Source organism: Stenomitos frigidus ULC18, from assembly GCF_003003795.1.
In the GTDB taxonomy this organism is placed as follows: Bacteria; Cyanobacteriota; Cyanobacteriia; order Leptolyngbyales; family Leptolyngbyaceae; genus Stenomitos; species Stenomitos frigidus_A.
This window is the reverse complement of the sequence record NZ_PVWK01000105.1, coordinates 1-47,226: the sequence shown is the minus strand read 5'-3', so window position 1 is coordinate 47,226 and position 47,226 is coordinate 1. Positions and strand designations below refer to the sequence as shown.

Sequence of the window (47,226 nt, the reverse complement as noted above, 5' to 3'; positions counted from 1 at the left end):
GAAACGATTGCGTCGTTGACCGCCTACAATTTCATTCTCGAAGCCCTATTTGGCGCAGCTTCATATTAAAACGGTATAAGTAGGACTGAAGCCGTTGCCCCCAAACCCACAATGCTGGGGGCTTAACCGAGAGGTATTGACGTTCTATCCCTCTCAAACAGCTTCTTAAAGCCAATTGCCAACGAGAATTAAAGCGGCCCAATAGCCGGGGTGGTGCCGTTCGCCTGCGTGTTTCTGGAGCCAGATTTTTTGTGTCGCTTGCAGAGCCTTCGCGCGACTCATACCCTGTTTAAGCCCTTCATAGAAGTGGGTGATCAGTTGCGCTGTTGCCTGATCGTCTACTTGCCAGAGAGACGCGACTGTACTGCGTGCCCCTGCTTGCAGGGAGATACCCGCAATACCGAGAGCATCGCGATCGCTCCCTACCGCCGTCTCGCACGCCGTCAACGTCAGCAACTCCAAGGGTTGATCGTGTCGCTTTGAGCGAATCATCTCGTAAAGCGCGTTCATCGTCAGCTTTTCATTGAACGTTTGCGCTGCAAGCGTCGCCTTTTGAGCCGCCGCGTCTCCCTTCGCCGCTCCCCCGACTCCCCCTGCTCCCTCCACTACTCCTACAGTCCTCACTCCTCCCCCCTCACTCCTCTCTTCTCTCCCCTCTCCCCTCACTCCTCCCCCCTCACTCCTCTCTTCTCTCCTCTTTCCTGTCACCAAAAACGTATCGCGTGCATCAATCCCAAACCGACCGTGAGTGGCTAGATGCACGATCGGATACGTGTTGTCTGTCAGCTCTTGCTGCAAGCGATCGAGGGTGAAGGCGTCATCAAGCAACCCTGTGCTGCCAGGAAGGACCTTTTTGATGCTGTCGATTTCGGCCTTGACGTAGCTGAGTGGAGCAAAGAACGTTGGTCCCTCAACGGCGGAAGGTTGGGTCAAGCCAAACCCTAAGACGCGAAGAGACGTACGATCGAGATGCGTAGGGTCGATCAAAGTCAGGCTAAGGGTGCTGGCGATCGCATACCGTTCTACGAGAAACTGCTTGCCATCGTAAAGCGCTGCCATAGGAATACTGCGTAAAATGCCATCCTGAATGAACACAAGCGTTTCGATCTGGGCTGTCTCCAGGGCTGGGGTGAAGGGGCGAATAAACCAGTCATAAACCTGCTGCGATGGCTCCTCATAAGTGTTTGCCAGGTCAGAGCGCTTTTCTAAGCGGCGACGCAGATCATTGACGACGGCTCTTACGGTTTGGGTGTTGGCAGGCAACCACTCCACCTGAGAGCGAAACCGCTGGTTGGGCGTAGGAAGGGTGAGAATCACAGCCACGCGATCACCGAGCATCATTGAGCTGAGAACGGCAGTTTTCTGGTCAATCACCGTCACAGGCTTGGTGATCGCGCTGAGCGTACAATCTTCACCAAGATAGTTTTGCAGCTCTGCTAGACGCAAATTGTCGATCGTCTCCAGCGCCGACTCGATCGTTTTTACAGACTCCAGTTGAGGCGTCTTTTCGCTCTTGTCTTTGTCTAGCCGCTGTGCCTGCTTCTGACTGTTGGTCGCTTGTTCCAGATAGAGCGCCGTCAGCTCTCGGTAGACGGGTTCGACCGTATCGCGGAAGTCAAACTGAAAATCTCGACTGGTGATCGCCAAATCGCCTCGAATTGTTTGCAGCGTTTTCACAGCAAGGTTATAGGCGGCGATCGCGGCTGTCGGTTTTCCCTGAGACCGCAAAATTCGACCCGCCTGCCACTCCCATAGATAACGACTATCGAGGTTTGCCGCCACCAATTGTGCCTGCTGCGTCAAGGTTAGCGCCACGTCATAGACTTGACGGCATTCGTACACATGCCCTAAACGCCCCAAGGCAAAGGCTTCTGACTGAGAGTCACGAATTTGTTGCGCGATCGCGATCGCCTGTTGTAACCAGGTAACGGTCTGCGGTGGCACAGCCGACCGGAAGCAGTGTGTCGCTGGGTCGATCGTGGCTTGCTCCGTCACTAACTGGTTTAACGTTGCCAGTCGGATCGCCGCATAGGCCTTCTCACGCGATGCAGGCACTCGCTCCAGCAGCGTTTGAGCCTGCTGCAGTGCCATCACAGGAGTCAGAGTAGGAAGGTCTGAAGCACTCGCCACCCCATCTCTCTGCCCTCTGCTCTCTGCCTCCTCTGCCTCCCTCGCCCCCTGGCGGTTGACGGCTGACGGCTGACGTTTGTCTTCTCTCTGCTCTCCGTGACGACGCTGCAATGGCACCACTAGATTGAGCAGCGATCGCAGTGCATTCAGATCATCGTTTTGAGCACGGGCAACCTTCAAGCTAGCTCCGAAAGAGGCGATCGCCTTGCTATCGTAGTCACGGGTTGTTTGAGCCCATACTTGTGCTTCTGGCTCTTCTGCCGACTGCCGACGGCGGACATCTCGTTCTGCAAGACTGGTATAGACATTGCCCAAGCCATTGAGCGCGGCCAGCAGTTGCGGTTGGCTATGCGTTTGCTTTGCCAGTGCCAGCGTTGTCTCCAGATGCTGAATCGCACGTTCATAGTCACCGCGCAGACGGTACACGTTGCCCAGGCTCCCTAACGCCGCTATTTCGCCTGACTGATCGGCTTGGTGGCGGGCGATCGCAAGAGCGCTGTCGGTCACACATGGGCGACCAATGTCACCACACAGTAAGGCGATCGCTTTACGCTGCTGCCCCAGACTGCTATAAGCTTGGGCCTGTTCTGTAAGCATTCTGCCCACCTGCAGTGTGTTGCCCGTCTGCCGATAGTCAGCGATGAGTTGCTCTAGATGCGCGATCGCCTGATCAACCTCACCTACTTGCTGCTCGGCTCGCACAAGATACTTCAAAAGCCTCGCTCTCAGCTCTGAAGGATGGTTGGCAAGGCTCAAGGCTGTTTTCCATTGGGCGATCGCGCCCTGCACATGACCACTCTGATACTGTTCCCAGCCCTGCTGCGTCAATTGAGTGGCATCAGCCGCTTGAGCTTTCTGAGCGGTAAATAAATTGCCATTCAAGGAAAGCTGCCCGAACCAAAGGCACAGCATCAGACTGCCAACAAACAGAGCGAGATAAAGTGACTTCAGGCGATGGTGCATGGGTAGCAAACGTTCAGCAAACCACTGTTGACTAGACTATGGCTTTTAGACTAGCAGTCATTAGAGACATGTTAAGTGAGTTTGTTAGCGCGATCGACTGTTTGACTGTAGCGCTACGTCATCACAAGCCACTGTATGACTCATCACCTGGCTGCAACTAGCTTGCAATCGGATTACCAGTCAGCGGATTGATGGCAGCGCACTTTTTTCGTACAAAAAACATGCTTTCTTTCATGAAGCTATCGGTTTTTGGTAAAAAACTTCACCAAAATAACGAAGGGGAAGCCCTTTGTAGAGGCACTGCTGTCACAGAGGTTCAACCTCATTTCGCGGCCCATCACTAATCCCTTATGCTGACGTCCGCACCAGAACCATTTCATACTCGGAGGCAACCTTGGTAGTTCCTGAACGATCGCGATGGTCGCTTTCATCGTGCCAGCTTGTCAGCACACTCATCTTGCTTGGTATCCTTGGCACGAGCAATCGCGCGTTGGCACAAGTGACGGCCGATACCACCCTTCCAATGGGGGAGCGATCGCAGGTTTCTGCAGGCCCGCTGTTTCAAATCAACGGAGGAGCGGTTCGCGATCGCAATCTCTTTCACAGCTTTGAACAGTTCTCGCTGGCACAGGGGGAAACGGCCTTTTTCAACAACACTGCCAATATTACTAATATCATCAGCCGCGTAACCGGTGGGCTACCGTCCAGCATTAATGGTGTGCTGCAAGCGAACGGCAGTGCCAACCTCTTTTTAATCAATCCCAACGGTGTGCTGTTTGGTCCCAATGCCTCGCTCAATCTGGGAGGTACCTTTTTGGCCACAACTGCCAGTGCCATCCAATTCGGCAACCAGGGTCTCTACAGTGCCACCGATCCTACCGTCCCTCCTTTATTAACAGTCAACCCGTCTGCCTTACTCTTCAATCAGCTTGTCAATCAACCGATCGCCACTCAAGCAAGACTACAGGTGACTACTGGTAAAAGTTTGGCGCTGGTCGGTGGCAGTGTTTTGCTCAATCGAGGCGCGTTGCTGTCACAAGGTGGACGCGTGGAGCTAGGAGGGTTGGCGGGTAAGGGCATCGTTGAGTTGGATGGCAGTGGCAGCAATCTGCATTTGACCTTTGGGGCAACTGATCGATCGCTGGCAGACGTCACGCTCATCAACCAGTCAGAGGTAAACGTTCGCACAGGTGGCAGTATTGGCATCAATGCTCAGAACTTCAGAATGGCTGACAGAAGCATTCTGCGGGGTGGTATTGCTTTAGGTGAAGGGGCTTCAGGCAGCAAAGCTGGAGATATTGACCTTTACGCTTCTGGTGCCGTTTCCCTCACGGAAGGTAGCTTTATCGCTAATTCAACCCTCGGCCTGGGTGATGGTGGCAATGTGGATATCACTGCTGGCTCAGTTCTGCTCAAAGATGGCTCGCAAGTTGGCGCTAACACGCGCGGTGTGGGAAATAGCGGGACTGTAACGATTCGATCGTCAGGCAGTGTCACGCTGGATGGCGAAACACGCCGTGGCGTGTCTGGTGGCCTCTACAGTGAGGTCGAAGCGGGTGCGACTGGTAACAGCAGTGGCATCAAAATCATAGCAGACTCAGTTTCTGTGACAAATGGAGCAGTCCTCTCCGCCAGAACACTGGAAAACGGTAACGCTGGCAATATTGAAATCAACGCTCACGGTGCTGTCCGTTTTGAGGGGGTTGGTCCGGTTGATCAGTTTGCGAGTGGTGCCTATGCCGGGGTGGGGGCGCAGCCATTTGGTAAGAGCAATGGTAAACCAGGCTTTGGCAACAGTGGCGATCTGATGATTACCGCTGGTTCGCTGACGATCGCGAATAGCGCCCTACTGGATGCCAGCGCTAGCCCTCTCAGTCGAGGCAATGCGGGCAAGATTCAGCTTCGCATTGCTGGCGCTGTTAATTTAGAGGGTTCTTCCAATCGACTGGTTGATCCCGGCGGCATTTATAGCTATATCGGCAGCGATGGGGACAAACTAGCTGTCGGCAATAGTGGGGGGATCACACTAGTGGCTCAATCGCTGTCGCTCAAGAATGGTGCTGCTTTGGTTGCTAGCACGTTTGGACAAGGGAATGCAGGTGATATTAGCCTTGATGTCACTGGCGCAGTGACTCTAGATGGGCAGGGTTCCCTCTCTTCTACAGGCATTTTCAGCAGTGTTACAAGGCCAGCAAAGGGCGACAGCGGGCAGATCATGCTTTCGGTTGGCTCTCTCTCGGTGACGAATGGTGCGGCGATTGCGTCTAGTGTTTTGGGTCGGGGAAGAGCAGCGAATATTGCGATTACGGCAATGGGTGATGTCACGTTTGATGGCATTTCACCGTTTGCTAGCCTTGCCTCTTTCCCTTTTCCCAGTGGCATTTTCAGCCGTGTTGGACCAAACGCACTGGGTACCAGTGATATCAACGTGACCGCTCGATCGCTAACCTTGACCAATGGGGCACAATTTCAGGCGAATACTCTAGGAGCGACCACAGCGGGCAGTCTTCAGATTAATACCACCAACGATATTCGCATCGTGGGTAACAATGCTACTACTGGATCCAGCGGCTTGTTTAGCACCACGATCGCTCGTGGCAGCGGTGGTGATATTAACGTGAATGGACGATCACTGTTTCTGCAGGACGGTGCTGTTATTTCTTCTCAAAGCCGAGGGGTCGGCAGTGCTGGAAGTATTGACATCCGCCTGCGCAACCGCCTGCAAGCTAACGACAGCAAAATTTTGACTAACTCGACTCAATCGGCAGGTGGCAATATCACGATCGCAGCCCGGGCCATTGCTTTGCGTGGCGATAGCGATATTACCACCAGCGTGTTGAGTGGTACAGGTGGAGGTGGCAATATTACGCTCGGTGCACGAGCGATCGTTGCACTCGATGATAGCGACATCTTGGCGTTTTCGCGCGATGGCAGCGGTGGCAACATTACCTTGAATACCCCGGCTTTCTTTGGCTTTCGTTATCGCTCCAGTGCTGTCGGTGTAAACGTCGCCACGCTGGATGGCAATGGTCAGGTTGATGTGAATGCCAGCGGCAAGCTTCGGTCTGGAACCATCATTCTGCCAAACGTGACGCTGCAATCGAATCTGGTGCCTTTGCCGATTGAGGTTATTGATACTAGCAAGCTGATTGCCCGTAGCTGTATCGCTCGCAATCCTCGCCAAGGCAGCTTTCTTGTTATAGGAGCCGGTGGCCTGCCGAACCAACCAGATGATTTGGCAACAGCCCCCTTTCCGACCTACGTAATAACACCTGATGAGACGGTAAAACGTGAACCAGTAGAGCTGAGTACAGATCTGGCAACAGCCCCCTTTCCGACCTACGTAATAACACCTGACGAGACGGTGAAACATGAATCAGTAGAGCTCAATCTGGGCACCCAGAAACGTGATCTGGTAGAGAACGGTTCAAAGGATGTGCTGGTGCCCTCAGAAGCAGGCCTAGTAGAAATTGACGGCATTTACCAACTGGCTAACGGAGCCGTTGTCTTGGGTCGATCGTGCCACCCTTTCTAAGTAGCTGTAAAGCAGTTATATCAGTTCACATAGCGCTTAGCCGTCAATAGGTAGCGATCAGTGGATGGGAGCAGGGAACCACTGATCGCTAACGCCAAAGTAAGGTTATCTTTTAATCAATACTTAAACACCCTCTGTAATAGTACCGACTGTGCTTTCCAAATTTGGAAAGTGCCTTGCACCACAACGGAAAGTTTTTGGGTGAGCGATCGTCTTAGACTACTTTTACGCCTAAGGATTGAGATCACTCTTTGTTAAGCCTTTATGAAACAGTTCAGTCACGTTCAAGCCTCTTGGCGTTTTCCCGTTGGGAACTTGTTTCAAAGCTATGTTTCAGGCTGGTCTAGTGGAACCCCTGGTGGTTTTTACGACAGCGCTCTTTTAGCGTCTACGCTGCACTTCTTACACGCACAATTGCTGATTCGTGCATTAAAAATTTACGAAGCGGTTTGAAAATCCGACTGTTTTTGGACGCACTGGATCGCTGTTCTTTTCCCCTTCATGACTGCGATCCTCCCCTTTAACAGTCATCCGAATTCGCCCCAGACCCATCCCTGGGGCTTTCTTATCTTTAGCCACACCTGTTTGCTCGTTAGCCACGCCTTTTTGAATACCCCTTCAGTCACACTCAAGCTTCTTCCCAAGCGCTGTCAAAATAACCTCGAAGAAAGTCGCTCCAGCCTCGCGCTGGAGTTTTATTTAGACATTCTTTACTTGAACCAACAATGATTGCTTCAACCAGAGTAGTGTTGGTAATGGAGGCCAATGGCAAGCGCGTTCGGTTAACCGTGCGCTCCAAGCCATCCGTCCACCAACCGATCCTTTATTCTGGAAGTAGGGAGATAGAGTGAGCTGCAGGTCAATAGAGTCTTAATGACGTTTGTTGTCAGTTAGCGATCACGTTTACACATGCTGCTCCCCATCGTATTTAGAGGTCTGTTATGCAGTCTGGTTGGCGGGTCGGTTCCCTGTTTGGTATTCCGTTTTTCATCGATCCATCCTGGGTTGGCGTGCTGTTTTTGATTGCGATTCCGACTGGTCTACGCTGGCAAGAAGGTTTCCCGCAGTGGGGTGTTGCCCTTGCCTATGGGATGGGTGTGGTAATGGCGCTGTTGCTGTTTAGCTCAGTTGTACTGCATGAACTCGGTCATAGCCTGGTAGCGAAGGCGCAGGGCATCAAAGTGAATTCCATTACACTGTTTCTCTTTGGCGGTATTGCTGCGATCGAGCAAGAATCAAAAACACCGGGTAAGGCGTTCCAGGTAGCGATCGCGGGGCCTGCTGTAAGTCTCAGCCTGGCTGCTCTCTTGGGCGGGATCACTTACGCCATTCCTGATCCAGCGAATGTCGTGAAGGTGCTTGCAACCGACCTGGCATGGACTAACTTCATTTTGGCGCTGTTTAACTTGATTCCAGGCCTGCCATTAGATGGTGGACAAGTGTTGAAGGCTGCCGTTTGGAAGGTTACAGGTAGCCGTTTCAAGGGCATCCACTGGGCGGCGCGAACAGGGAAAATTTTAGGCTGGCTCGCGATTTTGTGGGGCACCTTCAGCCTGGTGAGGGGTGACTATAGCGGTCTGTGGATTGCCTTTCTGGGCTGGTTTGGCGTCCGGAATGCTACTAGCTACGATCGCATGACCGATTTGCAGGAAGCCTTATTGCAGATTACGGCTGCTGACGCTATGACGCGTGACTTTCGCGTGGTCGATGCGGATATGTCGTTGCGCCAATTCGCTGATACCTACCTGCTGGATACCGCTCGTCCGACGGTTTATTTCGCCGCTTCCAACGGGCGCTACCGGGGTCTGGTCACCGTCACAGATCTGCATACCGTTGAGCGCAGTGAATGGGAAACGCAGACGCTGTATCGCTTGATTAAACCCTTGACAGAGATTCCTATAGTCGAAGAAACCGCCTCCCTGGTGCAGGTCATCCAGGCGATGGAGTCACAACAGCTCAAGCGCGTTACTGTCCTCTCTCCGGCTGGCGCGGTTGCTGGCATCATCGATCGTGGCGATGTGGTGCGAGCGCTCACTCAAAAAATGAAGCTCCCGGTCTCAGAAGCGCTCATTAAGCAGATTAAAGAAGAGGGGATCTATCCACCTGGCTTTCAGTTGGGCGCGATCGCTCAGGCAGCGGCTGAAGCGTTACCAGCCAACAAATAGGCAAGGGGAAGACAGGAGGAAGGAGTTTTGAGTTGATTGGCTATCGGCTATTAGCCCTACTCCTACTCCCCTTTTCTATTTCCCTTCCCTTCCTCCCAAGCATGGGTCAAAACAGCTTCCCACTCCTCGTCTGATAGGGGCTGCACGTGTAAATCAGCGGCAAAACATTCGCCAGCGGCAGCAATGAGTGCCTGCATGACCGTTTCGACGAGTGCCTCTGGCGTTAGTGCCAGAGGCAATGAGGGACGTTGGGGTAAAACACCAAAGACCTGTTGAAACAAGGCTGAATCAGCAAACAACGGCATTGAGCCATGCTGCAATGCTCCTGAGCCTTGACGAAGTTGGGCGCTGCCAATGAGCTTGGAACCATCGGCTAAAACCAAGTCAGCGCCGGTTGCCGTGCCAAAACAGTTGGGGTTTCGAAGGTAGCCTCTCTCTACTTGACCGTACTGCAGTTCGACGCCAAGCGATCGCCAGCCCCGAACCAAAAATTCGCAAAGCGTTTTGTACGCCTGCAAGCGATTGGTTGGTAAACCTGAAGTTACGACAGAGTAGGTCAAATCACCTTGATGCAAGACGGCTCGTCCCCCAGTGGGTCTTCGTACCAAAGCCAATGGTGCGCCTTGCCATGTTACTTGCTGCCAATGCTTTGCCCAGTGATGCTGGTGATAGCCCAAAGAGATGGCGGCAGGCTTCCAGGTGTAAAAGCGCAGTGTTGCTGGCTGCTTGCCCTGAAGATGCTGCGTTAATAACCAGGAATCTAACGCCATTTGAACGTGACCTGGTGCATCCAGAAGCGGGATTAAACGCCAGGTTTGCATAAGGATAACGGGAGTTTGAGGAGTACAAGGCAAACGGCTAGAAGCGTTCAGTCGTAGAGGATCAGTAGAGGAGCAAACCAAAGCTCCAATCACTTTCCCTTTTACCAGGAACTTCTACAGATGCCCCTCTAAGATTGATCTTCTCAGGGCTGCTGCAGAAACCGGGCTTTTTACCAGCCTTTGCCGTCTAAGCTTCCAGGTTGCTGGATCACAGCCGGAGACTCTCAAACTATGGCTAAGTTTTAGCTTCAGCCGTTACGTCTTACTTAGCTCGCGCCAAACTCAGCCTGAAGCGGTTCGTCTTGATCGTCAGCGATCGTGGCCACCAGTGTGATGGCACGCGAAATTTCACCCGGAGAGAGATCGGCGATCGATCGAGTTGAAAGCACCACAACCTCATCCTGCAAGATGGCAAAGCGGGCTTCTAATGTGCCTGACCAATTGAGCTCAAGCAATTTACGGGTGAGTTTTGCTTCATCCTTTGCAGGCAGCTTTAAGACGGCTGACCAGGCGCTGATCGTGTCGTCGTTCGACAAACCCGTCAGTTGGACAAACACCTCCACCGTGCCGTACTTAAATTTCCAAATGTAGCCTCCGTCAGTGTCACTCACCATCGCCGTGTTGGCACTGTCCAAGCTGTCGATGACAGTTTCAATCACGTCTACGATGGTTGCTGCAGTTGTATTGTCAGCCTGCTGGTCAGCTGCTTCACTATCCGACAGTCCTTGGTCTGAAGGCGTGGAAGCTAAAGGGAGAGTAGTCATAGAAGTTCCATACAATCGCGTGAGTGAGCGCTAGACAAGCAGAGGAACAACGATTAGTCTTATTTGCCGTTGCCACTTTGCTCCAGACAACACAACAAATTTGATCAACGTGTTATCTAGAGTCTACGTTAGCCTCGATTCATTGTGCCGCTAGATAGCATTCTAATCTTTTTATTTTTGTATCCCCTGAAGGTCTTTGCGACCGTCTGTTCATGATTCACCTACGATTGCAAACTCAGCCGCAAAATCCCGTCGTTTGGTATAGCGATAGGGACCCATAACGGCTCCCCAGGTCGCTTTTTGAGTTTCAATATCAATGCCCTTATCGTGGCTTTCAAACCGGTCCGGATATGCCGCAAACCCAAGCTGCACCTGAGCTTTTCTACCCTGGTAGGAGAAAAAGCACTGGGAACCCGGCATAGGGCTTGCCACAATACTGTGCGGCTCTAAATGATGAGTCACTTGAAGGCGACAGCCGGGTAAAGACTCAAGATGATCCAGCGTCAGCGCTTGCAAAAACTCTGGCTTCAGCCCAGCACCTTGGGCCGCAGTTGGGTCTTTAAGGCCGTAATACTGTACCTGGACTGGAGCTGCGACATCATTTCTTTGCATCAAACGGATGATCCGCTGACGGTAAGGCTGATCAAGATTGATGACACTTGCCTGTTCCGCGAAAAGGGTCAAGCTGTCTTCGCTAAACAGTGGTACGGGTCGCTGCCAGAAGCGCAAGTGTACGTACCAGACAGGATCAGCGATCGCTTGTTCGCGGTTGTCAAATTCGCCTGCCATATAGCGAGCCAGCGTGACAAGGGTTGGATCAAGGGGCATGGGGTATTCAGCAAGTTTAGTTCAAGGCTTCCAAGTCTTTGTCTTACTTGTGGCGAATGCGATCGTAGATCTCCAAGTAGTCCTTACCGGGATAATTCCAGGAATAATCGTAATGCATGCCCTGTTGCTGGCATTGGCGAAACTCGCCAGGTTGGTCGTACCACAAGTCGAGTGCCCGATCCATCGCTGATTCGAGTGCGGCGTAATCGGTTTCGTAGAACACGTAGCCATTACGCGCTTCAGGCAGATGGTTCTCGTCATAATCGCGATCGAAGACCGTATTCACCAGCCCACCGACACCTCGCACGATTGGCACTGCGCCGTACCGAAAACCAATCATCTGGGTCAACCCGCAAGGCTCGTAATTGCTGGGCACCACAATCAAATCGGCTCCCGCGTAGATCAGGTGGGAGAGTTCTTCATTGAAGCCCAGCTCCAGATGGACATCGGGGTTATCGTTCAAAAATTGCTTTTCGTGCCAGAAGTGATCGTTGATCCCGGCTTCGGTTGCAGAACCGAGTAAGACGAATTGGGCACTTCGTTGTAGCGTGTGATAAATCGCATGGTGAACCAGATGAACTCCTTTTTGTTCGTCCAGGCGACCGATAAAACAAACCAGGGGTCGGTCAACCTCACGCAGTAGCAAACGCTCTCGCAACGCCTGCTTGTTTTTTGCTTTGCCTGTCAAATCATCTTTTGTATAGCTGTGAGGAATATAGCGATCGCTCTCTGGGTTCCACACCTCGTAGTCGATACCGTTGAGGATGCCAGAGAACTTGTCTTGATACAGGTGCAGCGTGTGTCCAAAACCGTACCCAATCTCCGTACAGCGGGCTTCCCAGGCGTGGTGCGGTGATACAGTGGTCACATAGTTTGAGTAAACGATCCCGCCTTTCATGAAATTGAGCGCGAAGGGGTTGAAGTTGTCGCCCAGGCGATCGTAGTGGAAATAATACTCTTCGCGATTGAGTCCGGTTGCCCACAGTACGTCACTGCCACCGAGACCCTGATGCTTAAAGTTGTGGATGGTGTAACAAACGCGCTGGTTTTCCATCCCTTGATATTTGTAAATTTCAAAGAGCATAACTGGCACTAAACCAGTCTGCCAATCGTGACAGTGGATGACATCCGGGCGCTTGTTGCTTTGCAGCAGAAACTCTAACGCGGCTTTGCTGAAAAACGCAAAGCGAATATTGTCATCCACACAACCGTAGTAACGACCTTGATTAAAGAACTTATCCTGTGAGTGGGGCTGAATGAAAAAACATAGCCGCCCGTAAACCCAACCGCAATAGACCGAACAGCGAATCACACCGCCATACCAGGGTACCGACAGGTTTTCATACGCAACGTGCAAACCCCAGATATGGTCGTAGCGCATACAGTCATACATCGGCAGAATCAGCTCGACAGTGTGACCACGCATTTCTAACTCTCGGCTCAGCCCATAAACAACATCTCCTAGCCCCCCAGCTTTAATGACTGGCGCACACTCAGAGGCTATCTGTACGATATACATGCTGCTTCCTCGCCGAAGGGATAAAGGGGATAACTATAGTCTTATGTTCACAGAAGTATAGAAGTTCTGGCAAACGCGTAACCTAACCTATGGGTATAAACGGTAGCTCAAAACCGCGCAAGCGTTAGTAAAATAATTCGAAACGGTCTGCTGGCAGCGACAAACCATCCGATCGTAGACATTACATGAAAAAGGGACGCTACGTGTAACGTCCCTTCAATCTGGGAGATCACGTCAAGGCAGTACTACTTGCCTTTGACCGTTTCCACAAAACGAGTGAGCAGCCAAAGAAATACACAAAGCAGTGCTAGGTAACCGATCGGTCCAACTTGCTCCCAAACTTTGATCCAGGCAGGATCAAAAGGATTCCACTGCAGTGTGGGACTGGAAGGAATTTCTACGGTGAGCGCCGTCATGATAGGAGAGTGTGTCAATGATGTGGCTTTTGTATGCATAGTAAGAACCGTTGAAGCCCTGATGGTTGGTTGAACGGAGGAACCTTTAGCCGAAGGGGCTCAACAGGATCACACGTACTTCTAGGCTGCGGCTGTCTGATAGTGGCTCTCTTGCGCGATCGCGTGCAGCAGCCTCCACAGGTAGATCGACCACGATCGCCTGGAATGGTTCCTCGCCAACATTCGTTTCTGTGAGAATTAGCGCGACTGGCGAAGTGCCTTCTGAGATAAAATCAGCCTTTGCAGACGTGCAAAACAGGCCACCTTTGCATGAAACGGACAACGGATAGCGCTTAGAGATCTTCTGGACGACGCACGAGCGTAGAGCCTGTATGCCCTGTTGTCAGCCACAGAATCGCTCTGCCTCCATCACGGACTGCTTTAGCCATTGGTTCAGTAGCCTGTTCCGACGGCATGGAAACGGGTTTTAGATCAATACCGCGACTGCCAAAAACAAGTTCACCAATCACACGAGCGCGACGCATGTGATAGTCGGAGGTAATCAGATAAACGCTGCTGATGCCTTTCGAGCGAAAAGTATCGACCAGAGTGGTGAAATTGCTGACGGTATCCACCGCATGACGATCGATATGAAGGCGTGTTGGGTTAATCCCGGCGTCAGCAAACACACTTTCTGTATACTCGCGCGGACTACCGCCAGAAACCCAAATCGGGATTCCCGGATGCAGACGTGCAAACTCAGCAGCAAAACTTTCTCGTTTGGGGGCACCGCCTAGTACCAAGATTGCCTGCGGTTCAACAAAATAGCTTTTGAGTTCGCGATAACCCAACCATAGCGACGGCACAAGAACCATCAGCCAAAGCAACGATCGCGCTCTTAAACGTCGAGGTTTAGTCACCTGGGTGCGCGTGTGATTGAAGTAGAGCAGTCCCCTTAGTCCCATAATGTATGCGTCAAACGTTGCTTGGGTCAAACTATCACGTTTCTGATAGAGCCCTGTCAAAAATAACGCTATTTTTTAGAATGAGGATAGGCTTCTGCACCAGCCGCTCATTCTTCTTAGACTCTATTGGGGCGGAGATTGTTGTTGGGTCACTCCACGCTGCTGTGATTGAGCGATCGTCGCTTGAATGCGAGGGATCTCCAGAAATTTTTTGGTGTCGGCTAACAACCGATTACCCCAAAGATTCTCCTTCAGGAACTTCAAATCGCTGTAGCGACTGTCAATCTGAATGGCGGCTTCGCCCAGCGTCAGTCCCTGTTCGCGATCGCCCTTAGCGTAAAGTGCGACTGCCATTGCTAGCTGTGGTTCTGCTGCCTTAGCATCGATCGCCACTGCGGCTCGCCAACGCCGAATGGCTTCATCAACATCACCACTTTCGTACTTAATCAGCCCAATATTGTTGATTGCAGGCCAAAACGCTTTATCTTGAGCCACCGCTTTTTCGTACTGAGCCAGCGCCTCTGGGAACTGTCGCAGCATGAAATAAGCATTCCCTAAATCAAACAGCGCGCCAGGAACGTTGGGCTTGATTTTTAACCCTGACTTAAGGTAGTCGATCGCAGTTGTGTAGCTGTTCTTCTGAAAATAGGCTGAACCGAGCGCAAAGAGCACGGCTGGATTTTTTTGATCCAGAGTCTGTGCCTTTTTCAGTGCCGTAATGCCGTTGTCCAGATCATTCGTTTGTAAATACAAGCCACCCAACAGTGACCAGATCTCTGGACTCTTTGGTGCTAACTGCGTTGCCAAACGTGCTCTTGGCAACGCCAACTCATACTGTTGAAACTGTGCCAACTGCGCTGCTTCTTGAGCCAAACTCAAACCCTGTCGCTCTAACTTTGTTTGATCCAATTGGACAGTATGGGGCACTAGTAGCTGCGCCGAAGCGGGTTGGGCAGCACCCCACAAACCAAGAAGAAAGAGGAACGAAACGAAAGAATTGCGATTGGGCACGGGGCAGCCTTTGAGACGTTGTAAGGGATTGACAGATGGCTTGGTTCATCTGCTGTCTATGGTGGCACAAAACTGCAAAAATGCCCGGAAAAAGTCTTCTAGCCTTGTATCTCAAGCATAGCGAGCAGGAATGCTGCTGCTCCGAGATCTTGCTGAACAATAATAGTATGAGTCACGTTGGACAGACGGTTATGGAGCTTCTCGTCTGATGATTTTCTAACTCTTAAGAAAGGATTGCCTGATGAGCCAGTTCAGCCCAAACTCCGTTTTTGCCTTGTCAGCGACTGTACTATTTTCGCTTGCCTGCGGGGCAAGTGTTACTGCAACTCAGCCTACTACACTCACTCACACTTTAGAGGTTGGTGCGATCGCGTCGACAGTAGACTCAAACACTGATCCACTGATCCGAACAACGGTCTCTACGGCTTTGATCGCGCAAGCGACTGGAAACCTACTCTCTTCAGAGCAAAAGGCTCGACTCACTCGACTACCAATTCCAATTGTCGCGCCCACTAATCTTCCTGCCGGGTTCCGTTTAGTGCAGGCTGGGGGTGAAGCAGGCCAGTATGTGAATGGGGATGATGACTCTGGTTATGCGATCGATTATCAAGGCGAGAACAACACCTGCCTCAGCATCCGATCCTCTCAAGACGGCCCACGTGGTTTGGAAAAGGTCAGGCAAGTGCAGACGCGCTTTGGTCTCATAACGGTCTATGCGGAAAAGCTAGATGGTCGCAAGAGCCTTGTGAGCTTTCTGGGCATTAAAGGCAACCCCGTGCTGATTTCAGGCAGTACGCTGCCAGATAGCACAGCGGTTGGTGGATGGAAGCGGTGTCGTGCGGTTAGTGTGGAAACCTATACGCAAGTACTGAAGTCGCTGACAGTAGTGAGGTAAGTGAGGTAAGTGAGGTAAGTGAGGTAAGTGAGGTAAGTGAGGTAAGTGAGGTAAGGACATCACAGGTCACGCCCCACTGTAGACGTATTAAGAAATTCCGATCAAACCCACATTGGCGACCAGAGCCCTTATTCTAGATAGCTTAAAGTTCTATCGCTCCGAGTTATGGATCGTTTTACCGTTGCTGTTATTGCTCAAACGCCGAACCCACAGCAGGCCATCTATGCGGCCATGCACCAAGACTATGCCGAAGCCTTTGTTTGGGACGATCGTGCTGAATGGCCCGACGAGACCAAATGTGGCGAAATTATTGTCAAAAATCTACTGTCTGGCAATCGAGGGCACTACGGGCCGTTAGAACATCCCCAAATTATTCTCAACTGCGGTTGGTTTCCCCATAGCACCATGCAACAGATTCGAACCCATCGCGTTGGGGTCAGTTTTGATGTGCAGTCATTTCGCTACACAGGGCAGCGGATTCTGGATGTTGTAGCGGGTAAACAGGAGGCAGAAGCCGTTTTTTACCTACGCCCGTTAGGATCCTATACCGATCGCCAGGGCAAACGCTACGACTACACAGTAGAGCAACGTCAGCAAGATTTAGACTGGTGCCTGTCAGCCTGCCAGCGTTACGCCGAACGTATCCAGCAAGGCTTTTCAGAAGAACATGCTAGAGGGTTAATTCCCTTTGACGTGCGGCAGCATTGGGTGATGTCTGCGAATGTGCGATCGCTCATGCACTTACTCGATTTGCGCTGGAAGCTGGATGCTCAGCTAGAAGCACAAAAGCTATGCGAATTCATCTGGCCTCACTTTCAAGCCTGGGTGCCGGCGATCGCCGATTGGTACGAAGCCAACCGCCTCAAAAAAGCACGTTTGTCTCCCTAAAGCGTCCGCAAGCACATTTTTTGTGTTCCCACGTTCTTGAATAGTGCAGAAAACAGTAGTGCGGTCAAAATACGTCGAAAGAAATCATGTCGAACGGCTTATTTACCACTGGCGATCAAGCAGCCAAATTCGGAAGTAATCCTAAAGATATCGGTTGCTTTAAGGAAGCGATCGAAGATTGAAGTCGTTACCTTTGAGTCGAAATTTTGCTTCATGTAAATGTTAAAGCTGCTTAAGAAAGGGCAGTCATAATGTGGCTGGCAACGCTGGAAAAAGGCTGTGAGAGATTTGTTCCGCGCCTTGAAACACTTTACCGAGAGTTATCTTTTCGCAGCGTTAACTCTAAGAAGTGTTGCAAAATCTTTCTTGAGAGTACGGTAAAAGCGAAGAAAATCGGAAGCATTAAAGTAAGCCTCATAGCGCTAAAAGGGATTGGCAAAAAGACTTCAGCCCTTTCGTGTCTAAAGCCACCTGTTTTATAGACGGTATAGTAACGTTCAGTCCTAAGTTCTTTTCTGGACACTGGCGAATAGCCTGCCGTTTTTCACTATGCAATCACCATCGAGCGATATACTTCTATTGGCGAAACAGCCTTGTGAGATCCACGTGCTGGCATCGTTGCTGCGCTATTCCAATTACTCCATCGCCAGCGCCACCTCAGAAGAGCAAGCGCTTGCGCAAATGTCCCATCAGGTGCCTTTTCTCATCATTTTGGCGGGTGATCATCAAAATTGGTCTCAAGCCCTTCTCCAGGAACTGCGAACCTTTGCAAACAGGCATCGTACAACCTTTGTGGCATTAACTGATTTTCATGCCCCTCGTTGGATGCACCAGGAAGAGAACCCTGGCTTTGATGGCTTTCTGGTTTCTCCGTTAAGCAGCGAAGTGTTGTCCTCACTTGTACAGTCGGCACAAACACGGCAAGCGTTTTGCCTCGCCGTTTAGCACAAGCTGTTCACATAAACTATGTTGTCTTTTGCGCCTGCCTATCCGCTGCTTCATCGGGCACTCAAACCGCTCTTTCCAAGTTGCTTGTGGTCTGGCAATGATGCCGATCGGACGATCGCGCTGACTTTTGACGATGGGCCTCACCCTCGCTACACGCCTCAACTCCTAGAGCAGCTAGAGCGCTACAGCGTCACTGCTAGTTTTTTCTGGTTGGGAGCCTGTGTCCACCGATCGCCCGCAATCGCCCGTGCTGTCCATACACAAGGACATTGGCTTGGGCTACATGGCTATGACCACCAATCGTTTCCCTTACTCTCAGAGTCTGCACTCAGGCAAACGTTGATCGATACTCAGGTTGAAATTACCCGTGCCTGCCAGCTACCGCCAACCGCCGTGCGCGATGTCCGTCCGCCTAATGGATTGTTTACACCACACACCCTGGCTTTACTCCAACAGTGGGAGTATCGCCCTGTCATGTGGAGCGTCGTTCCTGAAGATTGGGTGAGGCCAGGCGCGACTACGGTAGTTCAACGGATCTTGCAGCAGGTTAAAAATGGCTCCATTATCGTGCTCCATGATGGCTATCATGGCGGAGCCGATGTTGCCGAGACCGCCGCGCAATTGATTCCCCTGCTGTTAGCCCAAAACTATCGCTTTGTTTCGATCAACCAACTCTGGCAAGGTCGTTCCTGACACTTTAAGCAATCGCAAAACTAATCAAACCGACCTCTACTCCTTGACCTGCAACACAGTCTCTACAGTTGACCGTCTTGGCGGTGAGGGTGGTTTCGATCGGTATGAGCACAGTTTTTTGTCTCAGTGTAAGGTTCTAAGGCTCTTCTACCCATACTGAAAGCATTGCCGTGAGCAGACACAGCGTGAATTAGCTTATTTTGCTTGAAAAGAGTAATTGAAACGTACCATCCATCTCATACAGTCGTTCTTCCTGGCAGGTCATATTCGTGTTGCCTTTAGTGATCAATGAAGAACAGATCTTCGCATTCAATTTCTGGTTAAACGGTAGCATTCGCTGTGGGATGCATCACGAAAGCGAGTTTTATTGTCGTTTAGCCTCCTTTGACATTCAAAAACGTCCTCAGGTCTATCAACTTGGCTGCAAGCTGGCTCAACAGCAGACGGCAATCGTTTTAAGTAGCACTGCTGATACCTGCAGTCTTTGGGGTAGCCTGCGCGATCCCTCTATTAAGCGCATCCTCCTTGCTGGTGACACGTCTAACCTTTTGATTGCAATGCTCCTTCAAATGCAGGAGCGCTCAGACAACCAGCAGCCTTGTGAATAATGGCGTTGCTTCACTTGCCATCAAACAGGGTCAAACCATTTACAAAGCGTTACCTTTTGGAGCAGACATAACGCTGCTGGCAATAGAAGCTTGAGCGATCGGTGTCAAAATGCTTGATAAGGCTGACTACCGTGAAGCTTAACCAGCCAACTTTCTAGATGATCGCATCCCAGGCTAAAGCCAGTTTTAAGAATTCGTTAGAATGGCTGAAATCTTTCAGTAAATTGTTAGGATTACGCTCAGTGGTTCTTCAGTATCTTGTAAGAGCCTGTGATCATTCAAGATTGCTCTGCTAACTTAGAATATCTGAGTTAACGTAGCTATCAGAGGTTCATCTCCATTTGGAGCCAAAAGCAAGCGGCTGTTTCAGAGGTAACACCTTTGAGGTCAACGCCACCGCTTTTTTGTTAAAACCTTGATTTAGTAATCTGTAGCTCCTAGTGCCAACCAACTATCGTTCACGCATTGTGCCCATTCATTACTCAGCTGTCTAGCAAGCAAAGAATCAGACTGTTACTGGCCAAAGCCCTTTTGCCAATTGAAGTCTTGATTTGTAATGAAACTCTGATGTTTCACCCAGTAAGCTGTTAGGCCTAGTAGACGTTATTGCTGTCGCGATGCTATTTGCTCATGCGGTGTCGCTAAAGCAAAGTAAAGATGTACACCTTTTTGTCAGAAAAGCTACAATCGGAAGCATCTCTCAAACGTTCTACTTACTGTATTCTGGAACTTGGTGCCTCTGCCTGAGGAAGGCGCTTTGGTAGGGAGGTTCGTTTTTTAATTAGCCCATGAGAACGCCTAGCTGCATAATCAGTTTGGTTATTTCAGCCTTTGAGTTCTACATGTGGATTTCTCTGTTGAGTGATTTTTTTTCTAGTTAAGGAGCATGAGGAACGCGGCATGACCCAGGCCAACGACGTACTCGAAATCGAACTTTTAAGCGATGCCTCCGGCGAATTGCCTGAGAGTGAATTAGGGTTCTTCATCGAAGATGAGGATCGAGATGACCCTGCTGATGCGGCTACAGAAGAAGAAGACAGTAAGCCTGGTAAGGCTCGGTCGACTCGTCGCCGCACACAGGTCAAGAAGAAGCATTACACCGAAGATTCCATTCGCTTGTATTTGCAGGAAATTGGTCGCATCCGGCTATTGCGGGCAGATGAAGAAATTGAGCTTGCCCGCAAAATTGCTGACTTGCTTGAGCTTGAGCGCATTCGAGAAGATTTGCTGCTCCAGTTAGACCGTGATCCTCAAGATAAGGAATGGGCTAATGCGGTGAACATGCCGCTTTCAGCCTTCCGTCATCGTTTGCACTTGGGTCGTCGTGCCAAAGACAAAATGGTTCAATCGAACTTGAGGCTGGTGGTTTCGATCGCGAAAAAGTACATGAACCGGGGCTTGTCATTCCAGGATTTGATCCAGGAAGGAAGCTTGGGTCTGATTCGTGCGGCAGAGAAATTTGACCACGAGAAGGGCTATAAGTTCTCTACCTACGCCACCTGGTGGATTCGTCAGGCCATTACACGGGCGATTGCAGACCAATCCCGTACAATTCGCTTGCCTGTCCACCTCTACGAAACCATCTCTCGCATCAAGAAAACCACCAAGCTCTTGTCGCAAGAAATGGGTCGTAAGCCGACCGAGGAAGAAATCGCGACACGGATGGAAATGACCATCGAGAAACTGCGGTTTATTGCTAAGTCTGCTCAATTGCCGATTTCCCTAGAGACCCCGATCGGTAAAGAAGAAGATTCTCGCTTGGGTGACTTTATCGAGTCGGACGGCGAAACGCCCGAAGATCAAGTCTCCAAAAATCTGCTTCGAGAAGATCTAGAGAGTGTTTTAGACACGCTTAGCCCTCGTGAACGTGATGTTCTAAGACTACGCTACGGCTTGGACGATGGTCGCATGAAAACGTTGGAAGAAATCGGTCAGATTTTCAACGTCACACGCGAACGCATTCGTCAAATCGAAGCGAAGGCACTGCGTAAGCTCCGTCACCCAAACCGTAACAGCGTCCTTAAAGAATACATTCGCTAAGCGATCGCGCTTTTCAGGATCATATTCCGGGAATTTGTTCGCTGCTCGTAGGATCATTTCTGTAAAGACCCTACGAGCAGCGAACAGCTAGTTTGGAAGCATCCTTCTTATCGTTAATCGATACAGTTTAGACCCAACAGATTCGTCTGTTGGGTCTAAACTGTTTAATCGCTGTCAACACGTTTTGATTCAAGACCGCTTGAATCGGGATTAGCGACCCAAGGCTTTACAGCTAGAAAATAAAAAAGAGCCTGGATCACTTCGATCCAGGCTCTCTACTATGCAGAAAAGGGTTCTAGTTGACTAAGCCACGGAAGATAGAATCGACCGTAGAGAACTCTTTAAGCAGGAAGAACGCAACGAAGGCGCCGCCTGTAGCGCCGACAAAGAAGCCGCCTGTCAATTGACTCCAACCATCAGCTGTTTGGAGAGAATCGGTGGACGTACTCTCGCCCTCAAACGTTACGAGGCCATAAACAGAGAGTGCAGCCGTCGCAATCAAGATCAGTGCGATACCTGAAATCAATCCACCCAATGCAGCAGTGTCGGAGTCGCGCAGTGGACCAAGTTTGACCCAGGGACCGATGAGGAAGTAACCGTGAGCAAGGCCAATTTCGAGACCGCGCACGATGGGAGCAAGCCCTTTGCGATAAGCAGGCAGATTACCGATAAAGGCTTTGGTAAAGGCAGAATCGCTAATCGGCGTAGACAGATTACCTGTAAAGGGATCGCCTTTCCAGGGTTGAATAAGCTCTGCATTTCTAGGGTCAGACATAACTGAATGCGTCCTATCGATTTAAAGGTTTCTGAGAATAGGATAATTCTACGTCCAGGTTGGGATGGTTCGTTAGAGAAGCTATCTGAACCGTTAGAAAAGTTAATAAGAAAAGTTGTCATGTCAACGGCTAAAGGCTGCTTTTGCCGTCATACCGCTCCGTTTCCTTTTTCTCGGATGGAGGCAATTTGCTGGTGCAAGGTACTGGCTAACGTTGGCAGATCAGCTTGACTGAGCGACTGCTGCTCACCTGTAGCCAGCCACTTCACCTGAACGGTCTGATTCGCAGCTTCAGCATCGCCCAGAATGAAGCAGGCAATAGCACCACTGCGATCGGCACGCTTAAATTGTTTGCCAAATGCACTGCCGCTGAGGTCTAGCTCCGCTTTGAAGCCAGTTTTTCGGAGGGTTTGCGCCAGTTTTAACGCCTGTAGCTCAGCGTCTTCACCTTTGGAAACGATGTAGAAATCGGTTGTGGTGGCTTGAGTCGGTTTGAGCTGCTGTAAAAGCCCGATGAGGCGTTCCAGCCCGATCGCCCAGCCGATCGCAAGGGTTTCTGGTCCGCCCAATTCAGTCACAAGGCCGTCATAGCGTCCACCACCGCCCACAGTGCCAAACTGGGCTGATTGAAACTCAAACGCAGTGTGGCTGTAGTAATCCAACCCTCTGACAAGCTTTGGATTCAGTGCGTAGACAATCCCTAAATCGGTTAAAAGCTGCTGCACGTTGGCAAACCGCTCTTGAGAGGCCGCGCTCAGACTTTGCCCCAGGCGGGGTGCTTCTTGCAAGATCGTTTGTGTTTTGGCGTCTTTGCTGTCGAGAATGCGTAAAGGATTACGCCTCAGACGATCTTGAGAATCGGGATCGAGGTCTGCTTTGTAAGGAGTAAGGTAATCGACTAGAAGGCTGCGGTACTGCGATCGATCCTCCCGCGTGCCCAGAGAATTTAGTTCTAGCTGCAAATCTGTCAGCCCGACGGCTTGCAGAAAATCAACGGCGATCGCAATCACCTCGGCATCAGCGCGAATATTACCACTCCCGAGCAACTCTACACCCAACTGATGAAACTGTCGCTGCCGACCTGTCCCAGGGCGCTCATAGCGGAACATTGGCCCCATATACCAGAGCCGTTGCACTCCTCCTTGCGCGTGCAGCCCATGCTCAATGAAAGCGCGTACAACACCAGCGGTGCCTTCAGGACGGAGGGTGAGCGATCGCTCACCCTTGTCCTGAAAGGTATACATCTCTTTACCCACCACATCGGTAGCTTCACCAATGCCCCGCTCAAACAGATCGGTCTGCTCAAAAATAGGGGTGCGAATTTCCTCAAAGGCTGCTCGAGACAAAATTGACCGAGCGGTTGCTTCAACCTGCTGCCAGTAAGCAATTTCACTCGGCAGGATGTCCCGCGTTCCGCGTTGCGCTTGAATTAAACCCATGTGTTATCTGAATTGACTGCTTCCCAGGCACCGTAGCGATCGCTATAGTAAGCCAAAATGCGTTGCACCTGCTCAGAGCAGGCGGCGTTTGCATCCGGTGTGCTTTTGATCCACAAGCTGTCAATCTGACTGAGACGATGGTCAAACTGCTCAGACTGTTGAGGGATCAGCTCTACTGCAACTCCATCAACCTGACCAAGATGAGCCGCGATCTCACGATAAACCGCTAATGGTAAACCGGGACAGCGAATGCGATCGTCCAATTTGTAAGCTCCAAGTGCTAAATGACAAACATCACTCCATAAAAGCATGGCATAACCCAAGGCTTCATCCAGGCAGGTCAGCTGAGTGGTTCAAGTTCAGGTGCCTTCCTCGGTAGCCTGCCTTAGGGGGTTTCTAAGCAAGCATTTACCGTTGAGTAGGGGCAGGTTTGACCAAAGCCTTGTCATCCAGCCGCGAAGCTTATGGTCAAACTTGCCCCTACGTTTTTTTGCTAGAAATCTCGTTAGGACGCTGCCTCATTGCCCAGTTTAGGCAGGCTCACATTTGGCAAGGCACAGCAATTGACCTCATCCAGGCACACCTTGCCCCACTGCAGTGCCCATCGCACCAAGGCCACCCGATTATCGGTCTCAGTTTTCGTCAAAATATTGCTGACGTGGTTATCGACCGTACGCTTACTAATTTCCAGCTTTTCGGCAATTTCCTGATTGGTCAAGCCAGACGCTACCAGTTCGATGACCTGAAGTTCTCGGTCTGAAAGAGGACCCTGCACTTGAGATTCACCAGCAGCCATAGATTCCTCGTCTGTGTATATCTACTTATCAACCCTCATTCTAGGGTAAGTTAGCAAAAATACTCATGACGATTACTGCGCATGCAGGACAACCGTTCCTTACTTGTAGGCGATCGCGGCGCTACAGGGCCCGGCCAGATGCAACACCTCGTAGCGTCTAAAGCCTGCTTCCTGGCACCAACTCCAAAAATCAGCACCCGTGAAATCAAACGCGTCGCCAAACTCAATGAGCATGTTGAGTGACATGAGTAACCCAAAGGCATTTTTGCGGCGATCGTCGTCAATCAGGTTTTCGATCGCCACAAGAGCACCATTTTCGGGCAGCGCTTCATACGCCTGAAGGATCAGGTGTTTCTTTTTCTCGAGATTCCAGTCATGGAGAATCATCCCCATCGTGATCACATCGGCTTTGGGTAGAGAATCAGCAAAAAAGTCTCCAGAGACGACCTGAATGCGATCGGATAAACCCTCTTTCTCGATCGCTTTTTTAGCGATCGGGGCTACTGGTGGCAGATCAAACGTGAGGCAATGCATGTACGGGTGTTGTTTCGCTACCAGTTGAGAGAGTAAGCCTGACGCACCACCCACATCACACAGGGTTTCGTAGGGAGCAAAATCAAATTTGGCGGCAAAGGCTTGAAAGTTGCCACGCGAGATCCCGGTCATCGCGCCAATAAACTGTTCTAGCCGAGCGCTATCGGCATAGAGCGCCTCAAACATTGACGTTTTGCTATGCTTCACTTCATTCTGGGGTTCCCCTGTCTTGAGCGCAGGTCCCAGGTCGCTCCAGAATTTGAAGAGGCGATCGTTTGTCATTTCGAGGATGCCGCCAATGTAGCCCGGTTGCTGCTCATCCAAAAAGGTGGTGGTGGCGATCGTGTTGCGATACTGTCCGTTCGCGCCAGTCCCTTCTCTGTCTAAGAACTTAAGAGCAACCAGGGCATCCAAAAAATCATAGATGCCGCGTGGATGGAGACCGATCGCCGCTCCTAATGCCTCACCTGTCATGGCGCGATCGCTCAGTGTCGTAAAAACTTTTAGCTCAACGGCTGTCAGCAATACTTTAGAACTCCAAAAGCCAAAGCCAACGTCGAGAATGCGTGAGGGATCAGGGGCACGCTTACCCAATGAGTCAGCGCTTGAGGCAACATCTAGCATTGTTTCTTCAGTTTTCATCGCAACGTTCTCCATTTCTAGAAAGGAAAGATTTATATTGAAGCAGGTATCAGCTACATTCCTGTGATGAAGACAGCATCCGCTGTGGCTGCGGAGTGCCTTTAACTCGGCGTAAGCGTCTGAGCCGTAACACTTAGGATCGTGAATTAAATAGCCTGTGAATTTGAGTTCTGTAGAGACATGGCATGCCATGTCCCTACCCAGGAAATTGAACCTTAAAAAATCTGCGATCCTTAGGGTGAATGGAAAATTTGAGTGAAGCTGATTGCCCTAGCCTCAACAAATGACGATCGTTCAGGCTAGGGCTGGTTGAAGCCAGTCAGTGCGATGATCTGTTTGTGGGTTGTTTTGTTGTCTGTAATGCGGTGCCGAGTGGGGTATGCGCCAATTCAAAATAGAATGGAAGGTAGAAAGACGCCTGTCGGTTGGTGATAAAGACCAGCACTCATCAACGTCATGGGTTGGACAACACGCAGACCTTGCTGCAAGCACCAGCGGAAGAGTTGACTGTTGCGGGTAGGCACTAAAAACCCAGATCCTTCAAAGGCTTGGGCGGCACCAATCAGCGCCTTGAGGTCTTCATTGCTTTCGCATACAGCATGACCAAAGAACCCGATAACCGTGGCATAGCCGGTGATGCGTTGGTGCAACCGTCCCCCAGTGGCATCGTCATGCTCTACAACGGTCGCCTTGCCCTGTTGAATTGCATGATGCAGTTCTCGACCGCGATCGAACCCATGTATCTTCTGACAGAGGCGATTACATGCCTCCAAATCATCAAAGGTTGCAGGACGGACTGGATAACCTGGAAGCTTAATGCCCAGGGGTGTCCCTTGCAGGTTGGCAAGGGGCTCCTGTACATCAAACCCAAGCTTGGTATAAAGCGCCAGAGAGCGATTGTGAAAGGCCGCTTGCACCAAACGCACGCTCGTAAACTGCTGCTGTTTAGCTCGCTCTAAAACGGCTTCCATCAAGCGTCTACCCACGGTAACGTTTTGAATGCTTGGGGCAACTGAGAGTGGTCCAACTCCCGCAATGGCCGACTCTTCCCACAGAAAATTACTGCCTACAATCTGCCCCGCCACTTCAGCCACCACTGAGAAGACATCTGGCCGCGAAAACAGCATCACCATCATCTTGTGGGCGATGTCAGCAGAGGGCAGATCCGTCGGGAAGCGGTGATACTCGGAAATGGTTGTGAAGGCCTCGTAGCAAATTTCACCACAAGCATAAGCATCGGCAGGCAGGCCAGACCGTAGTTTTAGGGTTAAATCAGCGACCATGTTCACATCTCGCATAGCATTTATCTCCGAGACTCTACCAGAGTGAATTGGTCAATGAGCGCTGGTAAGGTTTCTGGGTTCAGAGCCTGGAGATATTTGGGGGTCATTATAGGGGTGAGCAGCTCCAGCATCAACCAGTTTTCAACCCAAAACTCAATCACATCAAATAACCCATCTCGATTGGCTAAAAACACTCGCCACCCTTCTCGATCGCCAATCCGTTCAATTTCCTCCAGGCTGGCGGGGACGGAAAGCGCCGCATGAACAAACGTATAGCGAGCTCGGTTCTGATTGATCTGAAAGCCAGCCTGCCCTTGATAGCTGTCAGGAATCAGTTCACTGCCGATCGGATAAAACTCGATCAAGGTGCCAAACTCATCGCCAGCCAGCGCCATATAGCTACCTGGATTGGGTGGAAATGGCACGGCACGTCCACAGAGAATTTCAGCTAGGACGGTGGCAACGTGCTGAGGATCTTTGACGGCAACAGAGATGTGATGAAACATAGAGGGGCTCCTTTGTGATAGGGGGACTGGTCGTAGAGGGCTGGAGCGGGTGCTCAACCCTGTTCCTACTATCTGCGGAGACACCCCTACAAGCCAGAGGAGATAGGGAGAGTTAATCTCTGACTTAGCTTGTAATGAATGGCGCAGCGAGCCAGCCCTTTCTAGGTGAGCGTTTTGGAGCTTTGTCGTTGAACTCGTTAGTGGCTTAAGTCGAACTTAACTGAGTTAACTGCAGTAAGATGTGGAGCATTCTCCAAAACAGCATCGCTGCCTCTAAGCCGTACCTTTATCGCTGGCAGAATTTTGAACCGCTATGACCGCTAAAAAGAGTCGCAGACGGGGGGTCGTTTTATCATTAGCAGGACAACGCAAGTTCGAGACCGCACGGCGGCAGCTTGAAAAGGCAATGAATGGGGGCGATCGCTTCACCTTAGAAGAACTCAGCGAGCGGACGCAGCTAGCACTGAGCACCATGACCCGCGTTTTGGACGCTCAAGTCGGGGTCGATAAACAGACCCTGGATCAGGTATTCGCGGCGTTTGATTTGAGCCTGCAACGAGCCGACTACCAGCAGCCAGAGGGCGGTGATGAGAGACTGCCTGCCGCTGCCACAGACTCTTTGAGTACCGCATCGACCACATTAGCGACCACGTTAACAACCACGTCACCGACCGCACCCATCCTTGATTGGGGCGAGGCGATCGATGTTTCGCTGTTCTATGGACGTACCGCCGAATTAGCCACGCTAGAGCAATGGATTCAGCACGATCGCTGTCGCCTGATTGCCATGCTGGGCATGGGCGGAATCGGCAAAACAGCCCTTTCGGTCAAGCTTGCTCAAGAGCTCACTCAAAACTCCAAACTCACCGCTCAACCGTTTGAATTCATCGTCTGGCGCACCCTTCGCAACGCCCCACCGCTGGAACTGCTTTTAACCGACGTGATCCAGGTGCTCTCCTATCAGCGAGAGAGCGTCCCGTCTTTGCGACTGCCCGCACTGATCTCTCGCCTGCTGAACTATTTGCGGCAGCATCGCTGTCTGTTGATCTTGGACAATGGTGAAACAATTTTGCAGGGTGGACAGTTTACCGGAGCTTATCGGCAGGGCTACGAAGCCTATGGTGAGTTGCTGCGTCAGGTTGGCGAAATCCCCCATCAAAGTTGCGTGGTGCTGACCAGTCGCGAGAAGCCCGAAACGATCGCCAATTTGGAAGGAGAAACCCTACCCGTGCGATCGTTTGCTCTACCTGGCTTACCAACGACCGCAACCGATCATTTGTTCGACGCGATCGGGCTTTCGTCCTCCAATGTCGGCAGACAGAGATTGCTGGGGGTTTATAGCGGCAACCCGCTGGCGCTCAAGATTGTCGCCACCTCGATTCGAGAGCTCTTTGGGGGCGATGTCGATGCCTTTTTGCAAGAAGAAACCACAGTCTTTAATGGCATCCGTCGGTTGCTCGATCAGCAATATCAGCGCCTCACGCTTTTGGAGAAGCAGGTGATGCTCTGGCTGGCAATCAATCGCGAGTGGGTGACGATCGCCGCTTTGCAGTCCGATCTGGTGCCGTCCGTACCCCGATCGCGCTTGCTGGAAACGTTAGAATCTCTGGCACGACGGAGCTTGATTGAGCAAAATAATGCCCGTTTTACGCAACAGCCCGTTGTGATGGAATACGTCACCGATGCGTTTATTGATCACGTGTGTGAGGAAATACGACAGCGATCGCCCGAGCTTTTTCTGTCCCATGCCCTCATCAAAGCGACGGCCAAAGACTATGTGCGGGAAAGCCAGATTCGGGTGATTCTCAAACCATTGGGCGATCGACTGCTGGCGCGTTTTGGCAGCCAGACCGCTCTGAGCGCCCAACTGCAACATCTTCTTCAGCAACTTCACGACGCGACCGTGAGTCAAGCGGGTTATGGTGCTGGGAACTGGCTCAATCTGTCGCAGCACCTCAAGCTTGACCTGACAGGGTCTGACGTTTCTCATCTCACTGTTCGGCAGGCGTGTTTGCAAGATGGTCCCTTACATCAGGTGAACCTGTCTCATGCTCATCTCGTTGACTGCCAGTTTGCCGAACCGTTGAACCTCCCCACGGCGTTAGCGGTCAGCCCGACGGGCGATCGAGTGGCGCTCGGCAATGAGAACGGCACGGTGCAGATGTGGCAAGTCTCAACCCAACAGCCCTTGCTCACCCTTCCAGCCCATACCGCTCATGTCTTTGGTCTGAACTTCACCCAAGACGGGCGCACTCTGGTCACGGGAAGCCACGACCACACCATCAAATTCTGGGACATGACGACTGGCAATTGTCTTCAGACCTGGCAAGGCAAAGGCCCCGTCTGGGCGCAGGCCTTTAGCCCCGACGGACTCATCTTGGCGAATAGCGTGGGCGATGCCGATCGCGCGATTCATCTATGGCATTGGCAAACCGGGCAACGGCTTAAAACGCTCATTGGGCACACCGGACAAGCCACGACCCTTGCCTTTGTGCCGCACTCAACCGATACAGCTGAGGGAACTGGTCACCCACTCCTCATCAGCGGCAGTCAAGATCATACCCTCAGGCTTTGGGATCTTGAGCAAGGCGTTTGTCTCAGAACGCTGACGGGGCACACGGGGATGGTCTGGACGGTGAGTGTGCATCCCCAGGGCGATCGCTTCGCTAGCGCCAGCTTTGACCAGTCCATCAAAATCTGGGATCTGGCAACAGGAATCTGCCTGCAAACGCTGCTGGGGCATACGGCTGAAGTCACAAGCGTCAGCTTCAGTCCCGATGGTCAATGGCTTGCCAGCAGTAGCAACGATCGCACCATTCGCCTCTGGGAGGTTGCTACAGGGCAGTGCCTCACTGTGTTGCAGGCACACCTTGATCACGTCTGGGCGGTGGCCTTTACTGCCACTCCGGTTCAGGGCAAGATTGCGGCCGCCGAGCAAATCCTGATCAGTGCCAGCTTCGATCAAACCGTCCGGTTTTGGCAGATCAACCGCATCGCACGAGACGAGCCAGGAACCGATGCTTCTGTCATCCTCTCTCCCACCAGCCAGCTCACGATTGCGAACCACTGCCTTAAAACGATTCAGGGGAGCGATATGGGCATTCGCTCGATCGCGTGCCATCCTCACAGACACCTGCTTGCCAGTGGCGGGCTGGGCAACCGCATCCGGCTGTGGGACGAGTCTGGGTACTGTATTAAAACGCTCACAGGGCATACGGGGGGTATCTGGAAAGTTGCCTTTCATCCAGAGGGCAAGCGGCTTGCTAGTAGTAGCCTCAATGGCGAAATCAAGGTCTGGGATGTGGAGAGTGGGCAATGTCTGCAGACGCTGCTGCGGAATAATTCCTGGATTCAAGCGCTGGGCTTTAGCCCACAAGGTGACCTGGTGAGCGGCAGCAGTTTTGATGCGACCATCCATGTTTGGGATAGCCAAACGGGTGAGTGTATCAGGAGCATGACGCTCGCTGCCGCTGCCTATTTGCTGGGGCTTGCCTTTCATCCCCAGGAACACTACTTTGTCAGTGCGGGGAACGACGATCGCCTGCGATGGTGGGATCTGGAGACCGGCGACTGTTTCCGAACCATAGAAGCCGATCATGGCGGCCATGCCTGGTGCGTTGCCTTCCATCCCCAGGGGCATTGGTTCGCAAGTATTGGCAATGACCAGGTTGTTAAAGTCTGGGATGCCCAGTCGGGGGAGTGTTTACGCCAGATGCTAGGACATAGCGGCATTCACGGGTCGATCGCCTTCAGTCCCGATGGCAGCATCCTGGCAAGCGGGCGCAGCGATCGCATCATTCGCCTCTGGGATGTCACAACGGGTCAATGTTTACGTGTGCTGGAAGGGCATACCAGTGGTGTAACGTCAGTTGTTTTTCTGCCTGTTCAGCCATTAGCAAAATTGGCATCGCAACAGCAAATCCTCGCTAGCGGCAGCCTGGATGAAACCATTCGTCTCTGGGATGTGCAAACGGGACGTTGCCTGAAGATGTTTCGCCCTGATCGACTCTACGAAGGGATGAATATCACTGGAGTGACCGGATTGACAGAGGGTGCGATCGCGACTCTAAAAAGCCTTGGTGCGATGGTGCTGTAAAGTGACAGTGAGTAAGCCTGATCATGAGTAAACCCTGACCATGAGTAAGCCTGATAATATCTGGACACATAAACCGTGGTGGTGCCAACCCTGGTCAATTCTGTTGACGGGTATGGCGCTAATTGGTGGGAGTTGGGGACTGCTGCGGATGGTTTGGTTGACGGTCATTGTAGCGATTCCAGTGCTGACCTGGATGGGCTTTTTTATCTTGGTGTATCCCCGTTTGATAATACAGAGTGGTCTTCTACCAGAGACAGTCCCGCCCGAAAGTGAGTAGCGATTTTGAGCCAGGCACAGGGCGAGGCCCGCAAACCGCAAACCGATTTCTCGATCAGTTGGCCACGCCGAATCTGCTTCCTGGGTTTAACATAAGGAAACATTTAGCAACAACGCCGAAAACTAGATAACGCCTGAGTCATTCAGCATGGGATCTAGCTGATGCGGAGATCAAAAAGGCCAGTCATGTTTTGCAGTTGGATCTGTGTCAGGTGCTTTGGACGTGTGGCTGAATGAGCGCAATAGACCTGGCAAGGATTTTTCATGCAAAGCGATACGGTAACAATCTACTGCCCCAATCATCTTTGTCAGGCTCCTAACCCAGAGAGCCATCGTTTCTGTCAGCAATGTCGTACCCATTTGCCAAAGCGTTACTTATGGGCAGTGGGTAAAGGTATCGAGGCCTATCGATCGGGTGAGCTATTGGCTGGGCGCTATAGCGTCAAACAGACCAGCATTGTGCTAGACACGCAACCGGGACGACTGCCGCACTCGCCTGCGGAGCTTTCACCAGACCTTGAGCCGTATCTGCGCTTAGTGCCTTATCAACTGCATGTGCCCCAGGTGTATGGGGTGGTAGAGTCACTGCCCAAACGTGGGGGGGCCCTTTTACTCCTAGAGCAAGCGCCACTGTACACAGAGGGTGTCGTGAGCGATTCGTTGGCGTCCCTTGAAGGACAACTGATGCCAGCACTAACGGCTGTTTGGGCGGAGAGTCCGACCTTCCGTCAGCTTAACTGGCTGTGGCAGCTAGCGCACCTTTGGGAGCCGCTTGCCAGCGAGGGGGTTGCTTCAACACTCCTTCAGCCAGAACTACTGCGGGTAGAGGGCGGTCTGGTGCGGTTGTTGTCGCTGCAGTCTGACGGTAGGGCATCCGTCACGCTAGCGTCGTTGGGACAGCTTTGGAAGCAGTGGCAACCCACAGCACAGCCAGCCATTGCTATTTTTTTGGGTGAGCTTTGTCAGCTCATGCAGCAGGGGCAGATCAGGAATGCTGAACAACTCGTCGCGCTGCTCGATCGAGCGTTGGCTGAAAGTGGCCGATCGCAGTTTCGTCAAATCCAAGTGGCGACCCTGACTGACCAGGGACCGAGCCGTCAACGGAATGAAGACGCCTGTTATCCACCAGGAGGAACGGTCTTGCAGCGTGTCGATCCTGGGCAAAACCCACCGTTGGTCATTGTTTGTGATGGCATTGGCGGTCACGAAGGCGGTAGCGTGGCATCAAATTTAGCGATCGCGACGCTGCAGCAGCAATTACAATCCCTGCCGCAACCAGGGAGCGCCATTGAACCAACGGCCTTAATGCTGCAGCTAGAACAGGCAACACTGACAGCCAATGATGTCATCAGTCAGCGCAATGACAGCGAGCAGCGGCAAGAACGACAGCGGATGGGTACAACGCTCGTCATGGCGCTTGCTTACGTCCATGAGCTCTATCTCACTCATGTGGGCGACAGCCGCATTTACCGAATCACCCGCACTGGCTGTCATCAGGTGACGCTGGACGATGACCTGGCAGCGCGTGAGGTGCGACTGGGTTACGTCTTGTACCGCGAGGCACTCCAGCAACCGGGTTCTGGCTCTTTAGTACAGGCGTTGGGTATGGGTGCCTCAACCTTGTTGCATCCGACTGTGCAGCGTTTTGTACTGGATGAAGACTGTGTATTCTTGCTCTGCTCGGATGGACTAAGTGACCACGATCGCGTCGATGAATACTGGCAGAGCGAACTCTTACCAATTTTAGAAGGCAAGGTAGATGTCGCTACGGCAAGTCAGCGCTTACTGGCGATCGCGAACAGCAAAAATGGGCATGACAATGTCACGATCGGACTTTTGCATTGTCAGGTTTTGCCACAGTCGCGATCGGAGGCAATACCGTTGAGCGTGCCCCTGGACGTTCCTAGCATTGGGGCTGCACAGGCAACCGTTGCGACACAAGCTTACGTTCCCGCAGCTAAGACTCAGATTCAGACTCAGACTAAGACTCAAATTCTACCGACCCACAAACCATCGATTAGACCCTTAGCAATTTTATTGGCATTACTGGTTGTGCTGGGGCTAGGTGGCGCTTTGTCACCTGACGTTCGTTTATGGGCAGCGTCGCTACTCGGTTTACAGCCGCGCCTCTTACCTGAAGCAAGTGTTGTAATTGTACCACCAGAGCCTACCCCCACCGAGCCCAGCCCCCTGCCCCTGCCTTCTACAGAAGCGTTAACTGTGGGGTCATTTTTACAGGTTGGTCAGGCCACAGTGGAACCGACGCCAGCAACCGAAAAGCCGCTCGTCCTATGGAGTCAGCCCAACCGGCCCAATCTCCCCAAAGCGGCACGCACTCGTCTGGGTACGATTCCGACTGGGAGCGTGTTACAGCTATCAAGCCGCCAGGCAATTTCCGATCGCGGCTATTGGTTAAGGCTCAAAGTCTGCTCTATACCCCCGCTGACGCTCCCATCGCCTGCTAATAAACCCCCGTCACCTGTGCCAAAAGCGGTCTTGCCAGCTGGAGAAACGGGTTGGATTGAACAGGACGCGATCGCTCCATTCGTCACTCAAAACCTGGGTTTGAAAGTATCACAGCTAGGAGCGTGTGCCTCTTCATCGCCGACTCCAGAGTCTTCAGCGCCAACGAAGAACCCTGTACCGACAAGCAAGCCACCTAAGTCGCCGCAATGAGATCTGTAGCAGCAAAGGTAGAGAGGAGTCGGGAAGCAGGGGGGACAGGCATGTTGACGTCTGGATGCTGTTTCCCAATGCAGACCCTAGACGTTGGGAAGCAGGCATATGGCAAGACCAGCATGGGCGAACTCTAAACTGTGAATCACCCCCCACAGTCTTCCAGCACGGTAAACTGATGGAATTGAAAGCTGTCTGGCGTTAGGTTTGGGAGTTATGGCAACGTTTTTGCTCGAAGTTGGAACTGAGGAATTGCCTGCAGGGTTCGTGGATGAGGCCCTTACTCAATGGCGATCGCGGATACCCCAAACGCTACAGGAGCACCATCTGCAGCCAACGGCGATCGAGTTTTATGGGACTCCGCGACGACTAGCCGTCTTAATCAAAGGGTTGCCTGTACAGCAGCCCGATCAGGAAGAAGACATTAAAGGGCCATCAGCGCAAGCGGCCTTTAAAGACGGTCAGCCGACGAAAGCGGCAGAAGGCTTTGCCCAAAAGCAGAAGGTCGCACTCTCTGACCTGGAAATCCGCCCCACTGAAAAAGGAGAATTTGTGTTTGTCCGCAAAACGATTGCTGGACAGCCAACCGCTGATCTGTTGCAAAAACTGGTGCCTGAGTGGATCACCACACTTCAGGGCAAGCGGTTTATGGTCTGGGGCGATGGCGATCGGCGCTTTTCGCGCCCGATCCGCTGGCTAGTGGCACTGTTAGATGAAACCGTATTGCCGATCACCCTTGTCAGTGGGTCTGAAACCTGCACCAGCGATCGCTACTCCCAGGGGCACCGTGTCCTGCATCCTCAACCGATCGAGCTGGCTCATGCCAAAGCGTATGTCAGTGTTCTGGAGTCTGCTTTTGTTGCTGTAGACCCAGAGCAGCGCCAGGAAACCATTCAGCAGCAAGTGCACGCGGCCGGAGCTAAAGTCAATGGAGTGGCCGTGATCTCGTCTGGGTTACTGCGTGAAGTGACTAACCTGGTGGAGTGGCCGACGGTGGTCGTGGGCAAGTTTGAACCAGCGTTTCTAGAGCTACCGTCTGAGGTCATCACAACCGAGATGGAGAGCCACCAGCGGTACTTTCCCGTGCTCAAACAGGCTGATTCGATCGAACTTTTGCCGTACTTCATCACTGTTGCAAATGGTGATCCGGCCAAGGCTGACATTATTGCGTCTGGCAATGAACGTGTGATCCGTGCCCGGTTGTCGGATGGCAAATTCTTTTTCGATGCCGATCGCACTGCCCCCCTCGAAAGCTACCTGCCCAAGCTAGAAACCGTCACCTTTCAAGAAAGTTTGGGCTCCGTTCGCGCAAAGGTCGATCGCATTTGTAGCAATACTGCGCTCATTGCCGCACAGCTTCATATAAAACACCACGAAGATATTGACCGCGCTGCCTTACTTTGTAAAGCGGATCTAGTCACCCAAATGGTCGGCGAATTTCCAGAGCTACAGGGCGTGATGGGTCAAAAGTATGCGCTGACCAGTGGCGAGACGGAGGCTGTCGCCACCGCCATTTTCGAGCACTATTTGCCCAAAGGAGCTGGAGACCGTTTGCCCCAATCACTCGCAGGACAAGTCGTTGGCTTGGCAGACCGTTTCGATACGTTGGTCAGCATTTTTGGCTTAGGTCTGTTGCCAACCGGTTCTTCCGATCCCTTCGCGTTGCGCCGTGCCGCCACTGCGATCGTCCATATCATCTGGGCGGCGAATTTGCCCTTGAATGTGGATGAGTTACTCCAGCAAAGCACCACTACCTTTATCGAAGCCTTTGCCTCTGTCACCAAACTCAACCTGTCAACCCTGCGGCAACAACTGCAAGACTTTATGCTGCAACGCATTCGCACGCTGCTTCAGGATGATCAGCAGGTTGACTATGACCTGGTGAATGCGGTGTTAGGCGAAAACGATCCAGAATATGCGGAACGGGCATTAAAAGACCTGCTGGATGTTCGCGATCGGGCGCTCTTCCTACAAGCTCGTCGTGACGATGGCACCCTGGCAACCATCTACGAAATTGTCAACCGGGCCTCGCGGCTGGCTGCACAGGGCAATCTAGAGACTCGCCAGCTAGACCCTTCAGCAGTTGTCCAGACTAGCTTGTTTCAAAAAGACTCTGAACAGGCGTTTTATGATGCCCTTAGTGAGTTGCACCATTTAATGCAAGGACAGCAGGATTACCAAAAATTAGTTGTCACGCTGAGCCAAATGACACCCACACTGAGCCGCTTCTTTGATGGTGCTGAGAGCGTCTTGGTGATGGACGCAGATCCAGCGATTAAGCAAAATCGGTTGAACCTGCTAGGTGTGTTGCGAAACCATGCACGAGTGCTGGCAGACTTTGGGGCGATCGTCAAAAGCTGACGGGTGCATCCAGCAATGCCAAATTCAAATTTTGACAAGAGGGGCACTCACCTCATAGTGCCATGCTGCTCCTGATTGTCACGCCGCATCAAGCGCAGGTGTTAGCTTTAGCGACCGCATGCATCACCCCTCAAGCTAGCACTGCCAAACAAGATTGTGAAGTCGCCGCCGCCAAACGTGATCGCGCTTGAGCCAATCATGCAGGGGCGATCGCTGTAAAGCGACCATTTAGACTAACGGGAGTGGTAACTGCTTGAGTGGTGGCACCTTGCCGAGTGAGAAAGCACGGGCGATTACGTCACAGCGTTCGTTGCCAACATTGCCAGTATGCCCACGCACGTAGCGCCACTGGACTTTTGGTGAATTGAGCGCGTCTAACTGCTGCCAAAGTTCAGGGTTAAGGACGGGTTTACCCGTCGAGGTTTTCCAACCTTTTTTCTTCCAGCCGTGAATCCATTGCGTGATGCCGTTTTTGACGTATTCGCTATCGGTGTAGAGTTCGATCGGGTCTGTATAGCTAACGTCTTTAAGAAACTGAAGTGCCGCGATCGCCGCTTGCATTTCCATTTGATTATTGGTGGTGTGTGTCTTGACTCCACCCATTTCGTGAACCGAACCATCCACAAAATAAACTACGGTGCCCCAGCCGCCTGGACCGGGGTTGCCAGAACACGCGCCATCGGTATAAATCGCCTGGATTTTTGAGCAGTCAGCCATCGTCACGCCATTACAAAAGGACTATTCAGGTTAGCATATGGACGATCGCGAAAAGAATTGTTTCAATTTTTAGTTTGCTTGCCCTTATTATGTATCTCAGAGTGAAGCTTAAAGCTCCGTCGTTAGGGGTCAGGCACTTCGCTGTTTACCGTTACGTCAACGATAGTCAAGCAAAAGCAGGTTTGTCTGGTCGATCGTGCTCCTACGATCGACCTGCTTGAGTGATTGCCTGACCCATAAATTTTGCCTGTCGTTGTTATCTCTAGGAGCAATCTAGTATGGACGCATCTTCGTGTTGAATGAAACAAGACGCTTTGACGCGGAGTCAAGCTTGACGGTAATGGCTGGTGATCAACGCCAGTTTGCACGATCGACGCCATCAGTAACAACCACAGACAAGCCCTATGGGTTGGTCATTGCCAGCCTCATTATGGCTGTGTGGGCAATCAGTTTGGTGCTGTTGCTCAGAGTCGATTGGCATACACAGCCTGTCGTCTGGATCATACCTGCAGTGCTCTGGCAGACCTTCCTTTATACGGGGCTGTTTATTACCGCTCATGACGCCATGCATGATTGTGTAGCACCACAATGCCTTCAACTCAACCACATCATTGGGCGACTGGCGCTGCTTTTGTACGGCTACTTGCCTTATCACAAATTACGTACTGCACACTGGCAACACCATCAGAATCCTGCGAGCGATCGCGATCCTGACTTTCATCATGACAAAAAGGCGCATAGGCTGCTCTGGTACGTGCGGTTTATGACCCGCTATTGGGGCTGGCGGCAGTGCCTTGGGATTACGGCGACGTATCATTTGATGCATCAAGTACTGCAAGTCGCGGAACCGAATTTAGTTTTGTTTTGGGCTGTACCATCGCTCTTAAGTTCGTGGCAACTTTTCTATTTCGGCACGTTTTTGGTACATCGCGAGCCTGCGAATGGTTATCAAAACATCTTTCGTGCCAATAGCACTTACCGCCCCTACGTTTGGTCGTTCGTGACCTGCTACCATTTTGGCTATCACGCGGAGCATCACGAGTATCCTGATGTGCCGTGGTGGCAACTGCCCACAATCACAAACCGCACCTAGCCTCTTCAGTGTTACGCTGCTTATTCACCTTCGATCACTTATGTACGGACAAGCGAGACAACAACGACTCTGGCGCGATTGGTTGGGCATGACGGCGATCGCCCAGCGCATTTTGCTGGAAATGTGGCGACGCAAAGTAAGTCTCATCTGTTGGGTCGTGTTTCCAGCCTCGATTTTGATTGTTAATAGCCTGATTCTCACCGAGCGATCGCAGCTTTCTACAGCCGCAGCTTTCGCCCAATCGGTGCCTCCTTGTCTGGTTGGCACTGCCTTATTTTTTAGCTGTCTGGGTGGCAGTATCGCGACGATTGTGGCCGAGCGTGAACAGCGAACGCTCAAACAGTTGATGATTTCGCCACTGCAGGGAATTGCTTATTTCCTAGGCATTTTTCTCGCGTACGGGGCGATTGGCTTGGGGCAGACGTTGCTGGTTTACGCGATCGCGGCTTTCACGGGCTCCGAATTCAAAGGCTCACTGCCTCTCAGTTTGCTGATTATTAGTTTGAGCATGATGGCGTATGTCGGTGCCGGGTTTTGCATTGGTGCAAAGTTAGCCCGTCGCACCGAAGATGTAAACGCCTTGATTGCGGCATTGGGCGTGCCAGTGCTCTTACTCGGCGGTGCCTTTATTCCGATCGAGTTTTTCCCCGAAGCGCTGCGGCAAGTCGCCCGCTACAACCCGATTTATCACATGATCGAGGCACTGACAGTCGCTTCAGCGCCGACTTTCAGCAGGGATGCAGTAGCGCCCCATCTGTGGTTTTTGGTTGGTTTTACCGGTTTGATGGTCGGCGCGGGCTGGCTAGCCTATCGTCAAATGCTCAGCAGTGAAAGGAGACTGTAGCGTTCATGCTGCAAATTCAAAATCTTTGTAAGTCCTATGGTTCACGGGTCGTTTTACAAGACTTACACCTAAGCCTTGCTCCAGGCGAAATTTACGGGTTGTTGGGGCCGAACGGAGCGGGAAAGACCACCACCATTCGGATTCTTTGTCATCTGCTGCAGGCGGATAGCGGTACGGTCACGATCTATGATCAGCCGCTTTCAGAAGCCACGAAACCGTTTATTGGCTTAGTGCCTCAAGAGAACTTGCAGTATGCCAGCCTGACCTGTGAGGAAAATCTCCATTTCTTTGCGCGGCTGTATGGGCGATCGCGACGGCAACGTCAAGTACAGGTGCCTGCGTGCTTAGAAGCAGTTGGTCTACTGTCGCGAGCTAAGAGCCCTGCCGAAACGCTGAGTGGTGGCATGAAACGTCGCCTGAGTATGGCGATCGCGCTGGTGCATGATCCCAAACTACTGATTTTGGATGAACCCACGACAGGGTTAGACATTGAAGCACGTATTGAAATCTGGCGCTTGATTCGGCAGTTGCAGAGTCAGGGCATGACAATTTTGCTAACCACACATTTGCTGGATGAAGCCGAGCGACTGTGTGATCGGCTTGGCATCTTAAAACAAGGCTGTCTTTTGGCAGAAGGCAGTTTGTCGCAGTTGCGTCAACGCATTGTGGCGCAAGAAATTGTCGTGGTGCGCACCGATGCAGAAGAACGAGCGATCGCCCGTGCCCGGACGCTGGGTTTTGCCTATCGTCGCTATGGTGATGACCTTGCCTTTTGGCTACCGGAACCGCTGGAGATGAAGGAAATCATCGATCGGTTTGATGGCATTCCTTTAGACTCGATCGCTCGCCAACCGGTGCGCCTTGAGCATATTTATGATGAGGTGCTGCGACCAGAGACGGATGGGCGATCGCAGGAAACCCTACTGCCGCTTGAAGCCCTTAGCTAATCTAGAAACCCGGTTTCCTGGAGAAACCGGGTTTCCGATCAAAATAGTTCATACGTTCCATCAACTGTCGCTTACGCTAAAGAGTAAGGATTTGCTGTAGCTCGATGACCTATCAACCGCTCCATCACAAATATCGTCCGCAGAGTTTTGGTGACCTGGTCGGGCAAGAAGCGATCGCCACCACACTCACGAACGCGCTTCAGCAGCAGCGGATCGCTCCGGCTTATCTGTTTACAGGTGCAAGGGGGACGGGCAAAACATCGAGTGCGCGCATTTTGGCAAAGTCACTGAATTGCTTGCAGTCCGACGTGCCAACCGCTCAACCCTGTGGCGTCTGCGAAGTGTGTCAGTCGATCGCCAAAGGTTCGGCGTTAGATGTCATTGAAATCGACGCTGCCAGCAATACAGGTGTGGACAATATTCGTGAACTGATTGAGCGATCGCAGTTCTCGCCCGTGCAATGTCGCTACAAAGTGTATGTAATCGATGAATGTCACATGCTCAGTACTGCCGCATTTAATGCGCTGCTGAAAACGCTGGAAGAACCGCCCGATCGCGTGGTGTTTGTGCTGGCAACGACCGATCCACAACGGGTGCTACCAACGATTATTTCGCGCTGTCAGCGGTTTGACTTTCGGCGCATTCCGCTAGAGTCAAGCGCCAAGCATCTCCGATCGATCGCCACGAAAGAAGCGATCGCGATTACCGATGATGCCATCATCTTGATTGCCCAAATTTCTCAAGGTGGCATGCGCGACGCCGAAAGCCTGCTGGATCAGCTCAGTTTGCTGGCAGGCGAAGTCACAGTTGATAAAGTGTGGGATCTGGTGGGATCAGTACCAGAGCACGATTTGATGGCGCTGCTGGAGGCGATCGCGCAAGATAGCCCCGAAGTGTTGCTTGATAGCGTCCGACGACTGATGGATCGAGGTCGCGAACCGCTAATTGTGCTGCAAAATCTCGCCAGCTTCTACCGCGATTTGCTTATTGCCAAAACGGCTCCTGCCCGTAACGATCTGGTAGCGCTGACACCGCCAACCTGGGCGACGCTGTGTGACTTTGCCCAAACCCTGGATCTACAAAGCATTCTGGCAGGGCAGCAGCAACTCCGCCGAAGTGAAGATCAGATCAAAAGTACGACCCAACCGAGGCTTTGGCTGGAAGTGACGTTGATGGGCTTGTTGCCGTCAGCGGTGCAGCTAGCAGCGGTCAGCGGTCAGCAGTCGGCGGTCAGCCAGCCAGGAGCAGTCAGCAGTCAGCGGTCAGCGGTCACTCCCGTGAGAATGGCTGCTGTGACGGCGAGTCCTCCTGTGCAGCCAGTCAAGGCTTCGCCAGCGGAGGCGATCGCTCCAGCCATTCCAGTGGAGCCAGCAGAGGCAGCGACGATCGCACAACCCTCTCCGATCGCTCGTTCTGTAGAGCCAGCCGCAACACCGTTTAATGTGACAACCCAGCTAGCCAGTAGTACAAGCGGTGATCTCAGCCAAACCTGGCAGGAAATCTTGAGTCATATTGACCTGAAGGGCACTCGCGCCATGCTGAGTGTGAACTGCCATTTACTCGGCCAGAATGACTATGAAATTCTGGTGGGTGTGAAGGCTCAAAGCATGGTGAAGATGATCACGGGCATGATACCGCAGCTTGAGAAAGCGGCTGCTAAAGCGTTTAAGACAAAAGTTAAAGTTGCCCTTCAGGTGGCAGAGTCTACACCAACCGCAGCACAAACAGTCCAACCACCAGAGACAACCGATCGCCTGCCCTCCTCTGAAAATGAGCCTGTCGATCGCGATCGCCCGGCCCAACCCGCTGTCCCTGATGCCGACCCAACCTCAACGACTGAGCAGCCGATCGCGCCAATGTCTCCCACCGACGCTCAACCTGGCACGAACTCACAAGCCCCCTCAACGCCTAAACAGCCAACCTCTAACCATGCCACAGAGGCAGCAGCGGCTTACACGACATCCGATCAGTGGCAACAAGAAGACGATGTAACCCGTGCAGCGAAACAACTGGCTGACTTTTTTGGCGGCAGGGTTGTCGATATGAGCGACAGTGATACTGTGGCGGAAGCCCCCAAGCTGGCAGAAATCGACGCCGCTAGCCTGAAAGAGAAAGTGGCAGAAGCGTTACCCGAAACAGATTATGAACCAGATTCAGATGATGATGACGTGCCGTTTTAACGAATGTGAGAGTGAAACCGTAACATTAATAATAGTTTTGAATTGTGTTTGTGAAGCTACTAGACCTTGCCTTTAAGGAATCCCACAAGGCTTTGTAGAAACGATGGGCTGAACGAGGCTTGGGCTATACCAGCTCTGTCTTCCACTGCCGGTATTGACAGCTCAAGCTCTAGCTTTTGGGTGGGGGTCTCTATCAGCAACGGTACTTCTTCTACAAAACCTACAACCATTAAGCGAAAGGCAACCTGTTGAATTTTTTGGCTCGGTACTTGCAATTGCTTAGCAATGTCTTGAATGGGAACACTGCCATTGGCAAATTCCCAAACCTGCTGCTCCACTTGGTTCAAACGTAGTTGAGGTTTGACAGCGTTTGCACTGACTAATCCTGACGCTGTTTCTGGTAGCTTGTTTTGCAGCATCGTCCAATCTCGCAACGCCCGTAAGCCTGCCAGGGTCACTTCTTTGGCAGGAGCCGTTAACCCTGTCATTTCGGCATTGGGCAACAGCGCTGTATGATCAAATTCAAATTGCCCATCTGCCAATTCAAACAGTTTACAAACCTGTTGCAATACCTGCTGGCTAAACAGCAGTTTTAGTTGTTCAGCCTCCAGTAAACCTTGTGCTTTCAGGCATAAACCTGCGGGTTGATCGATCGCACACTTCAGCAATGCGAGCCGCAACCCGACTACTAATCCAACCTCGCCGCTGAATGATAGACACCAACCCCTGACCATCAAGCCGGTCAGCCGCCGCAATAATATGCCCCTGTTTAAACCAGATGTGCAACGTCAATCCGTTACAGGATGATTGCTGGGAGCGTTCTTGAACGCTTAACCGCCCTGTTTTATTACCCTGCTCAAGCAGTTGAAAGATTTCTGGCAGGGAGAATTCGGAGAGATATCCTGAAATAGCCATAACTTAGAGTGTGTTTGTAAATAAATATTGCAAGACATGACCGGGTGAATGCAGATTTTGCAGGAGGAATCCTATCACCCAGAATCAAATGGAAGCCATGCTGGAACGCAAGCAATATACCAGTGACCTGACGGATGCCGAATGGGTCAAGCTCGAACCCCTCTTGCCGCCAAAGAAACCAGTCGGACGCGCACGAGAAGTGAACCTGCGAGAAGTGTTAAATGCCATTTACTACCGTGCCGATCATGGCGTGAAGTGGCGCAATTTACCCTCTGATTTTCCCGCGTGGCAAACGGTCTATACCTACTTTCGTACCTGGGTGCAGGTGGGAGTGTGGGAAGCGCTCAATCTGGCATTGGTGCAGGTCGTGCGCCAGTCCGTGGGACGAGAAGCGGAGCCGAGTTTGACCATCATCGACAGCCAGTCCGTGAAACTGGGTCAAAAAGGGGGGACGAAATCGGCGTTGATGGCAACAAAAAAGTGAAAGGTCGCAAGCGTCATATCGCTGTCGATGTTTTGGGGTTAGTGCTGAAATGCCATGTCAGTGCGGCTAATTGTGCGGATGTGAAGGTCGCCCCCTGGGTACTCTTTTGGGTGTTAGAGCAGTATGGTCGGGTCAGCAAAATTCTCGCGGACAAGAGTTACCGGGGCGATTTAGTCACAGACCTTGCGACGGTGTATGGGGTCGTGATGGAGATTTCGGAACGAGTCAGTGCAAAGACGTTTGAAGTCGAACCCTTGCGCTGGATCGTGGAACGGACTTGGGCTTGGCTCGACAATGCGAGGAGCTTAACGCGAGATTATGAACGCCTGCCTGAGAATCATGCGGGTATGGTTTATGTGGTGATGATTCGCTTCATGCTCAGACGCTTGACCCAGAATCACACCCGCTGGAAAGCGAAAACAGCTTAATACTCGGTTACAAACACTCTCTAAGCTCGACTTTATCCATTTACTGAAACCCTGAAGCACCAATGGCTGTAGCATGTCAGTTTGTCGATAGACTTTTCTTGATATCGGTTCCACCACCGGAAATCCGAAAAAGTTTGCGACCCTGTCTGCGATCTAGGCACCGCCAAGAATAGCTCCCCTTCAAAATGGACAAAGTCGAGCTAAGGCAGTTTGCCATCAGCTAGTGGTATGCAAGACAAGCACCCGATGGTTGATGAGCCGTGTGCCAGGAAACCGGCAAGCACGGTTTTGAAGCAGAGGGTAGGGCAGCGATGTCCTACTCGACTGCATCCATACCCCAAAATGGGACAGAGGCCTTTGATCCTTCACAAACAACCAAAGTTTTCTGCTGTCAAAATCAAGCCTGATGGCGCAACCTTCAGAGTGCCTCTGAGCTGCTGCCTACTCTGCAGGCTCTTCAGCGATCGTCGTAGCGGAGACATAACGAAATATTTAGCTTGAGGCCTCTGCTGCTTAACAATTTGAAATTTCTTAAGCTTGCTTGTCCAGCTAAAATTTCCCTAACGTATAAAATTTAGAAAATCTTAGTTTAAGACGAACCATTAGTGCGGTACTCTACGCTTTATCGTTGCCGAATGATTCACTACAGTGAACGACTTGCCAACTAACAAGTGCCAAAGCTTTATTTTGAAACATTGCTTTCACTGGGGAAGCTTAGCCAGCGAAAGTAAATGACTTTGCTCTCAAAACCTAAAGGCCTAAAACTTTTCTCATCCCTTAGAAGAGCGAGAGCGGCTAAATGAAGAAGCTTTTAGAGAAGCATCACTGAGAGCCTTTCCTCTAAATTTTAAGCAATGATTTAGGAGTAGACATGCGCCATCGCAGACTTTTATTCTTTCTTTTAACCATCTTTTTCTGTTGTACTGGTATTCTTCTTTCCAGCACTTTGGTGCAAGCCAAAGTATTAGCAATTTCCCAACTGTTAGCGCCTGCACCGCCTCAACCGCTTGGCTTTTATGATTACTTTGGTAAATTGCTCTCGCCTGAAAAAGCGGCTCGTTTGGCACAGAAACGAGGCTTAGATCCTAACGCTTCAGCTTCTTATCAAAGCCTTGGAGCTGTTGAGATCACGCAACCATTGATTGATCAGGGCGAGCAAATTTTCTTTAACCGCAAGATTGGCGATACCTTTGGGTTGCAAGGGGTCTTGGGGTTTGGACAGGGACTGCAGCGCCTGCTCCCCGAAATTCAGGCTGGCATTCAGGCGTTACAGGGGCAACCCACTAGCAACTTAGTGCTAACGCTGCAAAACGATCTAACACTGGGCAGTCGTACCTTTCCGGCTGGAACCTTGATTCCAACGGGCTTGGATGTTCCCGGCAACGCGCCCTTCCCCCTTGGCCTATCACCAACGGGGAATCTGACTTGTGCTATTTGCCATGTGGTCGTATCACCTCAAGGTGCAATCCTCAAAGGAGCACCCAATAACGATCTGGGCGCTCAAATTCTGATTGCCCTGGCTCCTAATACAGCGGCTGGTTTTGCCCGCTTGAATTTTGATCCACTCGATCCAAAATTCAAGGTGAAGGGTACTGGTAAGACAATTATGGATAGTCACGGTCAGACGGTGCAGTTGCCTGATCCAGACGTGTTTGAGCAGGCTTTTGATGATGCGGTGTTAGCAGTGCCCTATGGGAATTTTGAGAGTTCGCCCGATCGCATTGACAACACTACGGGCATTCCGAATGTGTTTACCTTCAAGTCGGGACCTTATACAGCGGGTGGAGAGTTTGCAGTGGGTCCGTTTGCCGGTGCTAGCGCGATTAGTAATGGGGTGCACTCCTCAGAAATCAATGTGGTGGCGGCTTACCAATTGGCAGAACAGGCGCTTGGTATTGATCCAGAAGTCTACCTGGGAACCATTCTGCAAAACGCTGCCGTGCCTCAACTACGCCTACCGGATGGAGCACCTGTCAAACCTTCCGAGTGGTTGCGGCAAATCGCGCCTAATCCGAAACAAGCCGAACTAGAAGACCAGTTTCCCCTTCCTGGTGCCGGAGAGCCGCCCAACGTCCGTCCTTCGCTGCTCAGCTATAACGGTCTATTCTTTAGTCCAGATGCCAACAAACCCAACGATAGCGCCAGCGGCACTTTTATGTTTGCCGCTAACGCGATGGCAGCGTTTCAAAACAGTCTGGTACCACCTCCCAACCGTTCGACAGCTAATCAACTTGCCCTGGAAAGTGGTTCGGTAGAGCGGGGTGCGAAGGTCTTTAAGCAGGCGAATTGTGCGACTTGCCACATACCGCCTTTCTTTACTGACAATCAAATTCACCCGCTTCAGGAAATCAAAACCAATCCAGCGCGAGCACAGTCACGTCTAGGGCTGAAGGGGTTGTTGGTGGCACCGCAGATGTATAGCCTGAATACGCCCGTGCCTGTGCCAGCAGGCGCAACAGTGCTGGATGTGCCCACAGAGGGCATTGCCAGCAGTCCCACGAGTCTGCCCAATGGCTTGTTGCCCAATGGTGGGTACAAAACAACGTCACTGCGGGGTGTCTACCTCTCCCCTCCCTATCTGCATGACAGTGGAGTAGCCGTGCGTGCAGGAGCGATCGCAGTCAGCCAAGACCAGCTGAGTGTCACAGATCCGAGCGGACTAGGCTTAACAGGCACCCTGAGCCAGTCGATTCCAGCGGATGCCGCCAATAGTCTGCGGGCTCTGGTCGATCGCGACTTACGACGACAGGTGGTTGCAGCAAACAAAGCAGACCCCAGGTTGGTGTTCAGTAACCTCGATGGTACGGGGCATCGCTTCTACGTTGATCGCAAAGCAGGCTACAGCATGAAAGACCAAACGGATCTGGTGAACTTCCTGCTGGCTTTAGATGATCATCCCAGCGACTTTTAAGGCTCAGTGGTTGCTCCCGTACTGCGTGGGGATAAAGATACCCTTTGCGGTAATGCTGTGCAAAGACGACCACTCAGTACTTAGGAGATTTCTGGCAAAGAATTTACCCAAGCTTCTAGAATATTCTTATGTTCTTGCAAAAAGTAAGGCACAAG

40 protein-coding genes are annotated in these 47,226 nt (G+C 51.8%); 21 read left to right on the top strand and 19 right to left on the bottom strand.

The annotated features are described in order from the left end of the window. Positions 1-165 precede the first annotated feature (165 nt). On the bottom strand, positions 166-3,093 hold the full coding sequence (locus C7B82_RS19775) for a CHAT domain-containing protein (protein WP_106257996.1): 2,928 nt from the start codon (positions 3,091-3,093) through the stop codon (positions 166-168). A gap of 394 nt (positions 3,094-3,487) precedes the next feature. Between C7B82_RS19775 and C7B82_RS19765 the strand changes: the two genes are divergently transcribed. The 3 genes from C7B82_RS19765 (at position 3,488) to C7B82_RS19755 (ending at position 8,793) form a co-directional block, all read left to right on the top strand. Continuing rightward, the gene (locus tag C7B82_RS19765; protein WP_146141211.1) at positions 3,488-6,628 is read left to right on the top strand and encodes a two-partner secretion domain-containing protein; all 3,141 of its coding nucleotides are present in this window, start codon (positions 3,488-3,490) and stop codon (positions 6,626-6,628) included. Positions 6,629-7,129: 501 nt separating this feature from the next. Then, positions 7,130-7,357, top strand: coding sequence for a hypothetical protein (locus tag C7B82_RS31580; RefSeq protein ID WP_146141210.1), 228 nt, complete (start codon positions 7,130-7,132; stop codon positions 7,355-7,357). A gap of 212 nt (positions 7,358-7,569) precedes the next feature. Further along, on the top strand, positions 7,570-8,793 hold the full coding sequence (locus tag C7B82_RS19755; protein ID WP_106257992.1) for a site-2 protease family protein: 1,224 nt from the start codon (positions 7,570-7,572) through the stop codon (positions 8,791-8,793). 62 nt (positions 8,794-8,855) lie between these two features. Here C7B82_RS19755 and C7B82_RS19750 read toward each other — a convergent pair whose 3' ends face one another. The 8 genes from C7B82_RS19750 to C7B82_RS19720 all read right to left on the bottom strand — a co-directional run bounded on the left by C7B82_RS19750 (position 8,856) and on the right by C7B82_RS19720 (position 15,096). Further along, complete coding sequence (locus C7B82_RS19750; protein WP_106257991.1) at positions 8,856-9,614, bottom strand: lipoate--protein ligase family protein; 759 nt, start codon at positions 9,612-9,614, stop codon at positions 8,856-8,858. A gap of 266 nt (positions 9,615-9,880) precedes the next feature. Then, positions 9,881-10,378 carry a YbjN domain-containing protein gene (locus tag C7B82_RS19745; RefSeq protein WP_106257990.1) on the bottom strand — a complete coding sequence of 166 codons (498 nt, stop codon included), beginning with the start codon at positions 10,376-10,378 and terminating at the stop codon, positions 9,881-9,883. A gap of 210 nt (positions 10,379-10,588) precedes the next feature. Then, positions 10,589-11,206 carry a chromophore lyase CpcT/CpeT gene (locus C7B82_RS19740; protein ID WP_106257989.1) on the bottom strand — a complete coding sequence of 206 codons (618 nt, stop codon included), beginning with the start codon at positions 11,204-11,206 and terminating at the stop codon, positions 10,589-10,591. 43 nt (positions 11,207-11,249) lie between these two features. Next, positions 11,250-12,725, bottom strand: coding sequence for a glycogen synthase GlgA (glgA, locus tag C7B82_RS19735; RefSeq protein WP_106257988.1), 1,476 nt, complete (start codon positions 12,723-12,725; stop codon positions 11,250-11,252). A 245-nt stretch (positions 12,726-12,970) separates the two neighbouring features. Continuing rightward, entirely contained in the window at positions 12,971-13,159 is a 189-nt protein-coding gene (locus C7B82_RS31575; RefSeq protein WP_146141209.1) for a hypothetical protein, read from the bottom strand. A 67-nt stretch (positions 13,160-13,226) separates the two neighbouring features. Further along, positions 13,227-13,463, bottom strand: coding sequence for a hypothetical protein (locus C7B82_RS19730; RefSeq protein WP_106257987.1), 237 nt, complete (start codon positions 13,461-13,463; stop codon positions 13,227-13,229). 10 nt (positions 13,464-13,473) lie between these two features. Further along, positions 13,474-14,115, bottom strand: coding sequence for a YdcF family protein (locus tag C7B82_RS19725; protein WP_245939998.1), 642 nt, complete (start codon positions 14,113-14,115; stop codon positions 13,474-13,476). A gap of 93 nt (positions 14,116-14,208) precedes the next feature. Further along, positions 14,209-15,096, bottom strand: a complete 888-nt coding sequence (locus C7B82_RS19720; protein WP_106257986.1) for a tetratricopeptide repeat protein — start codon at positions 15,094-15,096, stop codon at positions 14,209-14,211. A gap of 241 nt (positions 15,097-15,337) precedes the next feature. Between C7B82_RS19720 and C7B82_RS32510 the strand changes: the two genes are divergently transcribed. From C7B82_RS32510 to rpoD, 6 genes are all read left to right on the top strand, one after another. Then, on the top strand, positions 15,338-15,991 hold the full coding sequence (locus tag C7B82_RS32510; protein WP_181357574.1) for a hypothetical protein: 654 nt from the start codon (positions 15,338-15,340) through the stop codon (positions 15,989-15,991). Positions 15,992-16,156: 165 nt separating this feature from the next. Next, positions 16,157-16,879 (top strand): FAD-dependent thymidylate synthase, encoded by a 723-nt coding sequence (thyX, locus tag C7B82_RS19715; protein WP_106257985.1) that lies wholly within the window; start codon positions 16,157-16,159, stop codon positions 16,877-16,879. 549 nt (positions 16,880-17,428) lie between these two features. Continuing rightward, entirely contained in the window at positions 17,429-17,824 is a 396-nt protein-coding gene (locus C7B82_RS19710) for a response regulator (protein WP_146141208.1), read from the top strand. Between the two features lie 21 nt (positions 17,825-17,845). After that, on the top strand, positions 17,846-18,520 hold the full coding sequence (locus C7B82_RS19705) for a polysaccharide deacetylase family protein (protein WP_219904595.1): 675 nt from the start codon (positions 17,846-17,848) through the stop codon (positions 18,518-18,520). 269 nt (positions 18,521-18,789) lie between these two features. Beyond that, a complete protein-coding gene (locus tag C7B82_RS19700; RefSeq protein WP_106257983.1) occupies positions 18,790-19,128 on the top strand; it encodes a hypothetical protein in 339 nt (112 codons plus the stop codon). Positions 19,129-20,028: 900 nt separating this feature from the next. Then, entirely contained in the window at positions 20,029-21,168 is a 1,140-nt protein-coding gene (gene rpoD / locus C7B82_RS19695; RefSeq protein WP_106257982.1) for an RNA polymerase sigma factor RpoD, read from the top strand. 295 nt (positions 21,169-21,463) lie between these two features. Here the strand turns inward: rpoD and C7B82_RS19690 are convergent, their stop codons facing one another. From C7B82_RS19690 to C7B82_RS19660, 7 genes are all read right to left on the bottom strand, one after another. Further along, positions 21,464-21,943: a photosystem I reaction center protein subunit XI gene (locus tag C7B82_RS19690; protein WP_106257981.1), complete on the bottom strand. Its 480-nt coding sequence runs from the start codon at positions 21,941-21,943 to the stop codon at positions 21,464-21,466. Positions 21,944-22,092: 149 nt separating this feature from the next. Further along, positions 22,093-23,382 carry a histidine--tRNA ligase gene (hisS, locus tag C7B82_RS19685; RefSeq protein ID WP_106257980.1) on the bottom strand — a complete coding sequence of 430 codons (1,290 nt, stop codon included), beginning with the start codon at positions 23,380-23,382 and terminating at the stop codon, positions 22,093-22,095. After that, complete coding sequence (locus C7B82_RS19680) at positions 23,373-23,693, bottom strand: hypothetical protein (protein ID WP_106257979.1); 321 nt, start codon at positions 23,691-23,693, stop codon at positions 23,373-23,375. Before C7B82_RS19680 ends, hisS begins: the two co-directional genes overlap by 10 nt. A gap of 194 nt (positions 23,694-23,887) precedes the next feature. Beyond that, a complete protein-coding gene (pedR, locus tag C7B82_RS19675) occupies positions 23,888-24,178 on the bottom strand; it encodes a photosynthetic electron transport-dependent transcriptional regulator PedR (RefSeq protein WP_106257978.1) in 291 nt (96 codons plus the stop codon). A 99-nt stretch (positions 24,179-24,277) separates the two neighbouring features. Continuing rightward, positions 24,278-25,354, bottom strand: a complete 1,077-nt coding sequence (locus C7B82_RS19670) for a methyltransferase (RefSeq protein ID WP_106257998.1) — start codon at positions 25,352-25,354, stop codon at positions 24,278-24,280. 389 nt (positions 25,355-25,743) lie between these two features. Beyond that, positions 25,744-26,652: a GNAT family N-acetyltransferase gene (locus C7B82_RS19665; protein WP_245939997.1), complete on the bottom strand. Its 909-nt coding sequence runs from the start codon at positions 26,650-26,652 to the stop codon at positions 25,744-25,746. A 5-nt stretch (positions 26,653-26,657) separates the two neighbouring features. Then, on the bottom strand, positions 26,658-27,143 hold the full coding sequence (locus C7B82_RS19660) for a hypothetical protein (RefSeq protein WP_106257977.1): 486 nt from the start codon (positions 27,141-27,143) through the stop codon (positions 26,658-26,660). Between the two features lie 313 nt (positions 27,144-27,456). On the opposite strand from C7B82_RS19660, the gene C7B82_RS19655 reads away from it, so the two are divergent. The 5 genes from C7B82_RS19655 to C7B82_RS34365 all read left to right on the top strand — a co-directional run bounded on the left by C7B82_RS19655 (position 27,457) and on the right by C7B82_RS34365 (position 36,743). After that, positions 27,457-31,239 (top strand): WD40 domain-containing protein, encoded by a 3,783-nt coding sequence (locus tag C7B82_RS19655; RefSeq protein ID WP_106257976.1) that lies wholly within the window; start codon positions 27,457-27,459, stop codon positions 31,237-31,239. 40 nt (positions 31,240-31,279) lie between these two features. Beyond that, positions 31,280-31,516, top strand: a complete 237-nt coding sequence (locus C7B82_RS19650; RefSeq protein WP_106257975.1) for a DUF6737 family protein — start codon at positions 31,280-31,282, stop codon at positions 31,514-31,516. Positions 31,517-31,779: 263 nt separating this feature from the next. Continuing rightward, positions 31,780-34,191, top strand: coding sequence for a protein phosphatase 2C domain-containing protein (locus C7B82_RS19645; protein ID WP_106257974.1), 2,412 nt, complete (start codon positions 31,780-31,782; stop codon positions 34,189-34,191). A gap of 216 nt (positions 34,192-34,407) precedes the next feature. Then, positions 34,408-36,552, top strand: coding sequence for a glycine--tRNA ligase subunit beta (gene glyS / locus C7B82_RS19640; protein WP_106257973.1), 2,145 nt, complete (start codon positions 34,408-34,410; stop codon positions 36,550-36,552). A gap of 62 nt (positions 36,553-36,614) precedes the next feature. After that, positions 36,615-36,743, top strand: coding sequence for a hypothetical protein (locus C7B82_RS34365; protein ID WP_281259014.1), 129 nt, complete (start codon positions 36,615-36,617; stop codon positions 36,741-36,743). A 37-nt stretch (positions 36,744-36,780) separates the two neighbouring features. Here C7B82_RS34365 and rnhA read toward each other — a convergent pair whose 3' ends face one another. Next, positions 36,781-37,269: a ribonuclease HI gene (gene rnhA / locus C7B82_RS19635; RefSeq protein ID WP_106257972.1), complete on the bottom strand. Its 489-nt coding sequence runs from the start codon at positions 37,267-37,269 to the stop codon at positions 36,781-36,783. 340 nt (positions 37,270-37,609) lie between these two features. Here rnhA and crtW point away from each other — a divergent pair, with 340 nt between their 5' ends. The 4 genes from crtW to C7B82_RS19615 all read left to right on the top strand — a co-directional run bounded on the left by crtW (position 37,610) and on the right by C7B82_RS19615 (position 42,333). Then, positions 37,610-38,362, top strand: coding sequence for a beta-carotene ketolase CrtW (gene crtW / locus C7B82_RS19630; RefSeq protein ID WP_106257971.1), 753 nt, complete (start codon positions 37,610-37,612; stop codon positions 38,360-38,362). Positions 38,363-38,402: 40 nt separating this feature from the next. Next, positions 38,403-39,206 carry an ABC transporter permease gene (locus C7B82_RS19625; RefSeq protein WP_106257970.1) on the top strand — a complete coding sequence of 268 codons (804 nt, stop codon included), beginning with the start codon at positions 38,403-38,405 and terminating at the stop codon, positions 39,204-39,206. A gap of 5 nt (positions 39,207-39,211) precedes the next feature. After that, entirely contained in the window at positions 39,212-40,153 is a 942-nt protein-coding gene (locus tag C7B82_RS19620; RefSeq protein ID WP_106257969.1) for an ABC transporter ATP-binding protein, read from the top strand. Positions 40,154-40,257: 104 nt separating this feature from the next. Further along, positions 40,258-42,333 (top strand): DNA polymerase III subunit gamma/tau, encoded by a 2,076-nt coding sequence (locus C7B82_RS19615; RefSeq protein ID WP_106257968.1) that lies wholly within the window; start codon positions 40,258-40,260, stop codon positions 42,331-42,333. A gap of 59 nt (positions 42,334-42,392) precedes the next feature. Here C7B82_RS19615 and C7B82_RS19610 read toward each other — a convergent pair whose 3' ends face one another. Both C7B82_RS19610 and C7B82_RS34745 read right to left on the bottom strand, forming a co-directional pair. Further along, complete coding sequence (locus C7B82_RS19610; RefSeq protein ID WP_245939996.1) at positions 42,393-43,013, bottom strand: DUF4388 domain-containing protein; 621 nt, start codon at positions 43,011-43,013, stop codon at positions 42,393-42,395. Continuing rightward, positions 42,934-43,248, bottom strand: coding sequence for a DUF4388 domain-containing protein (locus C7B82_RS34745; RefSeq protein ID WP_245939995.1), 315 nt, complete (start codon positions 43,246-43,248; stop codon positions 42,934-42,936). The genes C7B82_RS19610 and C7B82_RS34745 overlap by 80 nt, the downstream gene beginning before the upstream one ends. 88 nt (positions 43,249-43,336) lie before the next feature. Between C7B82_RS34745 and C7B82_RS19605 the strand changes: the two genes are divergently transcribed. The 3 genes from C7B82_RS19605 (at position 43,337) to C7B82_RS19595 (ending at position 47,071) form a co-directional block, all read left to right on the top strand. Further along, a complete protein-coding gene (locus C7B82_RS19605) occupies positions 43,337-43,732 on the top strand; it encodes an IS5 family transposase (RefSeq protein WP_106257967.1) in 396 nt (131 codons plus the stop codon). After that, positions 43,705-44,160 carry a transposase gene (locus tag C7B82_RS19600; protein ID WP_245939999.1) on the top strand — a complete coding sequence of 152 codons (456 nt, stop codon included), beginning with the start codon at positions 43,705-43,707 and terminating at the stop codon, positions 44,158-44,160. The genes C7B82_RS19605 and C7B82_RS19600 overlap by 28 nt, the downstream gene beginning before the upstream one ends. Positions 44,161-45,031: 871 nt before the next feature. Further along, positions 45,032-47,071: a di-heme oxidoredictase family protein gene (locus tag C7B82_RS19595; protein ID WP_106257965.1), complete on the top strand. Its 2,040-nt coding sequence runs from the start codon at positions 45,032-45,034 to the stop codon at positions 47,069-47,071. Positions 47,072-47,226: the final 155 nt, after the last annotated feature.

Coding starts and splice junctions, on each gene's coding strand:
- C7B82_RS19710 (WP_146141208.1), top strand. CDS start 17,429: ATGCAATCACCATCGAGCGATATACTTCTATTGGCGAAACAGCCTTGT.
- C7B82_RS31580 (WP_146141210.1), top strand. CDS start 7,130: ATGACTGCGATCCTCCCCTTTAACAGTCATCCGAATTCGCCCCAGACC.
- pedR (WP_106257978.1), bottom strand. CDS start 24,178: ATGGCTGCTGGTGAATCTCAAGTGCAGGGTCCTCTTTCAGACCGAGAA.
- C7B82_RS19680 (WP_106257979.1), bottom strand. CDS start 23,693: ATGCTTTTATGGAGTGATGTTTGTCATTTAGCACTTGGAGCTTACAAA.
- C7B82_RS19740 (WP_106257989.1), bottom strand. CDS start 11,206: ATGCCCCTTGATCCAACCCTTGTCACGCTGGCTCGCTATATGGCAGGC.
- C7B82_RS19655 (WP_106257976.1), top strand. CDS start 27,457: ATGACCGCTAAAAAGAGTCGCAGACGGGGGGTCGTTTTATCATTAGCA.
- hisS (WP_106257980.1), bottom strand. CDS start 23,382: ATGGGTTTAATTCAAGCGCAACGCGGAACGCGGGACATCCTGCCGAGT.
- rpoD (WP_106257982.1), top strand. CDS start 20,029: ATGACCCAGGCCAACGACGTACTCGAAATCGAACTTTTAAGCGATGCC.
- C7B82_RS19625 (WP_106257970.1), top strand. CDS start 38,403: ATGTACGGACAAGCGAGACAACAACGACTCTGGCGCGATTGGTTGGGC.
- C7B82_RS19595 (WP_106257965.1), top strand. CDS start 45,032: ATGCGCCATCGCAGACTTTTATTCTTTCTTTTAACCATCTTTTTCTGT.
- C7B82_RS19660 (WP_106257977.1), bottom strand. CDS start 27,143: ATGTTTCATCACATCTCTGTTGCCGTCAAAGATCCTCAGCACGTTGCC.
- C7B82_RS19665 (WP_245939997.1), bottom strand. CDS start 26,652: ATGCGAGATGTGAACATGGTCGCTGATTTAACCCTAAAACTACGGTCT.
- C7B82_RS34745 (WP_245939995.1), bottom strand. CDS start 43,248: ATGGCTATTTCAGGATATCTCTCCGAATTCTCCCTGCCAGAAATCTTT.
- C7B82_RS19745 (WP_106257990.1), bottom strand. CDS start 10,378: ATGACTACTCTCCCTTTAGCTTCCACGCCTTCAGACCAAGGACTGTCG.
- C7B82_RS34365 (WP_281259014.1), top strand. CDS start 36,615: ATGCTGCTCCTGATTGTCACGCCGCATCAAGCGCAGGTGTTAGCTTTA.
- glyS (WP_106257973.1), top strand. CDS start 34,408: ATGGCAACGTTTTTGCTCGAAGTTGGAACTGAGGAATTGCCTGCAGGG.
- glgA (WP_106257988.1), bottom strand. CDS start 12,725: ATGTATATCGTACAGATAGCCTCTGAGTGTGCGCCAGTCATTAAAGCT.
- C7B82_RS19615 (WP_106257968.1), top strand. CDS start 40,258: ATGACCTATCAACCGCTCCATCACAAATATCGTCCGCAGAGTTTTGGT.
- C7B82_RS19775 (WP_106257996.1), bottom strand. CDS start 3,093: ATGCACCATCGCCTGAAGTCACTTTATCTCGCTCTGTTTGTTGGCAGT.
- C7B82_RS19620 (WP_106257969.1), top strand. CDS start 39,212: ATGCTGCAAATTCAAAATCTTTGTAAGTCCTATGGTTCACGGGTCGTT.
- C7B82_RS19750 (WP_106257991.1), bottom strand. CDS start 9,614: ATGCAAACCTGGCGTTTAATCCCGCTTCTGGATGCACCAGGTCACGTT.
- crtW (WP_106257971.1), top strand. CDS start 37,610: ATGGCTGGTGATCAACGCCAGTTTGCACGATCGACGCCATCAGTAACA.
- C7B82_RS19605 (WP_106257967.1), top strand. CDS start 43,337: ATGGAAGCCATGCTGGAACGCAAGCAATATACCAGTGACCTGACGGAT.
- C7B82_RS19755 (WP_106257992.1), top strand. CDS start 7,570: ATGCAGTCTGGTTGGCGGGTCGGTTCCCTGTTTGGTATTCCGTTTTTC.
- C7B82_RS19645 (WP_106257974.1), top strand. CDS start 31,780: ATGCAAAGCGATACGGTAACAATCTACTGCCCCAATCATCTTTGTCAG.
- C7B82_RS19650 (WP_106257975.1), top strand. CDS start 31,280: ATGAGTAAGCCTGATAATATCTGGACACATAAACCGTGGTGGTGCCAA.
- C7B82_RS19670 (WP_106257998.1), bottom strand. CDS start 25,354: ATGAAAACTGAAGAAACAATGCTAGATGTTGCCTCAAGCGCTGACTCA.
- rnhA (WP_106257972.1), bottom strand. CDS start 37,269: ATGGCTGACTGCTCAAAAATCCAGGCGATTTATACCGATGGCGCGTGT.
- thyX (WP_106257985.1), top strand. CDS start 16,157: ATGGATCGTTTTACCGTTGCTGTTATTGCTCAAACGCCGAACCCACAG.
- C7B82_RS19690 (WP_106257981.1), bottom strand. CDS start 21,943: ATGTCTGACCCTAGAAATGCAGAGCTTATTCAACCCTGGAAAGGCGAT.
- C7B82_RS32510 (WP_181357574.1), top strand. CDS start 15,338: ATGAGCCAGTTCAGCCCAAACTCCGTTTTTGCCTTGTCAGCGACTGTA.
- C7B82_RS19705 (WP_219904595.1), top strand. CDS start 17,846: ATGTTGTCTTTTGCGCCTGCCTATCCGCTGCTTCATCGGGCACTCAAA.